Consider the following 53,799-nt stretch of genomic DNA (forward strand, 5'->3'; position numbering starts at 1 on the left):
TCAAGGACGCAGTTATATATATTTTCTTCAATAATTTCTTTACTTACAGCCAATACCTTCTGACATTCTTGAATTAGCTTATCCTTTGGCATATATGTATTTCCCATGGCAGAAAAGTTATTTAAAACATATCTTATACCACTTTGTATTCTAAAGGAAGATGTATCTTCAACACCAAATTCCTTAGCAATTTTATCAGCTGTCAAAAATCCAATACCTGATATTTCATCATTTAATATATATGGATTGATTGATACTTTATTTATTGAATCTGCCCCAAACTTTTTATATATCTTTAAGCATTGGTTTACCGTAATTCCATGTTTTTGAAAAAATATCATTATATCTTTTAAATCCTTTGTTTCAATATAAGACTCATATATTATGTTAAATTTCTTTTCACCAATTCCTTCAATTTCTTTTAATCTCTCAATATTATTATCAAGAATATGTAAAGTATCCTTACCAAATGCCTTTACTATTTTTTTAGCTGTTACTGGTCCTATTCCATGTATAATCCCTGTACTTAAATACTTCTCTATTTCTTTTGATGATGAAGGTAATTTTTCTTTATATTCTTCTATACTAAACTGTCTTCCAAATTGCTTATGCTGAATAAACGTCCCTTTAACTTCAATTTGTTGCCCTTCTTGTAGTAGAGGCATTACACCTACAATTGTTATTAGTTCTTTATTAGCTGTAATCTTCGCAACAGTATATCCTGTATCTTCACTTTTAAATATAATAGCTTCCACTGAACCTTCTAATACTAGTGATTCCATCTATATTTCCAACCCTTCCAAAGTTCTCTCTTGTAATTATATTATTATATCATAATAACAAGAAAAGGTGGATTATGAAAAACACACCCCACCCTTGTACTAATTAAAGAAATCTTTTGATTTCTCCAACTTTATTTAATTGTTCCCATGGAAGATTTAAATCATGTCTTCCAAAATGTCCATAAGCAGCTGTTTGCTTATAGATAGGTCTTCTTAATCCTAAATCTCTGATAATTGCACCTGGTCTTAAATCAAATACCTTTTCTACTATTGATACAATTTCATCATCATTTATTTTACCTGTTCCAAAAGTTTCTACTGATATAGATACTGGCTTAGCTACACCTATTGCATAAGCTAATTGTATTTCTATTTTATCTGCAACTCCTGCTGCTACTAAATTCTTGGCAACCCACCTTGCAGCATATGCAGCTGATCTATCTACTTTAGTTGGATCTTTTCCTGAGAAAGCACCACCACCGTGTCTTCCACTTCCTCCATAAGTATCTACTATAATCTTTCTACCTGTTAATCCACTATCACCTTGTGGTCCACCAACAACGAATCTTCCTGTTGGATTAATGAAATATTTTGTTTCTTCATCTAATAATTCTGCTGGAATAACAGACTTTATTACATGCTCCATTAAATCTCTTCTTATTTGTTCTTGTGAAACTTTTTCATCATGTTGTGTTGATATTACTACTGTATCTATTCTTACAACATTATTTCCATCATATTCAACAGTTACTTGAGTCTTTCCATCAGGTCTTAAATAGCTTAATGTACCATTCTTTCTTACTTCTGTAAGTCTTCTAGCTAACTTATGGGCAGTTATTATTGGTAATGGCATAAATTCTTCTGTTTCATTAGTTGCATAACCAAACATCATTCCTTGATCTCCAGCACCAACTGCTTCAACATCATCTTTATTTCCTTGTTTCGCTTCAAGAGCTTCATCAACTCCCATAGCTATATCACTAGATTGTTCATCTATTGATGATAATACTGAACAAGTATCGCAGTCGAATCCATATTTTGCTCTATCATATCCAATTTCTTTTATAGTATCTCTAACTACTTTAGGAATATCAACATAACAGTTAGTTGAAATTTCCCCCATAACTAGTACCATTCCTGTAGTTACTGTTGTTTCACAAGCAACTCTTGCATTTGGATCCTTTGCTAATATGTTGTCTAATACTGCATCTGATATTTGATCACAAATCTTATCTGGATGCCCTTCTGTAACTGATTCTGATGTAAATAATTTTCTCATTATGCTTAGCTCCTCTCTTCTAGGCATGATATTAATTCTAAGCAATTAAAAACAATAAAAAAAACTCTTCAATAAGAAGAGCCTATATTCATAAGGTCTTTTCTTATCTTGCAAAATTTCTTGCAGGAATTGGCACCACACCTAAAAATGTAAAGTACAAAATTTAAAATGTAAAATTACTATAATTTTTCATTTTTAATTCTCCATTCTTCACTCCTAAATAGGTTGCCGGGTTTCACAGGGCCCTTTCCCTCCACCTCTCTTGATAAGAATTAATATCATGTTTAATTTTCAATCAATTATAACATTATCCCCAAATTATGTCAATATCTATTTCAAAGAAAATAAACACCAATTTTAATATTCATTGTATCAAAATTGGTGTCAAGTCATGGTGGAGGAGGACGGATTCGAACCATCGAAACGAAACGTAACAGATTTACAGTCTGCCCCCTTTGGCCTCTCGGGAACTCCTCCATTTGTGGAGCTGGAACCTACAACCTGCTGATTACAAGTCAGCTGCTCTACCGTTGAGCCATGCCAGCGTATATTATATTTTTAAATGGTGGAAACAACAGGGATCGAACCTGTGACCCTCTGCTTGTAAGGCAGATGCTCTCCCAGCTGAGCTATGCTTCCATATTATTCTAAATTAAATTATAAATGGTGGGGGAGGACGGATTCGAACCATCGAAACGAAACGTAACAGATTTACAGTCTGCCCCCTTTGGCCTCTCGGGAACTCCCCCATTTGTGGAGCTGGCAATAGGAATCGAACCTACAACCTGCTGATTACAAGTCAGCTGCTCTACCGTTGAGCCATGCCAGCGTATATTATATTTTTAAATGGTGGAATGGTGGGGGAGGACGGATTCGAACCATCGAAACGAAACGTAACAGATTTACAGTCTGCCCCCTTTGGCCTCTCGGGAACTCCCCCATTTAATAAATTTCTTTATTAACACTTTGTCTTTCGGCAACTACTTGCTAAACTGACAATGATTAGTATATATGTTTTTATTACATATTGCAACTTCATATTTCGTCATTTAAGTAATTTATAGCTATTTATCGAAGTTTTTATTCTATTTTTCTCTTTTTTACTCATTTTTACTCCCTAAACTTCTATATCTATTTTTATTTTAATTATCAGATAATGCTAAAAAGTTATTTATGTTATTGAATTATATTAAGTAAAAAATATTCATATATATTTATTGTGAGAGGGGGGATTCTTTTGCAAAAACTTAAAATAAATTATAATTCAAATTCAGCCTCCATGAAAATTGCTGAATTTTTAAAAAAATATATTAAACCACAAACCATTATTGTTTGTATTGGTACCGATAAATGTATTGGAGATTGTCTTGGCCCTCTTGTTGGCACATTACTTAAGGAAAATAGTTTTCCTATTCCTATATATGGTACTTTAGCCGATCCTATACACGCACTTAATCTTGAGAAAAGCATCTATGAAATTAAAAGAATATATCCCTATTCAACAATTATTGGTATAGATGCTTGTTTAGGTGATGCTAATTCCATTGGAGAAATTCATGTGCGTGACTTTCCCATTCACCCTGGAAAAGGTGTTGGCAAAATGTTACCTGATGTTGGCGATGTATCCATTATTGGAATTATAGATTCTAGTGATAATTCAGAATTTTTCACTTCCAGGAGTATACGTTTAAACTTAATATTTGAAATGGCTAAAGTAATATCAAATGGATTAATCCAATCTTATTCCAAATAAATATTTACTATATATCAAAAGAAAAGCTAGGTTTAGCCTAGCTTTTGTACTACTCAATTAAAGATATTTCATTTCCACTATCATCAAATTGTAATTTATTAATATAATTTAAAACTTGACCTGTTCCTTCTACTACTGCTTCCACTGAATTTTCAGCTATTTTTACATTTAATCCAGTGTTAACTTCGATAAGTTTATCTAATCCATATAATAATGAACCTCCGCCAGTCATTATTATTCCTTTTTCAATTATATCTGACGCTAATTCTGGTGGAGTTTTTTCTAATATAGATTTAACCCCGTCCACTATTAGGCCAACAGGTTCTTCAAGTGCTTCTCTTATTTCTTCAGATGTAATTTCCACTTGATCAGGCAATCCAGTTACTAGGTTTCTTCCCTTCATTATATAAGAACTTTCTCTTGCATCTTTATATGCACAACCTATATTAATCTTTAGATCTTCAGCAGTTTTTTCACCTATCATGATTCTATGCTTTAATCTAACATATTTTACTATAGCCTCATCAAATCTATCACCAGCTGATTTAATTGATTTTCTTATTACAACTCCACCTAGAGAAATAACAGCTATATCGGTAGTTCCACCACCTATATCTACTATCATATTACCATCAGGCTTGGTTATATCTATGCCAGCTCCAATAGCTGCAGATAATGGTTCTTCTATTAAATGCACTTCCTTAGCACCTGAATTTTTAGTAGCATCAATTACTGCTCTCTTTTCAACTTCTGTAGCTTGTGAAGGTATACATACCATTACTTTAGGAGCTATAATTTTCTTACCCCCACATGCTTTTTTTATGAATTCCTTTAGCATTTTTTCAGTTATGTCATAATCAGATATAACACCATCTTTTAAAGGTCTTACCGCTACAATATTTCCTGGTGTTCTTCCTATCATATTACGAGCTTCTTCACCTACTGCTAAAATCTTATTATTAACTTTATTAATAGCAACCACTGAAGGTTCTTTTAATATTACACCCTTACCTTTCACATAAACCAATACCGTTGCAGTACCTAAATCAATTCCTAAGTCTGCACTTTTTCTCCAAAACCACATTAAATTTCACTCCTATTATATACATAACAATTTAAAAATAATCATTTTTCAACAAAAATTACCTTTATACACCATTATATATATAATAAAGTTATCATTCAATAGCTTTATACTTCATTTTGGTAGCTTTTCCACCTCTTATGTGTCGTTCTGATTTATTAAGTTCCAATACAGAATGTGTCTGTTCTGCTATAGCTGGATTAATCTTAGGAAGTCTCTCTGTCATATCCTTATGAATTGTACTCTTGCTTACTCCAAACACCTTTGCGGTCTTTCTAATTGTAGCCTTTGAATCTAATATATACTTAGCTACTTCTAATACTCTTTCTTCTATATAATCTTTCAAATTACTACCTCCTTTTTTAATAAAACAATCATACCTTCACTAGCCAAACTAATGGCCAGTGAAGATTTATGAAAATTTACATTTAAAAATTAAAATAACTTGATGGATCTACTGACTTTCCGTTAGAATCTTCAACTTGAAGATTTAAAACATCACCGCATATATCAGATGTGAATACTAAAGAACTATTTCCTATTATTCCAAGTTCTTGTCCTTCAGTTACCATATCTCCTTCTGAGACATATACTTCAGGATCCAAGTTAGCATATTTTGTTTTTAATCCATTTGCATGTGCAACAACTATATAATTACCATCTTCACTATTGCTTCCCACTTCTTTAACTTGACCTTCTGCAGCACACTTAACAACACTTCCAATAGGTGCTTGTAAATCTACACCTCTTCTAGTCATTATTATTTGTTCTTCATCAGTCTTTTTCACTTCAATCATTTCACCAAAAGTTCTACTTACAGTTGCTTCTAAGGGTAATGAAAAAACAATTCCATTTTCACTTCCAGACATCACTGCCGCATCTCCTGATTCAGCTATATCTGCAACTTCACTATCAGCTTCTGAAACAGTTGAAGTCTCTTCTTCATTTACAGACTCTGCTACTTCATTATTAGTAACATTGCTTGAATTGCTTTCAGCTCTCTCTGCATTTTGAATCTTTTCATTATTTGCACTTTCTGATGGTTCTAATGAAGTATTCTCCTCAACATTTAAACTTAAATTCTTTTCAGCACTATTATTCTTATTTGCTGTACTATTTCTATTTATGGTAAATACAGCAACAGTTGCTATAACACACAAGCAAATAAATAAAACAAAGTAAAAACCCTCCTTTCTAAAAAAGTTTTTAACTTTATCACTGTTGTTACTGTTCATATCAACACCTCCTTTTTGTAGTCTTACCGTTTTCATTGAATTAATTCAATTTAGACAACATTTCCGTATAACAAATTTCCCTTTAATATGACAAAAGGGTCCTTTGAAATATCTCAAAAGACCCTTTTATACATTATCACTATTCTGTTAATTCTAAGTTTGTTATTTCAACACCAGTATAATAATGCTTAAGTATTTCCTCATAATTGCTTCCATTCTTAGCCATTGCATTTGCTCCCCATTGACTCATACCTACTCCGTGCCCATACCCTTTACAATGAAAGGTTATATAATCACCATTGAATTCGTAAGTGAAATTAGTTGAGTTTAATGACAAAGCTTTTCTAAAATCTACACCTCTTATTTCTACATTATTGATATTTAGCTTTATTACTCCGCCTGCTGCACTGCTTGACTTTATGTTAAAATTATTTTTAATATTTTCTACTGTTACATTTAAATTAGTGAAATTTGAATTTAATAAATAGACAAAATCACTTATCTTCAAGGTCTTATCACTGGTATATTTAGGTGCTGATTCCTCTCCTGTACTTGCAACAGACCTTAAATATGGTATTTCTCCTAAATATACATCTTCTGAGTTTTCAGTTTGCCCTGAACTTGTGGAAAAGAACTGTGGATATAATACAAGTTCCCCTTCATAACTTAAAACTTGTCCACTTGTCTCGTCTACTGCTTCCTTTATTTTATTCCAATACTCATTTGCATAATCTGCATCCCATTTTTCCAACCGCTTTTCTTTTGATGTGTATACTTGACAATGGGTTGAATCGCAAATATCTATCCCTTCATGAAGGGTACATCTATTAAGTTTTTTACTGGCCAGATATGTCCTAGCAGTAACAGCTTGTGCTTTTAATGCTTCTTTTTCAAAATTAGCTGGCATCTCATTAGAAACGACACCACATATATAATCCTCTAAGTTAACTTCTTCAATTTCTCCTGTTTCAGTTATATATACCCTAATGGTTTCATTACCTTTCATTATTATATTATTATTTTGTTTTGTGCTAGCCTCCACTACTTCATTTGTATCAGTTATTTTTTCTACATCATTGGTACTTATCTTAGCACTTACCTTAGGCTTCATAATAAAAATTGGCATAGCAATCATAAATACTATAATAGCTAAAGTAGTAAATAATATACCTTTCAATTGTTTTGCCATAAAAGTTTTGTTTGCCCTCCTTCTTCCTCCTACTCTAAATAAATATATGTATTAAAAATTAAAAATAATACTTTTTTAAAGTAGTTGAAAATACTAGACGTACTATAACTACCTATTAATTTATAGCAAAAATAAACTAGGATTTATATCAAACTTAAATACTGTTAATTTTGATATAAATCCTAGTTTAAGAAAGCCATTATTGAATTGTCACTCTTTCAATGTTAGCACCAAGCTTAATGAATTTTTCTTCTATATTAGTATATCCTCTATCTATATGATAAACTTCGCCAATTTCCGTCTGACCATTAGCCACAAGTCCAGCCAAAATCATGGCTGCTCCAGCCCTTAAATCTGTAGCTTTTACATTACATCCAGTAAGTTGGCTGACACCTTCAACTATAGCAACTTTACCATCTATTTTGATATTTGCTCCCATTCTTCCCAATTCACTAACGTGCATAAACCTATTTTCAAATACAGTCTCAGTAATAACACTTACTCCTGGAGTCATAGATAATAAAACCATCATTTGTGGTTGCATATCTGTAGGAAATCCTGGATAAGGCATTGTCTTTATATCTACAGGCTTTTTCTCACCAGTTCCATCAACAATCATTCTATTTCCTTCCACAATACAATGCACTCCACACTCTTTTAACTTTTCTATATTAGGCATTAAATGCTGTTCATTAACTCCATTAATAGTAAGCTTACTATTAGTTATAGCGGCAGCAACCATAAAAGTACCTGCTTCAATTCTATCAAAAATAGGAGTGAACGGTTCAGGCTTCCTTAAACTTTTAACACCTTCTATTGTAATTCTTCCAAATCCAGCACCAGTTATTCTAGCTCCCATGCTATTTAAAAACCGTGCTAAATCCCATATTTCTGGTTCCTCTGCTGCATTTTCTATTATTGTTTTTCCTTCTGCCAAAACAGCACTCATCATTATATTTTCTGTAGCTCCTACAGACGGAAAATCTAAGTAAACTCTGTTTCCTACTATTTTTTTAACTTTTGATTCTACATAGCCATATCCAATCTCTGAATCTATTCCTAAGCACTTAAATCCCTTTAGATGAAGATCTATTGGACGACTTCCTATATTACATCCACCTGGCATAGATATTTTACACCTGCCAAATCTTGAAAGCATTGGACCCATAATTAAAAAGGATGCTCTCATTTTTCTTATAAGCTCACTATTAGCATCCACTTCTTTCAAATTAGATGTATCTATAATTAAATCACCTGTTATCTGTGAAAAATTTACTTCACATTCCAATTCTCTTAATAAATTTATTAATACAGTTACATCTTCTAATATTGGTACATTTTTTATTACTATTGGAGTTGGATTTAGTATTGTTGCTACTATTATAGGTAAAACTGAATTTTTAGCAACGCTTATATCAACTTCCCCTTGAAGCCTCTTCCCACCTTTAACTATAATCTTTTCCATATTATCCTCCATATTTATTGTTAGTATGTTATGAAAATTGTTGGAGTACCAATAATTAAATATGATCCTGAATTATAATTAACTTGTGCAACATTAATACTTTTATCATCATTCATAACAATGTTACTTACTCTTCCATTATTAATTTCTAAGGATCTTATGGTATCTTGTTTACTATTTTCAATTATACTTTTAGGAATACTTTCAGCACTATATTTTGTTCTGTATTTTATAAATTGAAAAATTCTTGTGCCAATATACTCATTGCTTCTTATTTCTTTTGCAATATCTAATAAACTTTCTGTTTTCACAGAACTATCCTTATTTATCAATACTATTTCTACCTTTGTTTTATTATCTATACTGTATATACTTATGTCTATCTCAACATTTTTAATCTCAGCTTTAATATTATTTCCCTTATCTACTATATCTACTCCATATTTATTCATTATGCAATTTTCTATTCTTTCGTTTTCCTGATTTTCTGATAAATTAGTACAATACTGAAACTTTACCCCATTTTCTACTATGTCAAACTCTTGCGACATTGCATTTTCAATGGCAGAAAAACTATCTACATCTTGTTTTGCTAAACAATATCTTCCATTAATAATTAATAGAGAAAAGATTCCAAGAAATATAATAAGGATTTTTTTCATATATTATCTCCCACCCTTCCTCTAAAATTATTGTCCATATATTATTTTTTTATACAAATTTAATATATTATAATATATTAAAAAATCTCTAAAATTGTTACTATTCTACAAAAAGCAAGGATTTAATAATAAAAAAGACTACCTATTTTATATTTTAGGTAGTCTTTTTTATTAACCTTGGGCTAATGTTATTCTTGCAATAGCTCTTGCTAAAGATTTTTCAGCTCTCAAGATATCAATATTTTCTTTTTGTTTAAGTCGTTTTTCCGCTCTTTCTTTCGATTCTTCAGCTCGTCTTAAATCTATTTCTTCTTTATAATTCATTGAATCAACACAAAAATCAATTATATTATCTTTAACTCTTACTATCCCTGTAGCAGTAAATATTTTCTTTTCTGCACCATCAGCAGTTTTAATTCTACTAATGGTAGGTATAGTACTACTTATAATAGGTGCATGCCCTCTCATAAATTCTATTTGCCCTGATGAATTTTCTGTAATTAAAGAAATAATTTCCTCAGTAATTAGACTTCTTCCTGGAGCTATAATATTTAATTTAATTGTATTACTCATAGTTATATCTCCTACTTCATCTTATTAGCTTTTTGTATAACATCTTCGATGGTTCCTGCAAATAAGAATGCTGATTCAGGTAAGTCGTCGTGCTTTCCTTCTAATATTTCTTTAAATCCTCTTATAGTTTCTTTTATAGACACATATTTACCAGGCATACCTGTAAATTGTTCACCAACTGTAAATGGTTGTGATAAAAATCTTTGAACTTTTCTTGCTCTATTAACAATTGCCTTATCTTCATCAGATAATTCATCAATACCTAATATAGCAATTATATCTTGAAGTTCCTTATATCTTTCTAAGATATGTTTTACTTGTATAGCTACTTCATAATGCTCTTTTCCAACAATTCTTGGATCTAATATTCTTGAAGAAGATTCAAGAGGATCAACTGCTGGATATATACCAAGTTCAGATATAGATCTTGATAATACTGTAGTAGCATCTAAGTGAGTAAATGTTGTAGCTGGAGCTGGGTCTGTTAAGTCATCTGCCGGTACATATACTGCTTGAACAGATGTAATTGATCCATCCTTAGTTGAAGTAATTCTTTCTTCAAGTGCTCCCATTTCAGTTGCTAATGTTGGTTGATAACCAACAGCTGATGGAATTCTTCCAAGAAGCGCAGAAACTTCTGAACCTGCTTGTGTAAATCTAAATATGTTATCTATAAATAATAATACGTCTTGACCTTGATCTCTAAAATATTCTGCCATTGTAAGTCCTGTTAAAGAAACTCTCATTCTAGCCCCTGGAGATTCATTCATTTGCCCAAATACAAGAGCAGTCTTATTGATAACTCCTGAATCCATCATTTCATGATATAAATCATTACCTTCTCTAGATCTTTCTCCAACACCAGTGAATACAGATAATCCACCATGTTCTTTGGCTATATTGTTAATAAGCTCTTGGATTAATACTGTCTTACCAACACCAGCTCCTCCAAACAGCCCTATTTTTCCACCTTTTTGATATGGAGCAATTAAATCTATAACTTTGATACCTGTTTCGAACATTTCTGGCTCTAAAGATTGTTCCTTAAAACTTGGAGCTGGTCTATGTATTGGATAATACTCTTGACTTTCTACTGGACCGCAATTATCAATTGGATTTCCTAATACATTAAATAATCTTCCTAATACATTTTTCCCTACTGGTACAGAAATTGGTTTACCTGTATCAACAGCTTTAACCCCTCTCTTTAATCCATCTGTAGATTCCATGGCTATAGTTCTAACTATGTCATCTCCCATATGCTGTTCAACTTCAACAGCTAAAACATGATCACCCATATCTATTTTTATTTCATTATATATATTAGGCAATGAATCTGAATCAAATTTTATATCTACTACAGGTCCTATAACCTGAACAACTTTTCCTATTTTTTCTTCAGCCATTTGTCTACCTCCCTGTTACTTTTGAGCTTCAGCCCCACCAACTATTTCACTAATTTCTTGTGTAATAACTGATTGCCTTATTCTGTTATATTTTATATTTAAATTATTGATTATATCACTAGCATTTTCTGTAGCTCCATCCATAGCTGTCATTCTAGAACTTTGTTCACTGGCTTTAGCATGAAGCATACAATTTTGTAATTGACTCTTTAAATAAGTATCAATTGAATTATTTAAAACCTCTTCAAAATCTGGTTCGATTAAGTAGTCTTCCTTTTTACTACTATTAACTTCAAAAGGCAACATCTTAATTAATATAGGTTCTTGTTTCATTGGCGATATAAATTTTGTATATACTATATTAACCTCAGATACCTCACCTTGCTTATATAGATATATTGCTTCATTATATATTTTATTAATCTCTGATATAGTTGGAATATCTGGAATAGATACATATTCATTAAAAGTATTCAAGCTATATTTGCTCATATATGATAAACCTTTACTTCCAACTAGTACTATTTTTTCAGTTCCACTTTCATTATCTAAAACTTCCTTAAGATATGCTATAACATTATTATTATATCCTCCACATAGCCCTGTATCTGAAGTTAATACAATATACAATTTATCGCCTTTTCTTTCTGTGCAATATATTGATTCATATCCTTCTGGAAGATTTGAAACTACAACATCAACTATATCTTTGCATAGCTCGTTGTATTTTTCATTATTTGCAAGCTCATTTCTTACTTTTCTTAGTTTAGAAGTGGCAACAAGTCCCATAGCTTTGGTAATTTTTCTAGTACTTTCAACAGACTTTAATCTTCTTTTTATTTCTATAAGTCCCGCTGCTCCCACAGTTCTACCTCCTAAAGAATTGCATAGCTATTTAAAGCTATGCATTTTGTAAAAATATTTTTTTAAATTCTAAAATAGAGTTTTCAATTTTGACTTTTATTTCATCAGTCAATGCTCCCACTTCTACTATTTCTTTTAATAAATCTCTATAATGAGTATCAGCATATTCTAAGAATTCAGCTTCAAACTTTCTTATATCTGAAACATCTATATCAGATAAGAAATCATTAACTACTGCATAAAGAATAAGTATTTCTTTTTCTACATCCATTGGATTGTATTGATCTTGTTTTAATACTTCTACAATTCTCTTACCTTTTTCAAGTCTTCTCTTTGAGTCAGAATCTAAATCTGATCCAAATTGAGTAAAAGCTTCTAATTCTCTAAACTGTGCAAGCTCTAATCTTAAAGTACCTGAAACTTGTTTCATTGCTTTTATTTGAGCATTACCACCAACTCTTGATACTGAAATACCTGCATTAACAGCTGGTCTTTGACCTGCTAAGAATAATCCAGTTTCAAGGAATATCTGTCCATCAGTTATAGAAATAACATTTGTTGGAATATATGCTGTAACATCTCCAGCTAATGTTTCTATTATTGGAAGTGCAGTTAATGAACCTCCACCTAATTCATCTGAAAGCCTTGCAGCTCTTTCTAATAATCTTGAATGAATATAGAAAACATCTCCTGGATATGCTTCTCTTCCTGGTGGTCTTCTAAGTAATAGTGACATTGTTCTATATGCTACTGCATGCTTAGATAAATCATCATATATTATAAGAACATCTTTCCCTTGATGCATAAAGTATTCTCCAATACTACATCCAGCATATGGTGCTAAATATTGTAGTGGCGCACTTTCAGAAGCAGTGGCTGCTACTACTATTGAATAATCTAAAGCTCCCATAGTTTCTAATGTGTTAACAATATGAGCAACTGTTGATTGTTTTTGCCCTATAGCAACATATATGCAAATAACATCTTTTCCCTTTTGATTTAATATAGTATCGATAGCAATTGCTGTCTTACCAGTCTGTCTATCACCTATTATTAACTCTCTTTGACCTTTTCCAATTGGAATCATTGAATCAATAGCCTTAATACCTGTTTGTAATGGTTCTTTAACAGATTGTCTATCGATTATACTTGGTGCTGGAACTTCTATTGGTCTAGTTTCATTAGTTATTATTGGTCCTTTACCATCTATTTCTTCACCTAATGAATTAACTACTCTTCCAAGCATTCCTTCACCAACAGGGACTTCAACTATTTTATTAGTTCTTTTTACTATATCCCCTTCTTTTATTCCTTCTTCTGATCCAAGAAGTACACATCCTACATTATCTTGTTCAAGATTTAATGCCATACCAAATACGCCATTAGGGAACTCTAAAAGTTCACCTTGCATACAATCATCCAAACCGTATACTCTTGCTATACCATCACCGATCTGAATTATTGTACCAGAGTCTATGGTTTGAATCTGTGCACCATATCTTTGAATTTCTTTTTTTATAATTGATGTAATTTCTTCTGGTTTAATATTCATACCATCACCTCTATTCTGCACTAACCATTAATTTCTTTAATTCTTCTAATCTTAATTTTACAGTGCCATCCATTACTTCATTATTAACTCTTACATATATTCCACCTAGAATGCTTGAATCAATAACTTGTTGTAAAATAATTTTCTTATTATATTTCTTTTCAAGCTTTGTAATTAAATTATTATACTGCTCTTCACTTAAAGGTTCTGTAGTCTTTACTATTCCTCTATAAGTATTCTTTCTTTCAAGGTCGATTTTTTCCATTTCATTAAGCTTTTCTCTTAAGAATAGTATTCTATCCTTTTCTATTAATATTAATAAAAATGATAAAAGCTCTTCATCAATATTACCTTTAAAAATATTTATAAAAGTTTTCTTTTTTTGCTTTGTACTTATTTGAGGATGCTTAACTACCTCGTAAAAATCTTTATTATTATCTATAAGGTCACAAATTTCTCTTAAATCATTTAAATACTCTTGCACCTTTCCCTTTTCTTCTGCAACTTCATAAAGGGCAAGGGCATATCTTCGGTCTAAATACTCAAACATATTTAATTTCCTACCTCAGTAATAAACTCATCAATAAGCTCTTTATTTTTTTCTTTATCAATATTTTTTTCAATAACCTTAGTAGATAACTCTAAAGCTAAATCAATAGCTTCTTTCTTTAATTGATATTCAACCTTTTCTCTTTCTCTATTGATTTCAACTTTAGCTCTTTCGATGATTGTATTAGCCTCATTTTTAGCTTCTAACACAATTTCATCATAAATCTCTTCTGCTTTTCTTTTCTTTTCTTCTGTTATCTTTTTACCTTCTTCTCTAGCTTGCTTTAATATTCTTTCATTTTCAATAGCAAGAAGTCTAGCCTTGTTAGTAGCTTCTTCTGCATCATCCATCTGCTCATTTATGTATTCTTCTCTTTCGTCAATAATTGCCTTTACTTTTCCAAAGAAGAAATGCTTAAGTATTGCAAATAGAATAAAGAAGTTAATCAAACTTGCTAATATAAGCCCTAGGTTTATTTCCATAACAAAAATTCGCCTCCTTTTTTGGGAGTATTTATTAAATACCTAATTATGTTTTTATTAGAATACGAAAATTAATAAGATTGAAATTAATAATCCATAAATAGCTGTTGCTTCTGCAAACCCAGCACCTATAAGTAAAGTTGTTGTAATTTTACCACTTGCTTCAGGCTGTCTTGCTATACCTTCAACTGCTTTCCCTGTTGCTATACCTATTCCGATACCTGCTCCTATACCTACTAATACCGCTATTGCTGCTGCTATTGCTTTTACTCCTAAATCGCTCATTACTAAATACCTCCTAAAAATTAATGTTCTGCTACGACTTTCATATTTATCATTGTTAACATAACAAAGATAACCATTTGAATTGTTCCATCAAATACATCAAAATATGCATGTAATGGTACTGGAAGCCCTATCTGAGCTATCCATGCAACTTTTTCAAGTGATTCATACACTAGCTCAACGATAAATGACGCTGCTAGTATGTTACCAAATAATCTTAAAGACAATGAAACTGGAAGCATTATTCTCTCAATTATATTAAGTGGCAACATGAATAACATTGGCTCTCCGTAACCTAAAAAATAATGTCCTAGTCCTACTTTCTTAATTGCATATCCTTGTATTGCAAAGAATGAAATTAATCCTAAAGTAAGAGCTACACTATAATTCTTTGTTGTTGGAGCTATACCTATAAGTCCTAAAAGGTTCATAGGTAAGATAAATGCTGCTATAGTTCCTATAAAAGGAATTACATCCCTATATTTTTCTCCCATATTAGCATCTACCAAATTCATTAATGATGTGTAAATATATTCTACAACAATTTGTTTTTTACCTTCTGGTCTTCGTTTTAAATCTTTTGTTGACCACCAAGCTAATACTCCAACTAATAATATTACTATTAACTGAATTATTGCTTCTGGTTTTATATCTAAAGCAAGACCTCCGATGTAAAAGGTATAAATGGCTTCGCTAACATCCATTTAATCACTTCCTTTCTGGCTCTTAATCCAACCAAAAATTATAATTGGAAAATGTGTTATAAACCCTGCTAAATATAAAAGAAGATGATATTTATTATTTGCAAAAATTAATGCAATTATTATTACTGTTGAAATTCTAATAAATGTACTTACTACGGAAAATACATTTCCTTTTCCTGCATTTAGACTTTTGTCAAGAATAATACCTCTAATCACAAAGTTTAGCATAGCTATTATTATTCCTAATAAAAATATAAGTGCACCTTTAGGATTTATAAAGAAAATAATTAATGCAATAATTGACCCAAATAATATGTCCTCTTTTATAACAAGCTTTAAAAGAGCCTTCATTTCTATAGTCATATAAATCTCCTCCAGTAACTCTTGTATTATATTCCCGTTAAATAATTAATTAAAACCTCATATTTTTCAATTTCTTATGATTTATTCATTTTACATAAAAAAAATCAGTAATTTAGTTCTTTTTTCTTACTCAAGCTACATTTTTCAGCGTTTTTTATATAAAACTTGAAAGAAAATTCCCACCTATGCAATTGTCAGAATTTTCTCTCTTTTAATTTTAATATATTAATTATGATATCATTTTCATATTTGTATTTTATTAATTTTTTAAGTATTTTTTTATCATTTACTGCTATTTAAGGATTTCTATAAGGTATTTTATATTATATTGCAGAAATAAAATGAATAATTTAAATTGAAATTATTCATTTTATTTCACAATTTATTTATATAAAAATTTCTTTTGCTCACAACATATTTCTTATATACTTCTATTTTTCTTGGTTTCAGCAAAAAAACAAGAAGCATTCACTTATGAATACTTCTCATTTTTTTACTAAACATAATTAATTATGAGTGTTATCTTCTTTCAACTATCATGGCAGTTCCCATTCCACCACCTATACAAAGTGTTGCTAATCCCTTCTTAGCATCTCTTCTTTGCATTTCGTGTAATAAAGTTACTAATATTCTTGCACCAGATGCTCCAACTGGATGTCCTAATGCCACAGCTCCTCCATTTACATTTACTTTTGACATATCAAAGTGTAAATCTTTTGCAACAGCAATACTTTGTGCTGCAAAAGCTTCATTTGCTTCAATAAGATCCATATCTTCTACAGTTAAATTTGCACTTTGCATTACTGCCTTCGTTGCATGGAATGGTCCATATCCCATTATTGCAGGATCTAGTCCTTTATGTCCGTAAGATACTATTGTTGCTAAAGGAGTAACACCAAGTTCTTCTGCCTTTTCTGCACTCATCACTACAAATGCAGCTGCCCCATCATTAATCCCTGATGAATTACCTGCAGTAACCTTTCCATCCTTAATAAAACATGGTTTTAATCTAGCTAATCCTTCTATTGTTGAGCCAAATCTTGGTCCTTCATCTGTATCAAAAACTTTTGGTTCTCCTTTTCTTTGTGGGACCATAACTGGAAATATTTCATCTTTAAACTTTCCTTCTTTAATAGCCTTTTCAGCCTTTAATTGTGAATTAAGTGAGAATTCATCTAATTCTTCTCTAGTTAATCCCCATTCCTTTACTATATTCTCAGCAGTTACACCCATGTGATAATTGTTAAATGCATCACTTAAAGCATCTTTTATCATAGTGTCAATGATTTTTCCATCTCCCATTCTTTGACCCCATCTAGTAGTTTCTAATGCATATGGTGCCCTGGACATATTTTCCATACCACCTGCTACTACTACATCACAGTCACCAGCTTTAATCATTTGAGCTGCTAGAGCAACACTTCTAAGCCCTGATCCGCATACCATATTTATAGTCATTGCTGGAATTTCTATTGGAAGACCAGCCTTTACAGCAGATTGTCTTGCAACATTTTGTCCTAAACCTGCTTGTATAACATTCCCCATTACAACTTCATTAACTAACTCTGGCTTTATACCAGCTCTATTTACTGCTTCTTTAATTACTAGTGCTCCTAAGTCTACAGCTGGAATATCTTTTAGTGATCCTCCAAAAGTTCCTATAGCTGTCCTTACAGCACTTGCTATTACAACTTCTCTCATAAAATTACCCTCCAAAATTTACAATTTAATGTAATAAATGTTAAACAATTAACAATTTAATTATACATCTCTCTTTTTCCATATTCAACCAATTTTAAAAATATTTTAACCTTTTTGCATTTTATAATATTTATAGTTGCTTTTTAAAAATTCTATATTTCGAAGGATATTCTTTCATCTTTTTCTACATATAAAAAAATAGTACTACTTAACCTTTGAAATAACATAGACTAAATTTTAACTATCAATTTAATCTATTTATTTTACAAATTCAAATAATACTATTATTCATAAATATAATTATATTAATGATTTATCTAATGATAATTCAATTTTAAAATGTTCTGGTTCTAATTGAGTTAATTTAACTCCTGCAGCATTTAACATTCTTTTTGATGCCTTTACTATATCTGTTTCAGCATATTTATCACTTAAATATACTACTTCCTTTATCCCTGATTGTATTATTGCCTTTGCACATTCATTACAGGGGAATAATCCTACATATATTCTACATCCAGTTAAATCTTTGCCTTTACAGTTTAATATTGCATTTAATTCACCATGAACTACATATGCATATTTTGTATTTAACGTATCGCCTTCTCTTTCCCAAGGAAACTCATCATCAGAACATCCCTTAGGAAATCCATTATATCCTATACTTTCTATTATATTATTTTCATTTACTATGCATGCACCAACTTGAGTACTTGGATCTTTACTTCTTTTTCCTGATAAAAGTGCAACAGCCATGAAATAGTCATCCCACGATAGATATTCTTGTCTTTTCATCTTATATCCTCCTTTGTTTTTTAAATTATACTACTGCACATTATTTTTTTCTATACTAATTATTAATCATAATAATTTTATTTACTCTTTTTCTTTACAACTTAAGTAACAATGTTAAATCTTTATATGCTTGTATATAAAAAAACGAAGCCTAAGCTTCGCTTTTTATATTATTTAGTTCCAAATAGTCTGTCTCCAGCATCTCCAAGACCTGGTACAATATATCCTTTTTCATTTAATTTTTCATCTATAGCAGCAACATAGATATCTACATCTGGGTGTTGCTCTTGCACTAATTCAATTCCATTTGGAGAAGATATTAAGCACATTAATCTAATTTTCTTTGCTCCCCTTTTCTTTAATAAAGTTATGGCATCTGCTGCTGACCCCCCTGTAGCTAACATTGGGTCAACTACAAAAATATCTCTTTCTGCTATATCTTGTGGAAGCTTACAGAAATATTCTACTGGTTGAAGAGTTTCTTCATCTCTATATAATCCTATGTGACCTACTTTTGCTGCTGGCACTAGGTTTAATATACCATCAACCATTCCAAGACCAGCTCTTAATATAGGTACTACAGCTAATTTCTTACCTGATAACATCTGACATTTTGTTGTACAAATAGGTGTTTCAATTTCAACTTCCTCTGTACTTAAATCTCTAGTTGCTTCGTAAGCCATTAACATAGATACTTCTTCTACTAATTCTCTAAAATACTTAGAACCTGTATTTTTACTTCTAATAAATGCTAATTTGTGTAATATTAAAGGATGATTAATTTGTGTTACTTTACTCATATGTTACCTCCAAATAAAAAATAATCTTAATAATTATTATTTACTATATTTTTTTTCTATGTCTGTTATTTTAGCAATTCTTGTAGCATGTCTTCCACCTTGGAATTCTGCACTTAGGAACGTTTTTACTATATCTATAGCAAGGCCTTTCCCTACTACTCTTTCTCCCATTGTTAATATATTGGCATCATTATGTTCTCTAGTAGCATGTGCACTAAAAGTATCTGAACATAAGGCTGCTCTTATTCCTGGAACTTTGTTTGCTGCTATTCCTATACCAATTCCTGTACCACATATTAATATACCGAAATCAAATTCCTTAGCAGCTACTGCTTCAGCAACTGGTAATGAAATATCTGCATAATCACAAGCTTCTTCTGTATAAGTTCCAAAATCTTTAACTTCCATACCTTCTTCTTTTAAATAATTTAAAATTTCATTTTTTAAATTCAAACCGCCATGGTCACAGCCTAAAGCTATCTTCATACTCTGCTCCTCCTTTAATAGATATACTCTCAAGTTAAATTTTTATAAAAAAAGGAGAATGGTAACCCACCCTCCCCTTATTATACTTTAATAATGTCATAACCTGCAGCTTTATTAAGCCTATTCATAATTGCAAGCCCAACTCCATCTTCTTCAAACCCTTGACATAAAATATATTCTACACCTAAATCATCACATTTTCTTAAAGTTTCAAAAAGATTTTTTGCTATTTCATTTAAATCATATTTTCTTCCTAATGATAAAACTTCGCAATTTTTAAATCTATCTATATTTTCATCTGTAGTAATAATTGCTACTTTACTATTATTTTTAATATAATTTTCTAACATTTTGCACATTTTTTCAACAGTTTTTTCATTTTTTCCACTAATAATTTTCAATTTTGCTTTTGGTGCATAATGCCTGTACTTCATCCCTGGTGCCTTTGGCTTTAAATCTTCTGATGGTTTTTCCTTTAATGCTTCATCTATAACTATATTTTCATCTACAGTTCTCAGCATTTCTAAAGTAATTCCACCTGGTCTAAGTACCATTGGAGGGTTTACTGTGCAATCAACTATGGTAGATTCTACCCCAATATTACTTCTTTCTCCACCTAAAATATAATCAATCTTTCCATCTAAGTCTTCTACACATCTTTCCATATCTGTAGGACTAGGTCTACCAGATATATTAGCTGATGGTGCTGCTATAGGTACTCCTGCTGCTTCTATAAGCTTTAGTGCTATTTCTGAATTTGGCATTCTTACCCCTATAGTAGAAAGCCCTGCACTTGTCTCATCTGGTACTATATCTTTCTTATTTAATATTATAGTCATTGGACCTGGCCAGAACTTATCCATTAGCTTTTCTGCCACTTTAGGTATATCCTTAACAAACTTTTCAATACTTTTAGAGCATACATGGATAATAAGAGGATTATCCTGTGGTCTACCCTTAGCTAAAAATATTTTCTTTACAGCTTCTCCATTTAATGCGTCAGCTCCTAGCCCATAAACTGTTTCTGTTGGAAAAGCTACTGTTCCACCTAATTTTATTATGTTTCCTGCTTCATTAATAAAATCTTTATCTTCATTTAAATTTCTTATTATGGCTACTTTTGTTTTCATTAGCCTTTTACCCTCTTTCATTAAAATTAATTTGCCCTCTAGCTATCTTTATACTTTCTATGGCGGCTGGAGTATATGCTGATTTAACACAGGTAGTATATATATTTTCTAAAAAAATATATTTTCTTAAACTTCCATTTCTTATTATCTGAAAATAATAAGTTTGTTCTTCATTGATTTTTTTTAATCTATTATATTCACGCTCAACTTCAGGATATCTTTTTAAAAATCCCTTTACTATAGGTCTAGCCTTCTTATTTCTAAACTTACTTGATGTTACAATTATTATCTCAAGTTCTTCTCTATCTTTATTGGTATGCACAATAGCCACATTATCACATAGTATTATGCTTTCTCTTAAAAATAATCCCTGCCTTATTTTAAACCTGCTATTATAATATTTAAATTTCAAAGTACATATATTTATCCTTGCCAGTATTGCTATTAAAATTAAAAATTCAATAATTGCTATATATACATAAACAAATGTATTTTTTAAGTTTGCTAAATAAGCCAAAGTTGGTATTAACACAGACAAGATACCCATTATAATAAAAAATATATTTTCTTTTTTTCTTATTCTTTTTAATGCTCTATTTATTTCCATACTACTTTTTACTTATTGAAAAAGCCTTACAAATTAATGCAAGGCTTTTTAATTACATTGAATCAGTATTTCCCATTGCTTTCATTTTTTCTGCTTGATCTGCAGTAATTAAAGCATTGATTACTTCATCTATATCTCCATTTAAGAATGAATCTAATTTATATAATGTTAATCCAATTCTGTGATCTGTTACTCTTCCTTGTGGATAATTGTAAGTTCTTATTCTTTCACTTCTATCCCCTGTTCCTACCTGGCTCTTTCTATCTTCAGCTATTCCAGCTAATCTTTCTGCTTCTGCAACTTCATATAATCTAGCTCTTAAAACTTTCATAGCCTTTTCTTTATTCTTAAGCTGTGACTTTTCATCTTGGCAAGCAACTACTGTTCCTGTAGGTAAGTGAGTAATTCTTACTGCTGAATCTGTAGTATTAACACATTGTCCACCATTACCAGATGATCTATAAACGTCAATTCTTAAGTCTTTTTCATGGATTTCTATATCAACATCATCAACTTCTGGAAGTACTGCTACTGTAGCTGTTGATGTATGAATTCTTCCTGAACTTTCTGTATCAGGAACTCTTTGAACTCTATGAACTCCACTTTCATATTTTAACTTAGAATATGCACCAGCACCTTTTATCATAAAAACAACTTCTTTGAATCCACCAAGGTCATTTTCATTTGAACTCATAAGTTCTACTGACCATCTATTATTTTCGGCATATCTTGTGTACATTCTAAATAGGTTAGCTGCAAATAGAGCTGCTTCATCTCCACCAGCTCCACCTCTGATTTCAACAAATACGTTCTTATCATCATTTGGATCTTTTGGTAATAATAATATTTGTATCTTATTTTCTAATTCTATTTCTTGTTCTTTTAACATAGAAATTTCTTCAGATAACATTTCTCTCATTTCTTTATCTGATTCTTCTTCTAACATTTCCTTATTTGCTTCAAGGTCTTCTAAAACCTTTTTATATTCTCTATATGCTGTAACGATTATCTCTAAGTCAGCATGTTCCTTACAAAGCTTTCTCCATTCTTTTTGGTTAGCCATTATAGAAGGATCTGATATTTTTACTGAAAGCTCTTCATATTTATTTTCTGTAAATGCTAATTTATCTAATAACATAGTATCACTCCATACTGTTTTTTTTCATATTGAAATATTATATCATATTTAATCTAATTATATCAAGATTTTAGAAATTTCCTATTACTACCCTGTCTAATCCTGCTAAATCTTGAATAACTTTAATATTTTTAAACCCATTTTCTTCCATCAGAACTTTTACCTTCTCACCTTGATCATATCCTATTTCAAATGCAAGTATACCATTTTCATTTAACACCTTACGGCTCTCAGAAACTATTATATTATAGAAATCCATTCCATCTTCTCCACCAGCTAGAGCTGTATGTGGTTCATAATCTTTCACATCTTCCATTAAATCATCAATTACTTCATCAGCTATATATGGAGGATTAGATACTAATATATCATATTTCTTGCCATCTTCTATAACTTTATTCAATAAATCACTTTTAATGAATTCTGTTCTTTCTTCTAAATTATGTTTAACTATATTTTTTTTAGTTACTTTTTCAGGTATAGGATAAAAATCAACTAAATCTACCTTTATATTATTTCTTAAAGCTGCTAATGATATGCCGATAGCTCCACTTCCACAACACAAATCACATATACTTATAGCCTCTTCTTCACCTATATATTTTAGCACTTCTTCAACTAAAACTTCTGTATCTCCCCTTGGAATCAAGACTCCTTCTTCCACATAAAAATCTAATCCCATAAATTCAACATCTTTTAATATATATGCCATAGGCATTTTCTCTTTTCTCTTTTTAATAAGTTGTTTAAACTTATTTTCATTAAGATTACTTACTTCCTCATCTTTATTTAATATTAAATATATTTTATCTTTATTTAACACCTTTGTTAATAATAACTGGCAGTCTAATATATAAGTATCTATTTCTGCTTCCTTTAACTGCTGGTTACCATATATGAGAAGTTCTCCAATAGTCTTCATATCTTTTATCCCCTCTGCAGCCATCAATGACTTGATTGCAACTTCTATTTGCATGTCATCTGGCTCTTTTGTTGTTAGTTTTTGTAGCATCAGCCCTGGATAAGCAATTATCTTGCTAAACTTACTTTCTGACCTTCCTAGCCATTTAATTATTTCATAGCTTATTCCAGCTACTACTGGTAATAATACTATCCTAATTATTATACGTTCTATAAAATTACCCCAGCCTGTAAAAGTATATAATAATATACTTACAAACATAGTAAGAAATATAAAATTAGTTCCACATCTAGGATGTAACCTGCTTTGTTTTTTTACATTTTCAATAGTAAGCCTCTGCTCATTTTCATAGCAAAAAATTGTTTTATGTTCTGCACCATGATATTGAAATACTCTGTAAATATCCTCCATATTACTTATAAGAAACATATATAATATAAGTATAGCAATTCTGATGGATGCTTCTATTAAATTTAAAATAATGCTAGAAAAGCCAAAGGCTTTAAATATAGAAGCTATAGAAGTTGGAATACCAATAAATATTCCAATAGAAACTACACATGATAGCATCATAGTTAATGTAATAATTAAATTGCTAGCTAATTTTTCACCAAATACATCTTTTATCAATTTTTCAAATGCGCTTTCCTCTTCTTCCTCTTCAAAAAATGATGCTGAATAGTTTAATGTTTTTATGCCAATAATTAATGAATCTAGCAAGGCCGTTATTCCTCTTATAAATGGCAATGATAAAATTTTATATTTTTTAGTTAATGAAACTGTTTTTTTTACACTAACCTTTATTTTACCCTTTGGTGTTCTTATTGCTGTAGCCATACCTTTGGAGCCACGCATCATAACACCTTCAATTACAGCTTGCCCCCCTACATCACACTTTCTCATATCATCACACTTTCATTATTTATTATTTTTATGTCTAAAGTAACAATGTCCACATAAAGATTCATACTGCACATTATCAATATTATCTATAGCTACCTGCTCACCTTCAAAAACAAATTCCCCATTTATCTTTCTACCATTTAAGATAGCCTTTCTGCCACATTTACAAATGGTCTTCATCTCTTCTATGCTGTGAGCTAATAATAAAAGTCTTGTACTTCCTTCAAAACCTTCCATCATAAAATCAGTTCTTAAACCATAGCATATAACTGGAATATCAAGAACCACTGCTATTTTAAATAACTGGTCTACTTGTTCCTTAGTCATAAATTGAACTTCATCAACTAATATACAATTTACCTTAAATTTAACTTCTTGCCATTTTTGTATTTCTTCATAGATATTCATTTTTTCTAGACAAAGTATATCAACTTTTCTTTCTACACCTAATCTTGAAACTAATTTATCTCCACCCTTTTTATCAGTTGCAGGTTTTATTAAGATAACCTTCATTCCTCTTTCTTCATAATTATGTGCCACCTGCATCAAATGAGTAGACTTTCCTGAATTCATTGCTCCGTATCTAAAATATAATTTACTCATCATATCTCTCCCTCTTCTGTAATATCTACTCAGATTATATCATTTTAACTGTTATTTAATAAAGATGTTTTTATTTCCTATAATTCACTTATTCCTGATAATGTTTTATTGATGCAATTTTATTGACTGCTTATTAAATTGTGTGTTATACTTTTTAAAGTCATTGGAGATTTTACTTTAATGATATATTTTTATTGAAAGAGGTGAAAAATATGAGAGAAGGCATACATCCAGAATACCATCACGATGCAGTGGTTAAGTGTGCATGTGGAAATACTTTTACAACAGGTTCAGTTAAACCAGAATTAAAGATTGATATATGTTCAAAATGCCACCCATTCTTCACTGGTAAGCAAAAAATCGTTGATATCGGCGGTAGAGTTGATAAATTTAACAAGAAATTCGGTCTTAACAAATAAGATTGTTTTTAAAAAAACGGGAAAGATATCTTTCCCGTTTTTTTATTTCTTCATAACTTCATTTTTTATGAATAACTCCATAAATTCTTTATTATTCTTAGTTTTTGATAGCATATTTATTAATGTTTCAGTAATATTTTCTATATTTCCATCTCTATTCATATTTTTTCTTATAGCAAAAGCAACTTCTTTTTCTTCATCTGATAATAATAAGTCTTCTTTTCTAGTACCTGACTTATAAATATCTATAGCTGGGAATATTCTTCTTTCTTGTAGTCTTCTATCTAAATGAACTTCCATATTTCCTGTTCCTTTAAATTCTTCAAAAATCATATCATCCATTCTTGAACCTGTTTCTACTAATGCCGTAGCTAATATTGTTAAACTTCCTCCTTCTTCTATATTTCTTGCAGCTCCAAAGAATTTCTTTGGCATTAATAAAGCTCCTGGATCAAGCCCACCTGATAAAGTTCTTCCTGTTGGTGTTATAGTTAAGTTATATGCTCTTGAAAGTCTTGTAATACTATCCATAAGAATAACCACATCTTTACCTTGTTCAACCATTCTCTTTGCTCTTTCAAGAACCATTTGTGATACTTTAGCATGATTTTGTGGTTCTTCATCAAAAGTAGAGTAAATTACATCTCCTTTAATAGATCTCTTCATATCTGTAACTTCCTCTGGTCTCTCATCTATTAATAATACTATAAGCTTTATATCAGGATAATTCTTTGAAATATTTTGTGCTATTCTTTTTAATAATGTAGTTTTACCTGCTTTAGGTGGTGCAACTATTATCCCTCTTTGTCCCTTTCCTATTGGACACATAAAATCCATAAGTCTTGAAGATAAATCCCTACCGTTATCAGTTTCTAAATGTAATCTTTCATTAGGATATATAGGAGTCAAATTTTCAAAATTCTTTCTTCCTATAGCCTTATCTGGTGATTCACCATTTACCTTTTCCACAAATAATAGTGCTTTAAACTTTTCACCATCTTTTGCTTCTCTTACTTTTCCTTCTACTTCATCACCTGTTCTTAAGTTAAACCTTCTTATTTGTGACGGTGAAACATATATATCGTTTTCTCCAGTAAGATAATTACTACATCTTAAAAAACCAAAGCTATTGTTTTCTTGAATTTCTAAAACCCCTTTAGAAGAATTAGATTCATTAATCATAACCTTTAATCTTTCCTTCTTCTCTTCCTTTTCTTCTTCTGTTACATTATATCTATCTCTTGAATCGCTTGCATAAGCTTCACTATTTACATTTTCATCTATATGTATACTAGCTTCTATGTTTCTATTCTTAGGTGCAATTTTTTCTGTTAAAATTACCCCATTCTTTTCTATTTTATTAGGAGTTATTTTCACTAACTCTTCAATTAATTCACTTTTCTTTAATTTACTAATATTTTTTATACCTTTTTCCTTAGCTATTTCTTTTAAGGTAGCTAAAGTCATTTCATTATAGTTTTCTGTTTCCAAATTTATACCTCCATAATATTTTATATTTTTTGGGATTCATTTAAGATTGCACTTTTAGACTTGAAAAAATGAATTGAAATAAAACCTTAGTATTTGCATATATAATTATCCATCAATAATATACATATTTCAATAAAAAGTTATACTATAAGATTATCCTTTTTTATAATTTATTATACCAAGTATAATCATAATAACATTCATAAAGTTAATATTATTTCCATTATTGGACTATTTGCCGTCAAATTGTTGCCAATACTGGGCACACCTAAAAAAAAGTACTGCAATTTTTTATTGCAGAACTTCTTATTAATTATTTTTCTAAAGCAGCCTTTATTAATCCTGTGAATAGAGGATGCGGTCTGTTTGGTCTAGATTTTAACTCTGGATGGAATTGGGCTGCCACAAACCACTTATGATTTGGAATTTCTACAATTTCAACTAATCTTTCATCTGGACTTGTTCCTACTATTTTCATTCCTGCTTCACTTATTTGTTGTCTAAATTTATTATTAAATTCATATCTATGTCTATGTCTTTCTGATATATTTTCTTCACCATATACTTCAAAGGACTTGGATTCTTTATTTAATATACATGGATAAGCTCCTAATCTCATAGTACCGCCTAAATCTTGTACATCCTTTTGATCATTCATTAAATCTATTACTGGATACTTTGTTTCTGAATCTATTTCTGAACTATTAGCTCCTTCATATCCTAAAACATTTCTAGCAAATTCAATTACTGCTGTCTGCATTCCTAAGCATATTCCTAAGAAAGGTATATTATTTTCTCTTGCATATTTGATAGCTTCAATCTTTCCTTCTACTCCTCTATCACCAAATCCACCTGGAACTAAAATACCATCAACATTATTGAATATGTTCTTAGCATTTTCAGCAGTAACATCTACAGCATTTATCCACTGTATCTTAACATTCGCTTCATTAGCAAGTCCACCATGGTTTAAAGCTTCTACTACCGAAATATATGCATCATGTAATTCTACATATTTACCTACTAAAGCAATAGTAACTTCCTTCTTAAGATTTTTCATTCTATCAACCATATCAATCCATTCGTTATTGTTGATATCTATGCATCCTAATTGTAATTTTTCAACAACTAGCCTATCTAATCCTTCTCTATGTAACATTAATGGAACTTCATATAAGCTATTGGCATCTAAGTTCTGTATAACATTTTTAGCTTCTAGATTACAGAATAAACCTATCTTACTTCTTAAACTTTCATTTAATGGCTTTTCTGATCTACATACTATTATGTCTGGTTGAATGCCAATGCTTCTTAATTCCTTCACTGAATGTTGTGTTGGCTTAGTCTTTAACTCTCCAGCCTTTCCTAAGTAAGGAACTAAAGTAACATGAATAAAGCATACATTATCTCTTCCTACTTCATATTGTACTTGCCTAATTGATTCTAAAAATGGAAGCGATTCAATATCTCCTACTGTTCCACCTATTTCAGTTATAACTACATCAACATCTGTTTCTTTACTAACTGCATAAACTCTATCCTTTATTTCATTAGTTATATGAGGTATTACTTGAACTGTTCCTCCAAGGTATTCACCTCTTCTTTCCTTAGCAATTACATCTCCATATATTTTCCCTGTTGTAACATTATTGTTTTTGCTTAAGCTTTCATCAATGAATCTTTCATAATGTCCTAAATCTAAATCTGTCTCTGCACCATCATCTGTAACAAAAACTTCTCCATGTTGATATGGACTCATTGTACCTGGATCCACATTTAAATACGGATCAAACTTTTGAATTGATACCTTTAATCCTCTATTTTTTAATAATCTCCCTAATGATGCTGCTGTTATTCCCTTTCCTAAAGCTGATGCAACACCACCAGTTACAAAAACATATTTAGTAGCCATTATTTTTCCTCCTAATTTATATTTTTAATGTTGACACTTGATTTTATCTTTGATATAATATAAATTACCCCACTAATTACACAAGCAGGGTAATCCTTAATTCATAAATAAAATCATATCACATTAGTTATATTTTATCTAGTGTTTTTTGTCTTTTTTAAAAATTTTTCTCTATCTTTTCCTCTAAGTAAAAGAAATTATCTCTAAATTCCTTATTCATCAGTAATTTTTCTTCAGCTTTTACTATATTATTCTTGATTGTCTTATCAGATTTCAGCTGAAGCTGATCCTTTATGAGCCCTTTATCTAAGCAATTAAATTTTCTCATTAATAAAAGTAGTAAGTATTTACATTCTCTTCTTTTCATAATTACGCATATTTCTTCATCATCAATTCCATAAAATTGAGCAATAATTTGTATAATTACTAGATACTTTTCTATATATATTCACTCCTTTCCCCTTTTTATATAATTATTTCCATATAAATATATAACTATGCAGTTATTTAGAATATACCAATATTAATTACTTATATTTATTTTAAAAAAATCACAAGATAATTAATAATTACCTTGTGATTTTATCTTAATTAGCTCTAATCTTAACTTTAAGCTCTATAGTTATTCCTGACTGCCCTTCTAATCCTAATATATATTTAGTATATACCACTCCACCATCATCATCCATATCTATATCTAATTCCTTTGTATATATATTTATATTCATCATTCCATACGGAGTATTATATAAAGAAACTACTTCTTCTCCTTTTTTGAATTCCATTCTTGTAGTAGTAGAACCTTCTCTCTCTAAAATTAATGCCTCATCTTTTATAACTAAAGTAGTAGTTGTTCCATCCATGCCTGATATTTCCGACTCTTCATACACAGCCTTAAATTCACTTTCTCCTAAATGAAACTTTCCTGGCGTAACTACTTCTATTACTTCATCTTTATTTAAATCTGAAAAACTTCTTACAGATATTATTGCACTCTTTTCCATATTTCCTCCTATTTTACGTTAATTAAATATTTTTCTAACTTTTTACATTTCATTGGAGATACATTCATTTCCTTTACTCTATTATACTCTAGTCATATTTATTCCCCTAATTATTTTTTAAAATATCTTTTATTAGTTCTACTATTTTAAATTTGCATTTTATATTATTGTTTTCTTCATCATTATCATCAACAAGAACTTCTTTCAAGTTACTTGAATCAACATCACCTTTTGTCTCATCTACAAAACATAATGGTGGAAACATCACACACCACCAGTTATGACCTTCACCATTTCCGATGATAATTCTAAATGCTTCATAATTCCCTTGTGGAAATAAATAATCTCCATAAACCTTATCTGGAAAGTTTTCTCTTGATATCATTGTCTTAGCTTCATAATCAAAACCATTTTCCCAAAGTACATTTATTGCTATATTATTTACCTCTTCTATATTATCCATTAATATATTTCTTGCTTCATCTACTTCTGTAGCATCCTTTAACTGAATATTAATATAATCAATAACTTTATCTCTTACTAGTAACTTAACAGCTTGATCTTCATCAGAATCGCTATTTGCAATAACATGAAATCTAATAAGCTTGTCTTTAATTTCATCATAATTTAAGCTCACTAGTTGTGCTTCCAAGCATCCCTCATTAGTTGAGCCTACTAAAATACCTATGCAAATTATAAAAACTAAAAATATACTAAAAATCTTTTTCATACTTATAACCCCCTATATGAGTTAAGTATTGACATACTTTAGGGGATTATTCATATTTATCTATTTTTTATTTTTATATTGTTCTTGTAATAAATACATCACTATATTTCTTTTTCATCTTTTCAAAACATTTTTGTGCCTTTAGCATATCATCAAAAAACGCAAAGACTGTTGGCCCGCTTCCGCTCATCATTGAATTTATCGCTCCACAAGCATTCATTTCTTCTTTTATTTTTATTAATATCTTATGTTTTCTTAATGTAACATTTTCTAATAAATTTTTCATATTACTTGCTACAAAATTTAAGTTATCATTTTCTATAGCATTGATTATATCTGCTGTCTTTGGATGTTGTTTAACTTTTTCTAAATTGAAATTCTTATATACCTCTTTAGTAGAAACTCCAAATGCTGGCTTAACTAATACTATTATTTTATCTTTAAATGACTTGATAGGAGTTATTATCTCACCAATTCCTTCACATAATGCTGTGCCTCCATGAATGCAATAAGGAATATCTGCACCTAATCTTAAACCTAGCTCCATTAATTCTGCCTCAGTTGCATTAACATTAAATAATTCATTCATTACTTTTAATACAGCTGCTGCATCTGTACTTCCACCTGCAAGTCCTGCTGAAACTGGAATATTCTTTTCTATATTTATTTTAACTCCATCAACAATATCATATCTTTCTTTAAAAATTTCAGCTGCTTTATATGCTAAATTTCTATTATCCACAGGAACATAACTTTTATTGCATTCTAAAGTTATTCCATATTTCTGCTTCTCAACTTCAATTTCATCATATAAATCTATATTCTGCATTATCATACTTAATAGATGATAACCATCTTCTCTTTTTCCAACCACATCTAAAGATATATTTACCTTACCGTATGCTTTAATTTTCATATATTCAAATCCTTTCGACGAAAGCCTTTTACTTAATCTGTCATAATCATATATTTAATTCTTCAAACTCAAATATATCTAAACTTTATAACTATTATTATATATAGTATTTTATCTGTAGTAAATATATCTTTTATTACATAAAATTTTTGAAAAAGTGGGTAACATAAAACTTCTTATAAGCAAATTAAGAAATTAAATGTTACCCAATATTTATCACTTATTCAATTAATTTTTTTATATCCATTTTCCTCTTGCTCTTTTCTAAAGTACTCAATAACTTCTAATAGAGGCTTTCTCTTTTCAAAGAATACAATTACCGTATCTCCTCTCTTTGCTTCCATAAGTGCTGTTCTAAACGCTTCAACCTCATCTAAAATTACTTTTAAATCTGAATCTTTATTTACTTGAAGAACTCCATTCTTGATTAGTTCTGCTATCTCACCACATCTTCGCCCTCTTCTATCTTTATCTTCTTTAATTATTATCTTATTTAAATTCTTCCCACTAAGCTTACCTATTCTTACAGCATCATTATTACTTCTATCTCCTGGTATCCCTATAACACCAATAATATTACCCTTTGCCAATTCTTTAAGAGATGATAAAACCTTTCTATATCCATCAATATTATGACCATAATCTAAAATTGCTTTTACCCCATTGCAGTCATAGATATTAAATCTACCTGAATTATCTTTTTCATTTAATTCAAATTTGCTAAGCCCTATTTTTATCATGCTATAATCTACTTGCATTGCTATTAAACTTGCACAAGCTGCCATAACATTTTCAATGTTAAATTCCAATACACCATTTAAAGTTATTGGTACATCTTCAACCTTTATTACTCTGTATTCTCTACCGTAGTTATAAACACATATATATCCTTCTCTTAAATAAACACATATATTATCCTTATTAATTGCTTCTAAAATATAATCATTATTGCAATCCTTTGAAAAATATATTATTTGCGCCTTTATCCGCGGAATAATATCCAAACTATATTTATCATCAGCATTTACAACTACAAATCCATCTTCTTTTACAGCTTCTGCCACTAAAGACTTTACCATGCATAAATCTTCCATATCTTCTATACCATCACAACCTAAATGATCTTCTGTAACATTAGTGATTACAGCTACATCTGCCAAATCATATGCTAAGCCTTTTCTGATGATTCCACCTCTAGCAGTTTCTAATACAGCCACATCAACATCTCTATTTAAAAGTACACAAGTAGCACTATCTGCTCCTGTATCATCTCCATTATCAATACAATTGCCATCTATATATATGCCATCAGTGCATGTCATACCCACACAATATCCCATTTTCATTAATATACTGCTAATAATTCTAGTTGTTGTTGTTTTCCCATTTGTTCCTGTCACTGATATAACAGGGATATTTTGCACACTATTATTGTAAAGCATATTGATAACCTTTTCACCTATATTACGTGATTTACCGTAAGAAGGATATACATGCATCCTTAGTCCTGGTGCTGAATTAACCTCTAATATCACTCCATTACCCTTAATTGATTTTGTAATATCTTTAGTACAAATATCAATTCCACAAACGTCTAACCCAATAGCTTTTGCGGCTCTTACACATATTTCTTTATTCTCATCGCTTATTGCATCGGTATAATCAACAGCTATTCCACCTGTAGATAAATTAGCATTTTGCCTTAAAAATACCTTTTTCCCTTTTTCCAGTACAGTGGATAAATGATAACCTTGTTCGTTTAAATAAATAAAATCAATATCTATTTTAGTAAGTGGCTTTTCATGATTTCTTCCTCTATTTTCAGTGGAATTAATATCTTCTACTAACTGCTCTATATTTTTTAAGCCATCACCTATTATAAAAGGAGGAATTCTTTTTGATACAGCTACCACTTCATTATTTACAATACAAACTCTAAAGTCATCGCCTTCATGATACTTTTCTATGATTATATCTTTAAATTGATTCTTTAAATAATCATAGGTCTTTACTAATTCCTTTTTACTTCTTATATCTACAAAAACTCCCTTGCCCTTACTACCAAATTGTGGCTTTAGCACCACCGGATAACCTATTTCATCGGCAGCTCTTAATAAATCAAGTACATTGCTAACTTTCTGCCCTCTTGCCACTGGCAAATTTTGAATATCTAAAAGTTTTTTTGTAATAAGCTTATCGCAGGAAATATCCACTGCTACACACCTTGTTTCACTGGTTATAGCCGCTTCAATGCATCTTCCTTGCTTGCCATATCCTATCTGATAGAAATCTCCATTGCCAATATCTATCACTGGCATATTAAACTTTTCTGCTCCTTTTATAATTTCTGCCGTGCTTGGGCCTATAGCCTCTTCATTAATTATTTCTCTTATTATGCTTAATTTCATATTAATATCTATATTACTTCCCTTAATTAGGCTATTTATTATTTCAATAGCCAACTTAACAATTTCCATTGCTGCCTTTTCATATTTATATTGAAATACTATGATGTAGATATCCCCGTTTTTTTCTCTTGCCTTTCCATACGCTAAGTTAATACCTACACTATTTTGCAAAGCAATAATAATATGCTCACATATATGTGCTAGATATGTTCCTTCCTTTAATCTTTTAACAAAACCGCCTTCTTCATCAATGCCACATCTATGGGTATATAATTCTGGAACTAGTTCTAAAAGTCTTTCATTAAAAGATTCAATATCTTTGCTGGCAATTTCCGAATATCCTTCCAAATCTACTTCTAGCTTTATACACTTTTTATGTGAATATATATTTCTCCCTTTATAAACTGTGCTGCTTATCATTTTCATAAAAATTCATATCCTCCTCTAAAGGCGCCTTTTTAAGTAAATTAAATTTATTTCCTTCTTTTAGTACATGTAATTTAACATTAAACATGCTTAGCACTTCATTACTATACTGCTCAGAAACATTGCTATATCGTATGCTACTGCCATCAACAAAATATACTGCTCCTGATCCAACAACTTCAGCTATACCTTCATCACTGACAATTATTGCTGTATCTTCATCTATGCCAATCCCTAACACTTCTGGATTTTGTGCTATTCCTGTCAAAAGCCTTCCTAATCTTCCCCTTTGTGCAAAATGCTGATCTATCATAATATTTTTTACCAATCCTAATCCTGGTGACATTTTCAAAGTGCATTTTCTTGGTGATTCATCATCTTTTCCTTCTATTATCATCGTATCACTCATAACTGAAGCTCCTGCCGAAGTTCCCACAATAGATGCTTTACTCTTACATAAGCTTTTTATAGCTTCATTAATTGGAGTCCCCCCTAATATACTAGTTATCCTAAGTTGATCTCCACCTGTAAAAAATAAAACACTACACTTCTTTACTAAATTTATATTTTCAGTTACATAAGCATCAGTTCGACATTTTATATCTAATTTTTCAATATTCTTTACACCTAAGGATTTAAAGGCCTTTTCATAATTTTTAAAGCTTTTTTCTGGATATTCTGTAGCTATAGTTGCAATTAAAATCATATCCTTTTCCCTATTAATACAACTTACTACTTTCTTTAATATTTCCTTATCGCCAACTTTATCTTCTGCCCCTCCAATGATAATTAAATTGCCGACAACTTTTTCACTCATCATCTCACCTCAAATCGTACGTTTGTTATTTTATCCATAATATCAACTCATTATTCAAAAAAAGGTAATCGCAAATGAGATTACCTTTTTTGGGGTTAAAAAGTTAATTAAAAAATAGCTCTTCCTGGTATTATAAGCTTTTGACCAATGATTATTATTTCTGGATTTTCAATATCATTAATCTTTACCAATTCTTCAATGGTTGTATTATATTTTTTAGCAAGCTTCCATAAGGTATCTCCTTTATCTACAGAATAGATTATGACAGATGCTTCACTTTCTGTTCGTCCATTTTCACTTTCCACAACATCAACTATCCATTCTTTATTGACCTTATAAGAAACCTTAGCCCATACACTTAAAGTAATTCTTACTCCTATAGTATTAGCTTCAATAATTGAGTCTATTGTTTCCATTTGTACCTTACTAACTACATCCATATCTTTATTAGTACCCTTCAAGTCTATTGCTGTAGTGAAAGGAACTTCTCCTGTACACATATTTATCCTGCTTATCTCATCAGCAGTTCTATATAATGCTGAAACCTTTACTACTCCTTCTAATTTTATTTTATCATTTTCAACGCTTTTATCTGTAATAACAGGGCATCCTGACGTCATTATAATTGACCCTATCTTTTCTTTATCATCATCTAAAGATATATTATCTTTCAAAATTACCTCTGTATTTACCATACCATGTATTAAGCCAATATCATGATTATTCTTTATTAAGTCTATTGGTTGTGATGGACAATATGCATCATTTATTAAATCAATCTTCTCCTTAGATAGGACTTTAACTACGCCTTTAGCTAAGAACTCAACATTGATAATTCTATTTTCCCCTAAATCATCTAAAGTTACTATATAGTCACTATTTACTATATCCACTTCATTATACGCCATCATATCAGCATTACATCCAATAAGCTCTTGCTCTTTAGATAAATATACATCATCATTTAAAAGTACGATATCATCAGTATCTTTTCCCTTATATAAAACTTCTACTTTACAATAACAGCCAAAATATATCTTATCTTCTCCTAGCTTAGTTTCCTTCTTATGAAGATTTAATGAACATTGTAATATATCTTCTATTTCTGGCTTATCCATAGTAGCTTTTAAAATTGATTTTCCCATAAGTTCTATTTCTTTATCACCAATTACCTTATTTATCTCTTCAGTTTCCTTTTGAACTTGAATATCTGAACTTCCTTCCAAATCCTTAATAAATTCAAATTCATCAATCTCATAAATATGCCACTTTGTAGTCCTAACTCCTTCTATGGCTATTTTTCTCTCATTCATAATATTAGCTTGTATATGTTCTACTACACATTCAACATCACAAAGGACTTTATGTTCTATACCAGTGAGTTCTAGATAATCTGCAAACTTTTCTGATAGATTTACAGAATTTATTCTCTCTATATCACTTTCATCAATAGATAAGTATAAAACAGTATAGGTTACAACACCTTCAAGCATAACTTTATCAGCTAAAACTTCTTTATTGGTCACTGTAGCCTTTGCATCAACTCCTAAGATTTCATGTACATCTGGATGTGAATCCTTAATTAAGTATTCCCCTTTCAAAATATTGCTTCCAGTACTTTCTCTTAAAAGCTGTTCATATTGAACATTTTCTTTAATGACATCTATTTGTGACATAGTATCCCTCCTATAGCTTAACTACTATAATATATATTTCCCTAACTATATATTTATTCTAATAAATGATATTTGTTAACACTTTCAAATAGCTTTTTATAATTTTCTAAGAAAACTTTTATGAAAGATATAATTTTATAAACATCATGTCGAATCAAAGACGTAATTTAAGTTTTTTTTATATTTTTTTTAATATATTGTTGACAACATTAAAAATATGTCGTATTATAAATATGGTTATTGACCATATAACCTCTCATAAATTCTCAATACCCTTTTATACCATAGTTGAAAGATGGATACCCGCCATCTTTCTTTTTTTATATATAAAAAAAGACTTCGATATTTATTCGAAGCCTTTAATTATACAGCATAATACAACATAACTGTTTTTGTCAAAACATCTGAATAGCTATATGTCACGGTCCTTTGGGTGTCATTGTCTAATCTAACAACGAAAATACTTGGATGAACGCTTTCAATTATTCCATCATTGACTAGAATTTTTTTTCTGCCTCCATTGGCTTTTAAGGTTACTTTTTCACCTACATGCCTTTCAATATCATTCCTAATTGTTGCTAAAGTCCTGTTTCTTTCCATGAAAACACCCTCTTTCTAATATAAATTTTACTCCTTTTTTTTCCATTTGTCAAATAAAACAAAATATTTTATCATCTTTATATACACTTGTCAATGTAAACTTTTACTTTTTAGATAATATTATCAATCCATTAATTATTGTTTCAAATTTTATAAATTTTATACAGTAACTCTAAAATTTTATTAATTTTTATATCTTATATAGCTGAACTATATCATTCAATACAGCTCAGCTATATACTAACTATATATAATTTGACCTTGGATATCCTTCACGGTATTTCCCTCTAGTCTGCAATCCACCAATGCCCTTAATCCCAGTAATAGTACCTTCAACTAAATCTGTTATAGAAACAACTTCATCTATTTTGGTATAGGCTATTTTTTCACAAACAAAAACAGGATCTAGACAATGTATAAGAACTCTGCTTGGTGAACTAGCAAAATTAGCTCCTGCATCTAAAAGGCATTCATAACATGATTGACAAGCTCCTGCAAATATCACTAGCTCATCATAGCTGGAATTATAATCTCTCAATGCCTTGACTGCTTCAATATAATATTTAGTATTTCTATAATTTTCAAGATCTAAATAATCATCTGTACTCTTTATCACACTATCATGTCCTGTAAGAACTACAATATCAGGCTTTACTTCTTTGACAAGATCTATTACTTTAGTCCATTGCTCCTTTTCTGCTATTGCTTTTCCTACTGCATCTAAAGATAGTTGCTTATAAACCTTTAAACATGTTTCTAAGTATTCTTCATCACCATCTATATGAAGTATTTTCCCTGGTCTACCAAAGAACATATCATTATTTACAGCTTGTGCCTTTGTATTTTTATTAATACGACAATTTATCTGTTCTCTCATACCAATTCTTTTCTGCATGCTTTTTGCTTTTTTCATTGCTTCATTTACTCTATTATTTAATATCTTTTCCTTTTCTTCCACATATACATAATCTACAACTTCTAAATCATCTTTAGGTGAATCTGCTATTATTCTTATGCTTAATCCCTTCAAAATACAATATACTTTTCCCCTTACTTCCTTTATATCTATAATTCTAAATATTATGTCCTTATCATATGACTTTCTCACAACAATATCGCCTATTTTCATATGCATCTCCATATTTCATATTACTATTTTATAATATGAGAATAATCGACTCTTTGTTTAATGAAATATTTACTTTTATTTAGCAAGATAAAAAATAGAGCTGTTTCTTTAAACAGCCCTATTTTTTAAAGGGAATATTCCTTTTTAAAATCATCTAAAAACTTAGTAAACTTCTCTTGTTCATTTATTATACTTTCAATTTTATTAGAAAAAGTATTTTGTCCCCAATTAACCTCATTATAATAATATCTATTCGCTAACCTCCAGTATCTCTGCGGGAATTGAAGATATGCATAAAGCACTTTATATTCATCATCTCTTAAAGGAGATACACTATTATATGCATTGATTATCTCCTTAGCATACTCTAAGTTCCAGTTACATCTCTTAAGCACCTTAATCATAAAATTTGAAATATCATAAGCTCTTATTTCCCTCTTGCAATAATCAAAATCAATTATATTTACCTTATTGTCATCAGTAAGTATTATATTATGATAAGTATAGTCATGATGGCAGAATCCTTTATTCCTTTCTGCAATTTCACAAAGTTCTATATAATTTGATTCCTTTAATGTCATCAAGGCATTTTTACCAATTTCCTTATAAAAATCCATAGATTTAAGATATAACATATCGAAATTAGTCTTATTATTTCTCTTTCTTATCATATCTCTCATTTTATCTAATGATTTTATTCTCTTTTCCATGAGGCTAGTCCATCTACCTAAATCTGTTTTTAGCTTAGAATTCTCTGGAGGATCATACCCCTTAGAAGCTTCATGTAATCTGGCTAGAGTTTCAGCTGCTAATTTCACCTCTTCTAAATTATGAAAGTCACATTCTCTTCCATCTAGCCATTCAGATAGGGTGTATAAATCCTCATTTACTAAAGCATAAGGCTCACCTTCATTATTTAAGAAATATCTATCTACAGATTCAAACCCATTCTTTATGAGATGCTCTTTTGCTCCATAAACAAATAAGAGTTTTTGAGGTCCATAATTAATTTTCTTTAGACATCTTTCGCCTTTATTAGTTTTTAAGTAATATACACCTTTATTAGCCTTTATAATATCAATTTTTATTTGAAACTGCCTCTCTATTTCAAACTCTCTCATCATTTTTATCACCCCCTATATATTTATATGTATATCTATTTTCTTTTATTAACATTTTTTTGCTTGCTTTAATATAATAAATTAAAACAACTATGAAAGGATTAAATCATGAAGATCGGCATTGATGGAAGAGCTGCTAAATGGTATAGAGGAACAGGCATTGGCACTTATACTTATCAGCTAATTAATAACTTAAGTATAGTAGATTCAAGTAATCAATACTTGATACTCTTGCCACAAAACACTGATTTAGTTTTAAAAGATAACTTTACCATAGAATGTCTTAAGGAGTCTTCAAACAATCATTTTTGGGATGATGTTAAAACTCCTAATATCTTAAAAAATAATAAGATGGATTTATATCATGTTCCTCAAAACGGAGTAGGACTTTCAAAAAATATTAATTGTCTTAAAGCCATTACCTTGCATGATATAATCCCATTGAAATTGCCTGAAACAGTCAGTGATAGATATTTAAAAATATTTAATGAGGAACTTCCTAAAATAATACCAGATTGCGATGGCATAATAACTGTATCTGACTTTTCAAAGGAAGATATAGCCAAGGAATTTAACTTTCCTAAAGAAAAAATTTATGTTACACATCTTGCTGCAGAAGAAATTTATCGCCCTCTAAGTAAGAATTCATGTAAAAAAATCATTAAAGAAAAATACGGAATAAGTGATGACTTTATTTTATATGTAGGTGGATATAGCCCTCGTAAAAATATATTAGGCATATTAGAAAGTTATTCCCTTTTAAATCCTACTCTAAGAAAAAATCTTAAAGTAGTTATAACTGGTAGAAAAGGTATTTCATATGATAGATATAAATTAAGAACTGAAGAGCTTAATATTTCATCTTCAGTAATTTTTACTGATTTTATTCCTTTAGAAGATCTACCTATTTTTTATAATGCATGTGAGTTATTAACTTATCCATCATTTTATGAAGGTTTTGGACTTCCTCCGTTAGAAGCAATGGCTTGTGGTACTCCTGTTATTACATCAAATATCACTTCCCTACCAGAATTATTCTATAATTCTGCTTTATTGGTAAATCCTTATGATGTATATGCCCTAAGCTACGCCATGGAGAAAGTATTATGTGATAGCCTTCTTAAACTGACTATGGTTCAAAAGGGTCTTATAACAAGCTCTAACTATACCTGGCAAAAAACTGCTAAAAACACTATTTCTGCTTATGAAAAAATTATTAATTCTAAATAAATTAATAAAAATGAGCTGCATAAAATTATAACTTTTATTGCAGCTCATTTTTTTATTTCAGAATCCTCTTTACTAATGCAATTCTAAAATCATCTAATTCTATTTTATTTTTAAGCCTACCTATAAATACTTCTTGCTCCCATGATTTTTGCTTATAATAATATAACTTAATAATTTCTACAAAATCATATGGATAACATATAAGAGCATTTAATATTTCTCTTTCTTGGCTATCTATTTTATCATTTGGCTTTTCATAAGCTTCTAAAATACTATCTATAGCCTCTTTTTCATAAACAAGATTCTTAATAACCTTATTGATAAATATATATATATCTTTAATTCGTAAATCAATATTGCAATAGTCAAAATCTATTATATTAACATTATCATTATCTATTATAAAGTTATGATGCGCTAAATCATTATGACATAAATAAAAGTATCTATTATCTTTCTTCATCTTTTCGTAGCTAGTCTTCATTAATAATTCTATAGCTTTGTTCATTTGCTTTTCCATAACTTCTACATTCTTTAAAAATAAGCTATCGAACTCATTTTTATATTTGTACTTTTTCACCAAAAGCTTCATTTGTTCTATATTCTTTAAATCATCAATATAATCATTAATTATATTACTGCCATATTTGCATTTTATATTTAACTCCTTTAAGTATTTTTCCATTCCCTTTGATGAAATATGAAGCTTTTCTATTGCTTTAGTACACCATGATATCTCCACTGGATTAGTAAATGCTGCTTCTCTTCCTTCAATCATATCAAGGAGAATATAGTTCTTTTCATTCCATGTTGTTATAACTTCATTATCTTTATTCCTACAATACCTAATTACATCTTTATCTAATAAATATATATAATTTAAAGCTTCATCAATAAACTGTACATCTTCAAATTTCATATCACATCTTTTTAATATTTTCTTTCCCTTATCAGTAACTAATAAGAATACCTTTCTAAGTGGAATCATATCTTGAACATTTAAATTAAGCTTATCAAATAATCCTTCACATAAGTCATAATCACATAAAACCTTTCGTTCAACATATCTATTTTTATTCATTTTATTACCTCTCATAAAAGTTTAATACCATCACATTCTTTTGCATTTCTAAACTTACTCACTACATCCTCATTTGTAATATCAATCCTACCATTTCTACATTTATTTAAGATTTTCATAGATTCATTAGGATATATTGATAAAATTCTTAAATACTTAATACTCCCCTGATCTAATGCTGATTTATTAACAAACTCATCTATTATATTGTTTATACCATATCCTTTTTTTCTTCTTTTGATTTTTTTTATATAATTATAACAATCGCTTTCCAATAAATCATAAACAATATATTTATTGCTTCTTATATAAATTATTTCATTCTTATCTCTCTTTAAACTACTTTCATCAACTCTCCCTAAACATATTTCATATCTTTTCATGCTTCTTTTAATTATTGAAAAATAGATTTCCAAATCTAATAAGCTAAGAGTTTCTTGAGCCTTTTTTATAATACGAGAGCCTTCATCTATTAAATAATCTTCAATATAATTAGTACTTTTATTATTAATAATTTTATTTATATAATTTTTATTCTTTTTTATATCAACTTTATATCCCTCAAACTCCCTGCCAATTACACTTTGAATTCTTGGTATAATAGCTTCTTTTCCATCTAAAAGCCTCTTATGTGCATCAGATATTAACTGAATTTGATCACTAACACTTACTTCAGCATTGTCTTTAAATTTTTCATCACTTATGATAATGCTTCTGCTGCTTAAATACTCGTAAATATCCATGAAACTATCCTCCTATTTAAAGTATTCATCTAAAAATATTTCCCGGTATTCAACATCTTCTAAATACCTAATTATCTTATTTATAAATACCTCTTCATTCCATGGCTGCTGCTCCCAATAATATTGAAGCCCTATCTGCCAGAAGCTCTGGGGAAACATAATAAAATACTTCATAATCTTTAGTTCATCATCTGTTACCTCTAGTACTTCCCGATAATTATTAATAATTAAATCTCCAGTTTTATTATTCCATTTACCATCCTTCATAACTCTTATAAGCAAGGATGATAAATCATGTATATGAGTATCTAATATACAATAATCGAAATCTATTATATTTATCTGATAATCTTTATCAATTAAGATATTATGATGAGCAAAATCATGATGGCAAAAACCTCTTTTCTTTACTTCTCTATCCATAAGAACAAAATATCCATTTCTCTCAAGACCCTTTACTGCCCTTTGCCCTCTATCAATTTCATTATCTATATGCTCTAAATAAATCCTATCAAAATCACTTTTGTATGCCTTTTGATATATTCTTTTTCTAAAATCTAATATTTCATTACATCTTGTGTTAAAAACATTAACCCATGAATACCATCCAATTCTTGGTCTCATTTCCCTATTCAAATTAAACCCTTTGCTACATTTATGCAGCTCTGCTAGTTTTATTGCTATAGCTTGAAGCTCAACAGGATTATTGAAATTACTCACTCTTGAAGGTATCCACTTAGTGATATAAGCATAATCTTCATCTATTTTTATATACTTATTTCCTACCTTATTAGGCAGTATTTCTGGTATAGTTTTAAACTGTCTTTTTTGTAAATGCTCTATGGCACTTATAATAAAATTAAAATGAGGAAAGTCATACTTTATATTCTTTATACAATATTCTCCCTCATCAGCTTTCACATTATATGAATTTTTAACCTTTAATATTGACCTAATATTAATATTATAGTTTTCTTCCACTATATCTTTTATTTCATTTATATCCATTAATGTCTCCTAAACATTCTCTCATCTGTATTATATGAATATGCATATTTTATTGTGTTTCTATCACATTAATTTAAAATGATAATATTTTATTGTATAAGGTTTTTTTAGGAGGCGCTTATTTTTGAACTTTTCTATTGATGCTCGTGGTATTAATTTATATAAAGGCTCTGGAATAGGTACTTATATTGAAAATTTAACATTAGAACTCCTTAATATAGATAAAAAAAATAACTATACAATATTTTGGGCTGGTGATAATTTTCAAAAATATAAACGTAAAAACTCCAAGGTCATATTAACTTCTAAAAAACATAATTTATTCTTTGAAAATTATTACTATCCTAGCATACTACAAGAATATAATATTAACTTACACCATATACCACAAAATGGTATGGGTTTATCAAACACCTATAACACTCCTTCCATCGTCACTATTCATGATTTAATTCCCTATATTATGCCTGAAACCGTTGGCAAAGGTTATTTAGAAAGATTCCTCACTGATATGCCCTTTATAATAAAAAACTGTCATGGTATATTAACTGTTTCTAATTATTCTAAAAAGGATATATTAAGATTTTTTCCTAACTGTCCAGAAGATAAGATATATGTTACTCCATTAGCTGCTAACACTTTATATAAACCTCTTCCTAAAGATAACTGCAAAGATTACCTTAATAAAAAGTATAAAATCACTACTCCTTTTATTTTGTATTTAGGTGGCTTTAGTAAACGTAAAAATGTTTATGAACTTATTTTATCCTTTAAAAATATACTATCCTCATTAAATAAAAATTACTCTCTTGTAATATGTGGCTCCCTTAAAGATGAAGGCCTTCGTCTAAAGGAAATTACTAAAGAGCTTCTTATAGATGATAAAGTAATTTTTACAGATTTTGTAGTAGATTATGATTTGCCATACTTCCATAATGCTTCTGACCTTTTCGTCTATCCATCTTCTTATGAAGGATTTGGATTACCTATTTTAGAAGCAATGAGCTGCCAAACTCCTGTCATAACATCTAACACTAGCTCTATTCCTGAAGTGGCTAATAATTCAGCTATTCTTATTGATCCTTTTGATAAATCTGCTTTAAGTGAAGCAATGTTGAGAGTACTAAATTCACCAAGCCTTCTTGCTGAGTATGGTGAAAAAGGTTATAAAAACAGTCTTAAATTTACTTGGAGTAATACCGCTAAACTTACTCTATCAGCTTACATTGATATACTAAGGGAAAACTAATTGACATATAAAATAAAAGGGCTTAGTTACCATAATAACTAAACCCTTTTTATTTAACCTAAATATTAACTAGCTGTTAATTTTACATTTATTGTTTTACTTTCACCATTTCTTATTACTTCAAGAGATATTTCATCTCCCTCTTCTTTACCATTCTTTACTGCTTTAAATTCATCAAATGTTGTTATTCTATTTCCATCAGCTTTAACAATTATATCTCCAGCCTTTAACCCAGCCTTTTCAGCTGAAGAAAATTCTGTTACTTCAACTACATATAATCCTTGTTCCATATTTAATTGCTTAGATAGTGCTTCATCAATAGTTCTAACTGAAATCCCTAAATTTAATATTGGCTTTGATAATGATTCTATCTTATCCTTTATATCATTTATTGGAATTGAGAATCCAATACCTTCTACTGCTTCACCACTAATCTTACTTGAATTTATACCAACTACTTCTCCTTTAGTGTTTACTAATGGTCCACCACTATTACCAGCATTTATTGCAGCATCTGTTTGAATTAAGTTCATTGTTACTCCTGATTCAACAGCAACACTTCTACTAGTAGCACTGATTATTCCTTTAGTAACAGTACTTGATAATTCTGTTGATAATGGAGTACCTATTGCTATTACCTCTTCACCTGGCTGTAATGAATCTGAATCTCCAAGTTCTACTGTTGCTGGTATTTTAACACTTTCATCTGTTATCTTAATCATTGCTACATCTTGATTTTCATCATAATTAACTATCTGAGCTGTAGTTGTTACATCATTACTTAATGTAACTGATATTTCTTGTGCTCCCTTTACAACATGATAATTTGTAAGGATATAACCTTCTTCATTTATTATAAATCCTGATCCAATTCCTTCAACTTCCTGAGTTTGCATGAAATATCCCTGAGTTACTGATTTAGTTGAAACTACAACAGCGGCTGGCGCAACTTTATTATATGCTTCCGTAGCACTTAAAGCTTCACTTTTAGTATCAAATTTTGATGGATTTACATTAATTGTCTTTGTTTCTTTTAAATTATCCTTTAATGCCAAATATGTTACTCCACTTCCTATGAAGCCACTACATAATGTACAAACAATAACTGCTGCTATTGTCTTATTAAATCCTCTTTTCTTTTTAACTTTAACAGGTGGCTCTTGAAAATTATAAGTATTATTATCATCTCCACTACTGTATACTACATCATAAATATTCTTATCATCCATGACTAACTCTCCCTTTCCGTTAACTATTCTATACTTATAATATAACCACCTTATGTGTCAAATATATGACAAATAGGTTTTAAATCTATAATTCATACTAATTTCACAATAAACTTTTTTACTACTTTTATATATAAAAAATAGAAAGCTATAAAATAACTTTCTATTTTTTAAGATCATTACACTGCTTGATTACTCCTCTTATTCCTGCAAGTATATCAATAGCTTTACTTAATGATAATACGCAAGAATCAGTATTGCTGACAATAGATGTAGTTAAACCTTCATCTCCTAAGCTCTTTAACCTATCATCTTCATTTTTAGTTATTAAACAATAAGGCTTTCCTGTAAATACTCCATCTTGCTGAATATCTAAATTATAATTTGATAAATTTCTTAATTCATTGCTCACTGCACTGGTATAACTTGCTTTAGTTCTATGACTTGAAAATTCCTCTAAAGCCTCGCCTTCTAAATTATCTTCTAAGTCATTAATATTAACATCTAAATTTAATTTATCCAAAAGCATTGTTAATCCAATATATGAGCCTAATTGTTCTATTTTTCTTCTTATTCTTAAAGCCACATTCTTTAAACTATTTCGTGAATTTTTAATATCTTCTTCCACTAACGGATTAACTGAAACAATTCCGGCAACTGAATCTGGAAACTGCTCTGCAAAGCTAGTTAATACTAATGAACCATACTCTTCTCCCACTAATATATATGGTTCTAAAGCTCCAGATTTTCTTAATAGTATCTTTAAGTCCTGAGCTTGCTCTTCAATTGTTCTAGCTGATCCAGATGCACTAAAGCCATATCCTCTTCTATTATATAAGAAAGTTGCTACATTATCATTTTCCTCCAGCTCACTGGCAATTGTATTCCAAACTTCTAGATTTCCCCCAAGCACTCCATCAAATACTACAGTGTAATTTCCACTTCCACTTAATCTAAAATCCATTCTTTTATCATCCACTGTAATGTAATCTACTCTTTCTATTAAAGTTTCTCCTGCTATAAAGTTTGTAATTTGTTGCACAATAAAGCCTGCTATTATTATACCTAATAAAACCTTAGCTATATACTTTAATTTTTCTTTAGTAGTTCTTTGCCTCTTCATATTAACTCTTCTTACTCCATTTGAATGTGGCAATAAGTTCATTTTTTCAATCTCCTTTTATATTATTATAGCTTTAAATTAGGTTTTGCATTTAAGTTTAAATCACTTATTTTACCATTTACTAAATTAAAATATGCTGCACTTCCAATCATAGCTGCATTATCTGTACATAATACTGGTGCTGGGAATAATACTTCTATTCCTTTCTTTGATGCAGCATTCATAATCGTTTCTCTTAAGGCTGAGTTAGATGCAACTCCTCCAGCAATGGCTATCTTCTTAACATTTCTACTTTTACATGTTTCCATTACATTATCTTTTAATACTTCTATTACAGCTTTTTGGAAAGAAGCCGCCACATCTGCCTTATTAACTTCAACATTTTGCATCTTTGCTTTATTTAAGTAATTTAATACTGCTGATTTAACACCACTAAACGAAAAGTCTAAAGATTTATCATGAAAATTAGCTTTTGGAAAAGCAATAGAATCTGGATTTCCTTCCCTTGCTAACTTATCTATCTTTGGTCCACCTGGATATCCAAGGCCTAATGCTCTAGCAACCTTATCATATGCTTCTCCTGCTGCATCATCTCTTGTCTGTCCTATAACTTCATATACACCATAATCTTTAACATGTACTATGAAAGTATGTCCTCCTGAAACTACTAATGAAACAAATGGAGGTTTTAAATCTTTATGTTGTATGTAATTTGCACATATATGTCCTTCTATGTGATTAACTCCTACCAATGGCTTTTTAGTTGAAAATGCTAATCCCTTAGCAAATTGTAATCCTACCAATAATGCTCCTACTAGCCCTGGTCCATAGGTAACCCCTATGGCATCAATATCTTGTAAAGTTACTCCTGCCTCTTCTAATGCTTCCTGAACTACTCCGCTGATAACTTCAATATGCATTCTTGAAGCTACTTCTGGAACTACTCCACCAAACTTTTTATGTGTATCTATTTGAGAAGCTATTATATTTGATAAAACTTCTCTTCCATTAACAACAACAGCTGCTGAAGTTTCATCACAACTTGACTCTATAGCTAATATATATTTTTTTTCCATATCTATCTATACCTCTTCTTATTACTGTTTATATCTAATGAGTATTATATCTTAATAAAACCCTATAATCAAACAAACCTTGTTAATTTTTTCTGTCTATTGTATATTCTAAATATAGTAGATATTTTAATTATATAAATTAAATCTTACATATTCATTAAATATTTATTTCAATTTATAGAATTTTAAGGAGAATTAATTATGAAACCATATGCCAAGGTAGTGGTACCAGGTTCCCCTATTTCCAAATCTAATTTTAAATTACATAATAAGGAAGGTAGAGCGATACTTCCATATAATACTGGAAAAGCTCATGACAAATATGCCTTATATGAAGAAGAAATAGCCTATTATGCTAGAAGCCAAAATCCTACTATCATATTAGAGGAATCTTTAATTGCCATCTTAAAAGTTTACTACAAAAGTGAAAAACGTCATCCTGATACTGCCAATATAACAAAAAGTATTTTTGATGGTATTGAAAAAAGCGGTCTTATAGTTAATGATGCACAGATTCGTCGAATAATAACTGAAGAATATTATGATAAAGAAAATCCTCGTTTTGAATTAGAGTTTTATGGTGAAAGTTCCTTTGAAGTCACATATACAATTAAGGAAAAAGCTACTCCTTCAGAAAAGAGAATTTATTCATCATTAAAAAAGGCCATTCCTACTACAAAAGTAAAAGAAAGTTCTACTACATCCGTGGAAAAGTGTTCAATCTGTAATGGAATAATTGATAAATCATCTTCCATAAAAGCTGATGGTGGTAAAACTTTAATCTGTAAAAAATGTTTTACAAAATTATTTTAAGGACACTCAATAATGATAGATTTTATATTTTTATGAGCTGATATTCACTTTAATCCTAAAGAACAGAATATATTATTCAATAAAGCAAAAGAAGTATTTATACCAATTTAGTATAAATACTTCTTTATATATTGTGAAGCTAAATGCCCAATTATATAACCATCTTCTCCACTAGAAAATACGCCTTCAATTCCATGCTTTACTGTGCCACAAGCAAAAAATCCATCTTCAACAGTATTTATGGTTTTTATATCTACATTTAAGCCTCTTAATAAATCTATTTCTGGATAATACCCTACTGATAATATTAAAGAATCACACTCTATTAATTCTTCTTCCTTTTCATCAATCATTACAGCAGCCCACTCCACCCTTTCTGCTCCTCCAATTTCTGAAACTCTGGCATTATATATTACAGGAATATTAAAACCTTCAAACAGATCTAACTGCTCTTTATCTAATGTTTTTTTAACTGTTACTAAAGCTCTTATTTCAGCTCCTTCTATTAATAGTCTCCTAGCTAAAAGTGCTGACCACTTACCGCTTTCTTGTATTACAACTTCTTTTCCTGGTAAATATCCATGGAAATTAATCAATCTATGAGCTGATGCTATAGTAAAAATGCCTGAATATCTATCCACTGGAATCATTATATTACCTGTAAACTTCTCCTTACATCCTGTGGCAAATATTATTGCTCCAGCTTCAATATTATAAACACCTTTATCTGGATTAATAACAGTTATTTTTTTATCAGAATCTATCTCTAAAACTTTACTACTAGTTAAATATTTTCCACCTAACTCCTTATAATCATTTATCATTATACTTGCAAACTCAGGACCAGTTACTTTTTTACCTAAATAAAAGCTACCAAAACCATCATGGATAAATAAATTTAAATTTCCTCCTAAATCTTCTTCCTTTTCTATGATAAGAACATCCTTTACCCCTTCTCGCATGGCCATAATAGCAGAAACCAATCCTGAAGCTCCAGAACCAATGACAACTAAATCATACTTTTCCACAAAAACACCCCTTCAATTAATTAAAAATGTAAAATAAAAAATTAGTAAACTGATTTAATTTAAATATACAATATCATAATATCTGAAACTAGTTATAAAAAATATAACTAGTTTCAGATAGAATAGTATTACTCAGTTAAAAATTTTATGTTTAGTACTTCCTTCATGTTAATTCACTTATGGTTTTAAATTACTACTTAATTTTTCATTCTTAATTCTTAATTTTTAATTTTTAATTCTGTCTATTCTCCTGCTATGGCAAGTGATTTAACCTTTATAGATGGGCTTCCTACACTACTCATAGGGAATTTTAAGTCATTTCCCACTTCTTCTATATCCTTAAGTAAATTAAAGAAGTTACCTGAAGCAGTTACTTGTTCAACTGGGAATGTCTTTCTACCATTTTCAATATAGAATCCATTAACTGCTAAAGAAAACTCTCCTGTAATAGCATTTGCTCCTGAATGAAGCCCTGCAAAATCAGTTATAATAAGACCCTTCTCTATATTTGCCAATAACTCATCAAAATTCTTGTTTCCTTTTTCAATGTAGAAATTAGTAGGTGATACTGATATTGATGATGCATATGAATTCTTAAATCCATTACCTGTTGATTTAACACCAGCCTTATTAGCAGTCTTTAAGTTGTATAATAATGTTTCTAATCTTCCATTCTTAATAAGATAAGTTTTTTCTGTTGCCACTCCTTCATCATCAAATCCTACTGATGCAAGACCATCTTTTAAATGCGGATCATCCACTAAGTTAATTACTGATGATGCTATTTCTTCTCCTTCTTTTCCCTTTAAAAGACTTAACCCTTTTTGAGCTGCATCTGAACTGAATATTCCAGCAAAAGTAGATAACATTGAAACCATTGCTTCATTTTTTATAACTATAGGATAATTACCTGAAGGAATAGCTTTTCCACCTATTTTAGATAAAGCGTCATTTACAGCATCTTCTGCTATTTTTTTAGGATTAACTTCTTCAAGAGATTTAGCTATTGCATATCCAAAGCCATCATACATCTTTTCATCTTCCTTTATTATTGGACATACATATGCTGATAATAAATTAGATTTATTGTGTAAGTTTAATCCCTTGCTATTTATTATGCCATACTTACCAGAACTATAAGCTACAGCACACCCTGCAAAACTTTCTACTTTGCTATTTAAAGCTTTAGTCTCCTTTTCCATATCTAATGCTATTTGTATAAGCTTATCTGGTGATATATTTTCAAGAGCTTCTGAATAAGTAGATATCTCTTTATACTCCTTGTCTCCACCATAAATAAATTGAACATCCTCACTTTCTATAGCTAATACATTTTCCTTAGCCTTATTAACAAGCATATGAATTGCTTCTTCATCTAGTATTTCTGTATAAGAGTATCCTATCCTATCACCCATCTTTCCTCTAAATGATAGCCCATAAGAAGTATTTAAGTTATATTTCTCTACTTCTTCCTTATATACATTTATACTAAGGCTTTCTCTATCAACATAGTATACTTCACACTCAGCAAACCCTACATCTTTAGCTTCCTTAAATAATTGATTTACAAATATCTTTAATTCCATTACATTACCTCCTATCTTCCACCTACAGTAATTTCACTTACTCTTATCATAGGTTGACCTACGTTAGTTGGTATGCTTCCTGAAGATGATCCACACATTCCTTGTCCTTGAGTCATATTATTTCCTACCATATCAATATTCATTAATATTTCGCTACCTTTTCCTATTAAACTTGCACCTCTAACTGGTTCTTGGATTTCTCCATTCTTTACTAAATATCCTTCTGATACAGCAAAGTTAAACTCACCTGTAACAGGATTCACAGAACCTCCACCCATTTTTTTAGCATATAATCCATCACTTATTGATGCTATGATTTCTTCTGGTGTATTATCTCCATTAGCTATATACGTATTAGTCATTCTTGAAGTTGGAGCATATTTATAACTTTGTCTTCTTCCGCTTCCTGTAACTTCCATGCCCATTCTTCTAGCATTTAATTTATCTATCATATAAGATTTTAAAATACCATTTTCAATTAAGATATTCTTTTGTGTTGGAGTACCTTCATCGTCTATATTTAGTGAGCCCCACGCATTGGGAATTGTTCCATCATCAATAGCCGTAATCTTAGAAGATGCTATTTGTTCTCCTAATTTACCTGTAAATACAGAATTTCCTTTAGCAACAGATGTAGCTTCTAATGAATGTCCACATGCTTCATGGAATATAACACCACCAAACCCATTATCAATAGCTACTGTCATCTTTCCTGCAGGGCAATTCTTAGCATGAAGCATAGTATGTGCTGTTTTTGCAGCTTGTCTTCCATAATATTCAGGATCTATATATTTGAACATTTCTATTCCAGCTCTTCTACCTGGGCCTTCAATTCCTGTTTGATTTTCACCATTAGCAGATGCTACTGCATTAATAAATAATCTTGTTCTTACTCTCTTATCTTCTGTGTATAATCCCTCTGTATTTGCTATTAATATGTTTTGTTCCTTATCACCATAACCAACACTTACTTGTGAAATTTCACTATGATAATTCTTTGCTGCATCATAAGCTATCTTCATTATACCTATTTTTTTATCTGCTTCTACAACAGATGGTAAATAAATTGTGGGATGTATGTTTATAGTTTCTTTTTCATATAGAGTTATGCTTATATCTTCTTTTAATTCTCCCAATGCTAATGCTGCTTTTTCGGCAGTTTGTAATAATGAATGAAGGCTATTATTATTGGTATAAGCATAAACGCTTTTTAGCCCTTTAAATATTCTTATTCCTATTCCATAAGCTCTTCCTCCTATGGAATTTTCAACTTTCCCATTTAAAATACTTATGGAATTATCTATTGTATCTTCTTCAAAAATTTCTGCAAAGTCTCCTCCAGTTACTAAACAACGACCAAGTACTTGCTGTGCTATTTCTTTTGAAAGCATTGTATCGCCCTCCTCTTTCTTTTAATTATATCTAAAATCTATTATACTTTATTTTTATATACAAAAAAAGACAGAAGTATAACTTCTGTCTTATGGCTCCGCGAAGAGGGCTCGAACCTCCAACCTATCGGTTAACAGCCGAGTGCTCCACCATTGAGCTATCGCGGATTATTAGAGAATATTCTCTGAAAATTGCATATAAATGATAATCTATTTTTATTGGTCAAGCCCTCGACCTATTAGTATCAGTCAGCTAAATATGTTACCACACTTACACCTC

General features: G+C 30.0%; 52 protein-coding genes, 6 tRNA genes and 1 riboswitch (1 of these 59 cut by a window edge). Of the genes, 5 read left to right on the forward strand and 53 right to left on the reverse strand.

Annotated features, from left to right (window positions below):
* The 7 genes from recD2 to BHW04_RS11930 form a co-directional block, all read right to left on the reverse strand.
* On the reverse strand, positions 1 to 782 hold the 5' end (the start) of the coding sequence (recD2, locus tag BHW04_RS11900; protein ID WP_302699813.1) for an SF1B family DNA helicase RecD2. The gene continues 1,453 nt to the left of window position 1, outside the view; the window shows 782 of its 2,235 coding nt (coding positions 1-782); its start codon is at positions 780 to 782; its stop codon lies beyond the left edge, outside the window.
* Between the two features lie 103 nt (positions 783 to 885).
* On the reverse strand, positions 886 to 2,061 hold the full coding sequence (metK, locus tag BHW04_RS11905) for a methionine adenosyltransferase (RefSeq protein WP_022211854.1): 1,176 nt from the start codon (positions 2,059 to 2,061) through the stop codon (positions 886 to 888).
* A gap of 100 nt (positions 2,062 to 2,161) precedes the next feature.
* Positions 2,162 to 2,333: riboswitch (SAM riboswitch) on the reverse strand.
* Between the two features lie 120 nt (positions 2,334 to 2,453).
* Positions 2,454 to 2,538: transfer RNA gene (locus tag BHW04_RS11910), tRNA-Tyr, on the reverse strand.
* An 86-nt stretch (positions 2,539 to 2,624) separates the two neighbouring features.
* A tRNA-Val gene (locus BHW04_RS11915) sits at positions 2,625 to 2,700 on the reverse strand.
* 25 nt (positions 2,701 to 2,725) lie between these two features.
* Positions 2,726 to 2,810: transfer RNA gene (locus BHW04_RS11920), tRNA-Tyr, on the reverse strand.
* A 5-nt stretch (positions 2,811 to 2,815) separates the two neighbouring features.
* Positions 2,816 to 2,890: transfer RNA gene (locus tag BHW04_RS11925), tRNA-Thr, on the reverse strand.
* Positions 2,891 to 2,916: 26 nt separating this feature from the next.
* Positions 2,917 to 3,001, reverse strand: a tRNA-Tyr gene (locus BHW04_RS11930).
* A gap of 297 nt (positions 3,002 to 3,298) precedes the next feature.
* On the opposite strand from BHW04_RS11930, the gene yyaC reads away from it, so the two are divergent.
* Positions 3,299 to 3,814: a spore protease YyaC gene (yyaC, locus tag BHW04_RS11935; protein WP_022211306.1), complete on the forward strand. Its 516-nt coding sequence runs from the start codon at positions 3,299 to 3,301 to the stop codon at positions 3,812 to 3,814.
* Positions 3,815 to 3,863: 49 nt separating this feature from the next.
* On the opposite strand, the gene mreB is transcribed toward yyaC, so the two are convergent.
* From mreB to BHW04_RS12055, 24 genes are all read right to left on the reverse strand, one after another.
* Positions 3,864 to 4,898, reverse strand: coding sequence for a rod shape-determining protein MreB (mreB, locus tag BHW04_RS11940; protein WP_022211307.1), 1,035 nt, complete (start codon positions 4,896 to 4,898; stop codon positions 3,864 to 3,866).
* A 94-nt stretch (positions 4,899 to 4,992) separates the two neighbouring features.
* A complete protein-coding gene (spoIIID, locus tag BHW04_RS11945) occupies positions 4,993 to 5,244 on the reverse strand; it encodes a sporulation transcriptional regulator SpoIIID (RefSeq protein WP_022167343.1) in 252 nt (83 codons plus the stop codon).
* Between the two features lie 82 nt (positions 5,245 to 5,326).
* Positions 5,327 to 6,133 carry a M23 family metallopeptidase gene (locus BHW04_RS11950; protein ID WP_022211308.1) on the reverse strand — a complete coding sequence of 269 codons (807 nt, stop codon included), beginning with the start codon at positions 6,131 to 6,133 and terminating at the stop codon, positions 5,327 to 5,329.
* A 139-nt stretch (positions 6,134 to 6,272) separates the two neighbouring features.
* Positions 6,273 to 7,322, reverse strand: coding sequence for a stage II sporulation protein D (spoIID, locus tag BHW04_RS11955; RefSeq protein WP_302699817.1), 1,050 nt, complete (start codon positions 7,320 to 7,322; stop codon positions 6,273 to 6,275).
* A 199-nt stretch (positions 7,323 to 7,521) separates the two neighbouring features.
* The gene (murA, locus tag BHW04_RS11960; RefSeq protein WP_022211310.1) at positions 7,522 to 8,787 is read right to left on the reverse strand and encodes a UDP-N-acetylglucosamine 1-carboxyvinyltransferase; all 1,266 of its coding nucleotides are present in this window, start codon (positions 8,785 to 8,787) and stop codon (positions 7,522 to 7,524) included.
* Between the two features lie 20 nt (positions 8,788 to 8,807).
* The gene (locus tag BHW04_RS11965) at positions 8,808 to 9,449 is read right to left on the reverse strand and encodes a hypothetical protein (RefSeq protein WP_302699819.1); all 642 of its coding nucleotides are present in this window, start codon (positions 9,447 to 9,449) and stop codon (positions 8,808 to 8,810) included.
* A gap of 171 nt (positions 9,450 to 9,620) precedes the next feature.
* Positions 9,621 to 10,022 carry an ATP synthase F1 subunit epsilon gene (gene atpC, locus BHW04_RS11970; RefSeq protein ID WP_302699821.1) on the reverse strand — a complete coding sequence of 134 codons (402 nt, stop codon included), beginning with the start codon at positions 10,020 to 10,022 and terminating at the stop codon, positions 9,621 to 9,623.
* A gap of 11 nt (positions 10,023 to 10,033) precedes the next feature.
* Positions 10,034 to 11,428 (reverse strand): F0F1 ATP synthase subunit beta, encoded by a 1,395-nt coding sequence (atpD, locus tag BHW04_RS11975; protein WP_022211313.1) that lies wholly within the window; start codon positions 11,426 to 11,428, stop codon positions 10,034 to 10,036.
* Between the two features lie 15 nt (positions 11,429 to 11,443).
* Complete coding sequence (gene atpG, locus BHW04_RS11980; protein ID WP_186835130.1) at positions 11,444 to 12,292, reverse strand: ATP synthase F1 subunit gamma; 849 nt, start codon at positions 12,290 to 12,292, stop codon at positions 11,444 to 11,446.
* A 37-nt stretch (positions 12,293 to 12,329) separates the two neighbouring features.
* Complete coding sequence (gene atpA, locus BHW04_RS11985; RefSeq protein ID WP_022211315.1) at positions 12,330 to 13,844, reverse strand: F0F1 ATP synthase subunit alpha; 1,515 nt, start codon at positions 13,842 to 13,844, stop codon at positions 12,330 to 12,332.
* A gap of 10 nt (positions 13,845 to 13,854) precedes the next feature.
* Positions 13,855 to 14,394, reverse strand: a complete 540-nt coding sequence (locus tag BHW04_RS11990) for a F0F1 ATP synthase subunit delta (RefSeq protein WP_022167334.1) — start codon at positions 14,392 to 14,394, stop codon at positions 13,855 to 13,857.
* 2 nt (positions 14,395 to 14,396) lie between these two features.
* Positions 14,397 to 14,876 (reverse strand): F0F1 ATP synthase subunit B, encoded by a 480-nt coding sequence (locus tag BHW04_RS11995; protein ID WP_022167333.1) that lies wholly within the window; start codon positions 14,874 to 14,876, stop codon positions 14,397 to 14,399.
* A 57-nt stretch (positions 14,877 to 14,933) separates the two neighbouring features.
* Positions 14,934 to 15,161 carry an ATP synthase F0 subunit C gene (gene atpE, locus BHW04_RS12000; protein WP_022167332.1) on the reverse strand — a complete coding sequence of 76 codons (228 nt, stop codon included), beginning with the start codon at positions 15,159 to 15,161 and terminating at the stop codon, positions 14,934 to 14,936.
* A 20-nt stretch (positions 15,162 to 15,181) separates the two neighbouring features.
* Positions 15,182 to 15,865 carry a F0F1 ATP synthase subunit A gene (locus tag BHW04_RS12005; RefSeq protein WP_022167331.1) on the reverse strand — a complete coding sequence of 228 codons (684 nt, stop codon included), beginning with the start codon at positions 15,863 to 15,865 and terminating at the stop codon, positions 15,182 to 15,184.
* Complete coding sequence (locus BHW04_RS12010) at positions 15,866 to 16,228, reverse strand: ATP synthase subunit I (protein WP_022167330.1); 363 nt, start codon at positions 16,226 to 16,228, stop codon at positions 15,866 to 15,868.
* 519 nt (positions 16,229 to 16,747) lie between these two features.
* Positions 16,748 to 17,929 (reverse strand): acetyl-CoA C-acetyltransferase, encoded by a 1,182-nt coding sequence (locus BHW04_RS12015; RefSeq protein WP_302699825.1) that lies wholly within the window; start codon positions 17,927 to 17,929, stop codon positions 16,748 to 16,750.
* A 300-nt stretch (positions 17,930 to 18,229) separates the two neighbouring features.
* Entirely contained in the window at positions 18,230 to 18,724 is a 495-nt protein-coding gene (locus tag BHW04_RS12020; protein WP_022211317.1) for a deoxycytidylate deaminase, read from the reverse strand.
* Positions 18,725 to 18,894: 170 nt separating this feature from the next.
* Positions 18,895 to 19,524, reverse strand: a complete 630-nt coding sequence (gene upp, locus BHW04_RS12025) for a uracil phosphoribosyltransferase (protein WP_022211318.1) — start codon at positions 19,522 to 19,524, stop codon at positions 18,895 to 18,897.
* Positions 19,525 to 19,560: 36 nt separating this feature from the next.
* The gene (gene rpiB / locus BHW04_RS12030; RefSeq protein WP_022167326.1) at positions 19,561 to 20,010 is read right to left on the reverse strand and encodes a ribose 5-phosphate isomerase B; all 450 of its coding nucleotides are present in this window, start codon (positions 20,008 to 20,010) and stop codon (positions 19,561 to 19,563) included.
* A gap of 80 nt (positions 20,011 to 20,090) precedes the next feature.
* On the reverse strand, positions 20,091 to 21,140 hold the full coding sequence (locus tag BHW04_RS12035; RefSeq protein WP_302699828.1) for an L-threonylcarbamoyladenylate synthase: 1,050 nt from the start codon (positions 21,138 to 21,140) through the stop codon (positions 20,091 to 20,093).
* Positions 21,141 to 21,147: 7 nt separating this feature from the next.
* Entirely contained in the window at positions 21,148 to 21,747 is a 600-nt protein-coding gene (locus tag BHW04_RS12040; protein ID WP_022211321.1) for a hypothetical protein, read from the reverse strand.
* 52 nt (positions 21,748 to 21,799) lie between these two features.
* Positions 21,800 to 22,885, reverse strand: a complete 1,086-nt coding sequence (gene prfA, locus BHW04_RS12045) for a peptide chain release factor 1 (RefSeq protein ID WP_022211322.1) — start codon at positions 22,883 to 22,885, stop codon at positions 21,800 to 21,802.
* Positions 22,886 to 22,955: 70 nt separating this feature from the next.
* Positions 22,956 to 24,710 (reverse strand): peptide chain release factor N(5)-glutamine methyltransferase, encoded by a 1,755-nt coding sequence (gene prmC / locus BHW04_RS12050; protein WP_302699830.1) that lies wholly within the window; start codon positions 24,708 to 24,710, stop codon positions 22,956 to 22,958.
* A gap of 15 nt (positions 24,711 to 24,725) precedes the next feature.
* Positions 24,726 to 25,313 carry a thymidine kinase gene (locus tag BHW04_RS12055; RefSeq protein ID WP_186835149.1) on the reverse strand — a complete coding sequence of 196 codons (588 nt, stop codon included), beginning with the start codon at positions 25,311 to 25,313 and terminating at the stop codon, positions 24,726 to 24,728.
* Between the two features lie 212 nt (positions 25,314 to 25,525).
* On the opposite strand from BHW04_RS12055, the gene rpmE reads away from it, so the two are divergent.
* Entirely contained in the window at positions 25,526 to 25,732 is a 207-nt protein-coding gene (gene rpmE, locus BHW04_RS12060; RefSeq protein WP_022211325.1) for a 50S ribosomal protein L31, read from the forward strand.
* A gap of 42 nt (positions 25,733 to 25,774) precedes the next feature.
* Here the strand turns inward: rpmE and rho are convergent, their stop codons facing one another.
* The 12 genes from rho to BHW04_RS12120 form a co-directional block, all read right to left on the reverse strand.
* Entirely contained in the window at positions 25,775 to 27,199 is a 1,425-nt protein-coding gene (rho, locus tag BHW04_RS12065) for a transcription termination factor Rho (RefSeq protein WP_441294435.1), read from the reverse strand.
* Positions 27,200 to 27,536: 337 nt separating this feature from the next.
* Entirely contained in the window at positions 27,537 to 29,135 is a 1,599-nt protein-coding gene (locus BHW04_RS12070; RefSeq protein WP_302631056.1) for a CTP synthase, read from the reverse strand.
* Between the two features lie 157 nt (positions 29,136 to 29,292).
* On the reverse strand, positions 29,293 to 29,502 hold the full coding sequence (locus BHW04_RS12075) for a hypothetical protein (RefSeq protein WP_186835129.1): 210 nt from the start codon (positions 29,500 to 29,502) through the stop codon (positions 29,293 to 29,295).
* A 220-nt stretch (positions 29,503 to 29,722) separates the two neighbouring features.
* The gene (locus tag BHW04_RS12080; RefSeq protein WP_022211328.1) at positions 29,723 to 30,139 is read right to left on the reverse strand and encodes a DUF1934 domain-containing protein; all 417 of its coding nucleotides are present in this window, start codon (positions 30,137 to 30,139) and stop codon (positions 29,723 to 29,725) included.
* A 106-nt stretch (positions 30,140 to 30,245) separates the two neighbouring features.
* Positions 30,246 to 30,869 (reverse strand): stage II sporulation protein R, encoded by a 624-nt coding sequence (spoIIR, locus tag BHW04_RS12085; RefSeq protein WP_022211329.1) that lies wholly within the window; start codon positions 30,867 to 30,869, stop codon positions 30,246 to 30,248.
* 73 nt (positions 30,870 to 30,942) lie between these two features.
* Positions 30,943 to 31,785, reverse strand: coding sequence for a 4-(cytidine 5'-diphospho)-2-C-methyl-D-erythritol kinase (ispE, locus tag BHW04_RS12090; protein ID WP_302699834.1), 843 nt, complete (start codon positions 31,783 to 31,785; stop codon positions 30,943 to 30,945).
* 224 nt (positions 31,786 to 32,009) lie between these two features.
* Complete coding sequence (cphA, locus tag BHW04_RS12095) at positions 32,010 to 34,619, reverse strand: cyanophycin synthetase (RefSeq protein WP_022211331.1); 2,610 nt, start codon at positions 34,617 to 34,619, stop codon at positions 32,010 to 32,012.
* Positions 34,591 to 35,436 carry a cyanophycinase gene (locus tag BHW04_RS12100; RefSeq protein ID WP_022211332.1) on the reverse strand — a complete coding sequence of 282 codons (846 nt, stop codon included), beginning with the start codon at positions 35,434 to 35,436 and terminating at the stop codon, positions 34,591 to 34,593. Before BHW04_RS12100 ends, cphA begins: the two co-directional genes overlap by 29 nt.
* 107 nt (positions 35,437 to 35,543) lie before the next feature.
* Positions 35,544 to 37,112, reverse strand: coding sequence for a DUF3794 and LysM peptidoglycan-binding domain-containing protein (locus BHW04_RS12105; RefSeq protein ID WP_302699836.1), 1,569 nt, complete (start codon positions 37,110 to 37,112; stop codon positions 35,544 to 35,546).
* A 363-nt stretch (positions 37,113 to 37,475) separates the two neighbouring features.
* Positions 37,476 to 37,712, reverse strand: coding sequence for a Veg family protein (locus BHW04_RS12110; protein ID WP_022166413.1), 237 nt, complete (start codon positions 37,710 to 37,712; stop codon positions 37,476 to 37,478).
* Between the two features lie 244 nt (positions 37,713 to 37,956).
* A complete protein-coding gene (yabG, locus tag BHW04_RS12115; RefSeq protein WP_022211334.1) occupies positions 37,957 to 38,841 on the reverse strand; it encodes a sporulation peptidase YabG in 885 nt (294 codons plus the stop codon).
* 125 nt (positions 38,842 to 38,966) lie between these two features.
* The gene (locus BHW04_RS12120; RefSeq protein WP_022211335.1) at positions 38,967 to 39,965 is read right to left on the reverse strand and encodes a CotS family spore coat protein; all 999 of its coding nucleotides are present in this window, start codon (positions 39,963 to 39,965) and stop codon (positions 38,967 to 38,969) included.
* A 105-nt stretch (positions 39,966 to 40,070) separates the two neighbouring features.
* On the opposite strand from BHW04_RS12120, the gene BHW04_RS12125 reads away from it, so the two are divergent.
* Entirely contained in the window at positions 40,071 to 41,192 is a 1,122-nt protein-coding gene (locus BHW04_RS12125) for a glycosyltransferase family 4 protein (RefSeq protein ID WP_022211336.1), read from the forward strand.
* A 52-nt stretch (positions 41,193 to 41,244) separates the two neighbouring features.
* Here BHW04_RS12125 and BHW04_RS12130 read toward each other — a convergent pair whose 3' ends face one another.
* The 3 genes from BHW04_RS12130 to BHW04_RS12140 are packed head-to-tail and all read right to left on the reverse strand — an operon-like array spanning position 41,245 to position 44,024.
* On the reverse strand, positions 41,245 to 42,273 hold the full coding sequence (locus tag BHW04_RS12130) for a CotS family spore coat protein (protein ID WP_302699839.1): 1,029 nt from the start codon (positions 42,271 to 42,273) through the stop codon (positions 41,245 to 41,247).
* An 11-nt stretch (positions 42,274 to 42,284) separates the two neighbouring features.
* Positions 42,285 to 43,016 carry a hypothetical protein gene (locus BHW04_RS12135; RefSeq protein WP_022211338.1) on the reverse strand — a complete coding sequence of 244 codons (732 nt, stop codon included), beginning with the start codon at positions 43,014 to 43,016 and terminating at the stop codon, positions 42,285 to 42,287.
* Positions 43,017 to 43,028: 12 nt separating this feature from the next.
* Entirely contained in the window at positions 43,029 to 44,024 is a 996-nt protein-coding gene (locus BHW04_RS12140; RefSeq protein WP_302699841.1) for a CotS family spore coat protein, read from the reverse strand.
* 124 nt (positions 44,025 to 44,148) lie between these two features.
* Here BHW04_RS12140 and BHW04_RS12145 point away from each other — a divergent pair, with 124 nt between their 5' ends.
* A complete protein-coding gene (locus BHW04_RS12145; RefSeq protein WP_302631244.1) occupies positions 44,149 to 45,273 on the forward strand; it encodes a glycosyltransferase family 4 protein in 1,125 nt (374 codons plus the stop codon).
* Between the two features lie 65 nt (positions 45,274 to 45,338).
* On the opposite strand, the gene BHW04_RS12150 is transcribed toward BHW04_RS12145, so the two are convergent.
* The 3 genes from BHW04_RS12150 to tsaD form a co-directional block, all read right to left on the reverse strand.
* The gene (locus tag BHW04_RS12150) at positions 45,339 to 46,502 is read right to left on the reverse strand and encodes a S1C family serine protease (protein ID WP_022211341.1); all 1,164 of its coding nucleotides are present in this window, start codon (positions 46,500 to 46,502) and stop codon (positions 45,339 to 45,341) included.
* Positions 46,503 to 46,665: 163 nt separating this feature from the next.
* A complete protein-coding gene (locus BHW04_RS12155) occupies positions 46,666 to 47,667 on the reverse strand; it encodes an alpha/beta fold hydrolase (protein WP_302631243.1) in 1,002 nt (333 codons plus the stop codon).
* A 23-nt stretch (positions 47,668 to 47,690) separates the two neighbouring features.
* A complete protein-coding gene (tsaD, locus tag BHW04_RS12160) occupies positions 47,691 to 48,701 on the reverse strand; it encodes a tRNA (adenosine(37)-N6)-threonylcarbamoyltransferase complex transferase subunit TsaD (RefSeq protein WP_302699844.1) in 1,011 nt (336 codons plus the stop codon).
* A gap of 201 nt (positions 48,702 to 48,902) precedes the next feature.
* On the opposite strand from tsaD, the gene BHW04_RS12165 reads away from it, so the two are divergent.
* Entirely contained in the window at positions 48,903 to 49,514 is a 612-nt protein-coding gene (locus BHW04_RS12165; RefSeq protein ID WP_302699846.1) for a RusA family crossover junction endodeoxyribonuclease, read from the forward strand.
* A gap of 107 nt (positions 49,515 to 49,621) precedes the next feature.
* Here the strand turns inward: BHW04_RS12165 and BHW04_RS12170 are convergent, their stop codons facing one another.
* The 4 genes from BHW04_RS12170 to BHW04_RS12185 all read right to left on the reverse strand — a co-directional run bounded on the left by BHW04_RS12170 (position 49,622) and on the right by BHW04_RS12185 (position 53,687).
* Complete coding sequence (locus BHW04_RS12170; RefSeq protein WP_302623655.1) at positions 49,622 to 50,542, reverse strand: NAD(P)/FAD-dependent oxidoreductase; 921 nt, start codon at positions 50,540 to 50,542, stop codon at positions 49,622 to 49,624.
* Between the two features lie 242 nt (positions 50,543 to 50,784).
* On the reverse strand, positions 50,785 to 52,128 hold the full coding sequence (locus tag BHW04_RS12175) for a TldD/PmbA family protein (RefSeq protein ID WP_302623654.1): 1,344 nt from the start codon (positions 52,126 to 52,128) through the stop codon (positions 50,785 to 50,787).
* An 11-nt stretch (positions 52,129 to 52,139) separates the two neighbouring features.
* A complete protein-coding gene (locus BHW04_RS12180) occupies positions 52,140 to 53,519 on the reverse strand; it encodes a TldD/PmbA family protein (RefSeq protein WP_186835128.1) in 1,380 nt (459 codons plus the stop codon).
* A gap of 93 nt (positions 53,520 to 53,612) precedes the next feature.
* Positions 53,613 to 53,687 (reverse strand) — tRNA-Asn (locus BHW04_RS12185).
* Positions 53,688 to 53,799: the final 112 nt, after the last annotated feature.

It is taken from the genome of Clostridium sp. 29_15, from assembly GCF_001916075.1.
Taxonomy (GTDB): Bacteria; Bacillota; Clostridia; order Clostridiales; family Clostridiaceae; genus Clostridium; species Clostridium lentum.

Coding starts and splice junctions, on each gene's coding strand:
- metK (WP_022211854.1), bottom strand. CDS start 2,061: ATGAGAAAATTATTTACATCAGAATCAGTTACAGAAGGGCATCCAGAT.
- mreB (WP_022211307.1), bottom strand. CDS start 4,898: ATGTGGTTTTGGAGAAAAAGTGCAGACTTAGGAATTGATTTAGGTACT.
- BHW04_RS11950 (WP_022211308.1), bottom strand. CDS start 6,133: ATGAACAGTAACAACAGTGATAAAGTTAAAAACTTTTTTAGAAAGGAG.
- spoIID (WP_302699817.1), bottom strand. CDS start 7,322: ATGGCAAAACAATTGAAAGGTATATTATTTACTACTTTAGCTATTATA.
- murA (WP_022211310.1), bottom strand. CDS start 8,787: ATGGAAAAGATTATAGTTAAAGGTGGGAAGAGGCTTCAAGGGGAAGTT.
- BHW04_RS11965 (WP_302699819.1), bottom strand. CDS start 9,449: ATGAAAAAAATCCTTATTATATTTCTTGGAATCTTTTCTCTATTAATT.
- atpC (WP_302699821.1), bottom strand. CDS start 10,022: ATGAGTAATACAATTAAATTAAATATTATAGCTCCAGGAAGAAGTCTA.
- atpD (WP_022211313.1), bottom strand. CDS start 11,428: ATGGCTGAAGAAAAAATAGGAAAAGTTGTTCAGGTTATAGGACCTGTA.
- atpA (WP_022211315.1), bottom strand. CDS start 13,844: ATGAATATTAAACCAGAAGAAATTACATCAATTATAAAAAAAGAAATT.
- BHW04_RS11990 (WP_022167334.1), bottom strand. CDS start 14,394: ATGTTTGAGTATTTAGACCGAAGATATGCCCTTGCCCTTTATGAAGTT.
- BHW04_RS11995 (WP_022167333.1), bottom strand. CDS start 14,876: ATGGAAATAAACCTAGGGCTTATATTAGCAAGTTTGATTAACTTCTTT.
- atpE (WP_022167332.1), bottom strand. CDS start 15,161: ATGAGCGATTTAGGAGTAAAAGCAATAGCAGCAGCAATAGCGGTATTA.
- BHW04_RS12005 (WP_022167331.1), bottom strand. CDS start 15,865: ATGGATGTTAGCGAAGCCATTTATACCTTTTACATCGGAGGTCTTGCT.
- BHW04_RS12010 (WP_022167330.1), bottom strand. CDS start 16,228: ATGACTATAGAAATGAAGGCTCTTTTAAAGCTTGTTATAAAAGAGGAC.
- BHW04_RS12015 (WP_302699825.1), bottom strand. CDS start 17,929: ATGAGAGAAGTTGTAATAGCAAGTGCTGTAAGGACAGCTATAGGAACT.
- BHW04_RS12020 (WP_022211317.1), bottom strand. CDS start 18,724: ATGAAAAGACAAGAATATCTATCGTGGGATGACTATTTCATGGCTGTT.
- upp (WP_022211318.1), bottom strand. CDS start 19,524: ATGAGTAAAGTAACACAAATTAATCATCCTTTAATATTACACAAATTA.
- rpiB (WP_022167326.1), bottom strand. CDS start 20,010: ATGAAGATAGCTTTAGGCTGTGACCATGGCGGTTTGAATTTAAAAAAT.
- BHW04_RS12035 (WP_302699828.1), bottom strand. CDS start 21,140: ATGAAAACAAAAGTAGCCATAATAAGAAATTTAAATGAAGATAAAGAT.
- BHW04_RS12040 (WP_022211321.1), bottom strand. CDS start 21,747: ATGGAAATAAATAGAGCATTAAAAAGAATAAGAAAAAAAGAAAATATA.
- prfA (WP_022211322.1), bottom strand. CDS start 22,885: ATGTTATTAGATAAATTAGCATTTACAGAAAATAAATATGAAGAGCTT.
- prmC (WP_302699830.1), bottom strand. CDS start 24,710: ATGAGAAAGTGTGATGTAGGGGGGCAAGCTGTAATTGAAGGTGTTATG.
- BHW04_RS12055 (WP_186835149.1), bottom strand. CDS start 25,313: ATGAGTAAATTATATTTTAGATACGGAGCAATGAATTCAGGAAAGTCT.
- rpmE (WP_022211325.1), top strand. CDS start 25,526: ATGAGAGAAGGCATACATCCAGAATACCATCACGATGCAGTGGTTAAG.
- rho (WP_441294435.1), bottom strand. CDS start 27,199: ATGACTTTAGCTACCTTAAAAGAAATAGCTAAGGAAAAAGGTATAAAA.
- BHW04_RS12070 (WP_302631056.1), bottom strand. CDS start 29,135: ATGGCTACTAAATATGTTTTTGTAACTGGTGGTGTTGCATCAGCTTTA.
- BHW04_RS12075 (WP_186835129.1), bottom strand. CDS start 29,502: ATGAAAAGAAGAGAATGTAAATACTTACTACTTTTATTAATGAGAAAA.
- BHW04_RS12080 (WP_022211328.1), bottom strand. CDS start 30,139: ATGGAAAAGAGTGCAATAATATCTGTAAGAAGTTTTTCAGATTTAAAT.
- spoIIR (WP_022211329.1), bottom strand. CDS start 30,869: ATGAAAAAGATTTTTAGTATATTTTTAGTTTTTATAATTTGCATAGGT.
- ispE (WP_302699834.1), bottom strand. CDS start 31,785: ATGAAAATTAAAGCATACGGTAAGGTAAATATATCTTTAGATGTGGTT.
- cphA (WP_022211331.1), bottom strand. CDS start 34,619: ATGAAAATGATAAGCAGCACAGTTTATAAAGGGAGAAATATATATTCA.
- BHW04_RS12100 (WP_022211332.1), bottom strand. CDS start 35,436: ATGAGTGAAAAAGTTGTCGGCAATTTAATTATCATTGGAGGGGCAGAA.
- BHW04_RS12105 (WP_302699836.1), bottom strand. CDS start 37,112: ATGTCACAAATAGATGTCATTAAAGAAAATGTTCAATATGAACAGCTT.
- BHW04_RS12110 (WP_022166413.1), bottom strand. CDS start 37,712: ATGGAAAGAAACAGGACTTTAGCAACAATTAGGAATGATATTGAAAGG.
- yabG (WP_022211334.1), bottom strand. CDS start 38,841: ATGAAAATAGGCGATATTGTTGTGAGAAAGTCATATGATAAGGACATA.
- BHW04_RS12120 (WP_022211335.1), bottom strand. CDS start 39,965: ATGATGAGAGAGTTTGAAATAGAGAGGCAGTTTCAAATAAAAATTGAT.
- BHW04_RS12125 (WP_022211336.1), top strand. CDS start 40,071: ATGAAGATCGGCATTGATGGAAGAGCTGCTAAATGGTATAGAGGAACA.
- BHW04_RS12130 (WP_302699839.1), bottom strand. CDS start 42,273: ATGAATAAAAATAGATATGTTGAACGAAAGGTTTTATGTGATTATGAC.
- BHW04_RS12135 (WP_022211338.1), bottom strand. CDS start 43,016: ATGGATATTTACGAGTATTTAAGCAGCAGAAGCATTATCATAAGTGAT.
- BHW04_RS12140 (WP_302699841.1), bottom strand. CDS start 44,024: ATGGATATAAATGAAATAAAAGATATAGTGGAAGAAAACTATAATATT.
- BHW04_RS12150 (WP_022211341.1), bottom strand. CDS start 46,502: ATGGATGATAAGAATATTTATGATGTAGTATACAGTAGTGGAGATGAT.
- BHW04_RS12155 (WP_302631243.1), bottom strand. CDS start 47,667: ATGAACTTATTGCCACATTCAAATGGAGTAAGAAGAGTTAATATGAAG.
- tsaD (WP_302699844.1), bottom strand. CDS start 48,701: ATGGAAAAAAAATATATATTAGCTATAGAGTCAAGTTGTGATGAAACT.
- BHW04_RS12165 (WP_302699846.1), top strand. CDS start 48,903: ATGAAACCATATGCCAAGGTAGTGGTACCAGGTTCCCCTATTTCCAAA.
- BHW04_RS12175 (WP_302623654.1), bottom strand. CDS start 52,128: ATGGAATTAAAGATATTTGTAAATCAATTATTTAAGGAAGCTAAAGAT.
- BHW04_RS12180 (WP_186835128.1), bottom strand. CDS start 53,519: ATGCTTTCAAAAGAAATAGCACAGCAAGTACTTGGTCGTTGTTTAGTA.